Source organism: Variovorax sp. EL159 (assembly GCF_900100965.1).
Taxonomy (GTDB): Bacteria; Pseudomonadota; Gammaproteobacteria; order Burkholderiales; family Burkholderiaceae_C; genus Variovorax.
This window is the reverse complement of sequence record NZ_FMUJ01000001.1, coordinates 1,173,569-1,230,600: the sequence shown is the minus strand read 5'-3', so window position 1 is coordinate 1,230,600 and position 57,032 is coordinate 1,173,569. Positions and strand designations below refer to the sequence as shown.

50 protein-coding genes and 1 tRNA gene (2 of these 51 running past the window's edge) are annotated in these 57,032 nt (G+C 65.0%); 16 read left to right on the top strand and 35 right to left on the bottom strand.

Annotation, left to right across the window (positions count from 1 at the left end):
• The 6 genes from pilW to BLQ28_RS05765 form a co-directional block, all read right to left on the bottom strand.
• Positions 1-452, bottom strand: partial view of a type IV pilus biogenesis/stability protein PilW gene (gene pilW / locus BLQ28_RS05790; RefSeq protein ID WP_093237557.1) — the 5' portion only. The gene continues 403 nt to the left of window position 1, outside the view; only the first 452 of its 855 coding nucleotides appear in the window; the start codon lies at positions 450-452; its stop codon lies beyond the left edge, outside the window.
• A 4-nt stretch (positions 453-456) separates the two neighbouring features.
• On the bottom strand, positions 457-1,605 hold the full coding sequence (gene rlmN, locus BLQ28_RS05785) for a dual-specificity RNA methyltransferase RlmN (protein WP_093237556.1): 1,149 nt from the start codon (positions 1,603-1,605) through the stop codon (positions 457-459).
• Positions 1,606-1,626: 21 nt separating this feature from the next.
• Entirely contained in the window at positions 1,627-2,052 is a 426-nt protein-coding gene (ndk, locus tag BLQ28_RS05780; protein WP_013542117.1) for a nucleoside-diphosphate kinase, read from the bottom strand.
• A gap of 151 nt (positions 2,053-2,203) precedes the next feature.
• Entirely contained in the window at positions 2,204-4,003 is a 1,800-nt protein-coding gene (locus BLQ28_RS05775) for a pseudouridine synthase (RefSeq protein WP_093237555.1), read from the bottom strand.
• The gene (scpB, locus tag BLQ28_RS05770; protein WP_093237554.1) at positions 4,000-4,926 is read right to left on the bottom strand and encodes an SMC-Scp complex subunit ScpB; all 927 of its coding nucleotides are present in this window, start codon (positions 4,924-4,926) and stop codon (positions 4,000-4,002) included. Before scpB ends, BLQ28_RS05775 begins: the two co-directional genes overlap by 4 nt.
• Positions 4,927-5,055: 129 nt before the next feature.
• Positions 5,056-6,081, bottom strand: coding sequence for an RluA family pseudouridine synthase (locus BLQ28_RS05765; RefSeq protein WP_371126574.1), 1,026 nt, complete (start codon positions 6,079-6,081; stop codon positions 5,056-5,058).
• Positions 6,082-6,104: 23 nt separating this feature from the next.
• Between BLQ28_RS05765 and BLQ28_RS05760 the strand changes: the two genes are divergently transcribed.
• Positions 6,105-6,911, top strand: coding sequence for an outer membrane protein assembly factor BamD (locus tag BLQ28_RS05760; RefSeq protein ID WP_093237553.1), 807 nt, complete (start codon positions 6,105-6,107; stop codon positions 6,909-6,911).
• An 89-nt stretch (positions 6,912-7,000) separates the two neighbouring features.
• Here the strand turns inward: BLQ28_RS05760 and BLQ28_RS05755 are convergent, their stop codons facing one another.
• Together BLQ28_RS05755 and BLQ28_RS05750 are read right to left on the bottom strand one after the other, a co-directional pair.
• On the bottom strand, positions 7,001-9,055 hold the full coding sequence (locus BLQ28_RS05755) for a DNA repair helicase YoaA (RefSeq protein WP_093237552.1): 2,055 nt from the start codon (positions 9,053-9,055) through the stop codon (positions 7,001-7,003).
• Positions 9,052-9,255, bottom strand: a complete 204-nt coding sequence (locus BLQ28_RS05750) for a DUF465 domain-containing protein (protein WP_093237551.1) — start codon at positions 9,253-9,255, stop codon at positions 9,052-9,054. The genes BLQ28_RS05755 and BLQ28_RS05750 overlap by 4 nt, the downstream gene beginning before the upstream one ends.
• A 106-nt stretch (positions 9,256-9,361) precedes the next feature.
• Here BLQ28_RS05750 and BLQ28_RS05745 point away from each other — a divergent pair, with 106 nt between their 5' ends.
• Positions 9,362-10,132: a PP2C family protein-serine/threonine phosphatase gene (locus BLQ28_RS05745; RefSeq protein WP_093237550.1), complete on the top strand. Its 771-nt coding sequence runs from the start codon at positions 9,362-9,364 to the stop codon at positions 10,130-10,132.
• Positions 10,133-10,157: 25 nt separating this feature from the next.
• Here BLQ28_RS05745 and BLQ28_RS05740 read toward each other — a convergent pair whose 3' ends face one another.
• The 8 genes from BLQ28_RS05740 to BLQ28_RS05705 form a co-directional block, all read right to left on the bottom strand.
• A complete protein-coding gene (locus BLQ28_RS05740) occupies positions 10,158-10,823 on the bottom strand; it encodes a hypothetical protein (protein ID WP_093237549.1) in 666 nt (221 codons plus the stop codon).
• Positions 10,820-11,917 carry a cell division protein ZapE gene (gene zapE, locus BLQ28_RS05735; RefSeq protein ID WP_093237548.1) on the bottom strand — a complete coding sequence of 366 codons (1,098 nt, stop codon included), beginning with the start codon at positions 11,915-11,917 and terminating at the stop codon, positions 10,820-10,822. Before zapE ends, BLQ28_RS05740 begins: the two co-directional genes overlap by 4 nt.
• A gap of 76 nt (positions 11,918-11,993) precedes the next feature.
• Entirely contained in the window at positions 11,994-13,424 is a 1,431-nt protein-coding gene (lpdA, locus tag BLQ28_RS05730) for a dihydrolipoyl dehydrogenase (RefSeq protein ID WP_093237547.1), read from the bottom strand.
• A 14-nt stretch (positions 13,425-13,438) separates the two neighbouring features.
• A complete protein-coding gene (gene odhB, locus BLQ28_RS05725; RefSeq protein WP_093237546.1) occupies positions 13,439-14,710 on the bottom strand; it encodes a 2-oxoglutarate dehydrogenase complex dihydrolipoyllysine-residue succinyltransferase in 1,272 nt (423 codons plus the stop codon).
• 54 nt (positions 14,711-14,764) lie between these two features.
• Complete coding sequence (locus BLQ28_RS05720) at positions 14,765-17,641, bottom strand: 2-oxoglutarate dehydrogenase E1 component (RefSeq protein ID WP_093237545.1); 2,877 nt, start codon at positions 17,639-17,641, stop codon at positions 14,765-14,767.
• A gap of 179 nt (positions 17,642-17,820) precedes the next feature.
• Entirely contained in the window at positions 17,821-19,758 is a 1,938-nt protein-coding gene (locus BLQ28_RS05715) for a propionate--CoA ligase (RefSeq protein WP_256327188.1), read from the bottom strand.
• Positions 19,759-19,872: 114 nt separating this feature from the next.
• Complete coding sequence (locus tag BLQ28_RS05710; RefSeq protein ID WP_093237543.1) at positions 19,873-20,478, bottom strand: isochorismatase family protein; 606 nt, start codon at positions 20,476-20,478, stop codon at positions 19,873-19,875.
• Between the two features lie 12 nt (positions 20,479-20,490).
• Positions 20,491-21,144 carry a TetR/AcrR family transcriptional regulator gene (locus BLQ28_RS05705; RefSeq protein ID WP_371126570.1) on the bottom strand — a complete coding sequence of 218 codons (654 nt, stop codon included), beginning with the start codon at positions 21,142-21,144 and terminating at the stop codon, positions 20,491-20,493.
• A gap of 177 nt (positions 21,145-21,321) precedes the next feature.
• Between BLQ28_RS05705 and BLQ28_RS05700 the strand changes: the two genes are divergently transcribed.
• The 3 genes from BLQ28_RS05700 to BLQ28_RS05690 all read left to right on the top strand — a co-directional run bounded on the left by BLQ28_RS05700 (position 21,322) and on the right by BLQ28_RS05690 (position 24,755).
• Positions 21,322-22,947, top strand: coding sequence for a 4-hydroxyphenylacetate 3-hydroxylase family protein (locus tag BLQ28_RS05700; RefSeq protein WP_093237541.1), 1,626 nt, complete (start codon positions 21,322-21,324; stop codon positions 22,945-22,947).
• Between the two features lie 18 nt (positions 22,948-22,965).
• A complete protein-coding gene (locus tag BLQ28_RS05695) occupies positions 22,966-23,760 on the top strand; it encodes an alpha/beta fold hydrolase (protein WP_093237540.1) in 795 nt (264 codons plus the stop codon).
• A gap of 419 nt (positions 23,761-24,179) precedes the next feature.
• Entirely contained in the window at positions 24,180-24,755 is a 576-nt protein-coding gene (locus tag BLQ28_RS05690) for a C40 family peptidase (protein ID WP_093237539.1), read from the top strand.
• Between the two features lie 423 nt (positions 24,756-25,178).
• Here BLQ28_RS05690 and lpdA (BLQ28_RS05685) read toward each other — a convergent pair whose 3' ends face one another.
• From lpdA (BLQ28_RS05685) to aceE, 4 genes are all read right to left on the bottom strand, one after another.
• Complete coding sequence (gene lpdA / locus BLQ28_RS05685; RefSeq protein ID WP_093237538.1) at positions 25,179-26,996, bottom strand: dihydrolipoyl dehydrogenase; 1,818 nt, start codon at positions 26,994-26,996, stop codon at positions 25,179-25,181.
• Entirely contained in the window at positions 26,993-27,586 is a 594-nt protein-coding gene (locus BLQ28_RS05680) for an Ntn hydrolase family protein (protein WP_093237537.1), read from the bottom strand. Before BLQ28_RS05680 ends, lpdA (BLQ28_RS05685) begins: the two co-directional genes overlap by 4 nt.
• Positions 27,583-29,253, bottom strand: a complete 1,671-nt coding sequence (aceF, locus tag BLQ28_RS05675) for a dihydrolipoyllysine-residue acetyltransferase (RefSeq protein WP_093237536.1) — start codon at positions 29,251-29,253, stop codon at positions 27,583-27,585. The genes BLQ28_RS05680 and aceF overlap by 4 nt, the downstream gene beginning before the upstream one ends.
• A gap of 126 nt (positions 29,254-29,379) precedes the next feature.
• Positions 29,380-32,094, bottom strand: a complete 2,715-nt coding sequence (gene aceE, locus BLQ28_RS05670; protein WP_093237535.1) for a pyruvate dehydrogenase (acetyl-transferring), homodimeric type — start codon at positions 32,092-32,094, stop codon at positions 29,380-29,382.
• A 219-nt stretch (positions 32,095-32,313) separates the two neighbouring features.
• On the opposite strand from aceE, the gene BLQ28_RS05665 reads away from it, so the two are divergent.
• The 5 genes from BLQ28_RS05665 to BLQ28_RS05645 all read left to right on the top strand — a co-directional run bounded on the left by BLQ28_RS05665 (position 32,314) and on the right by BLQ28_RS05645 (position 39,149).
• Positions 32,314-34,854: a PAS domain-containing sensor histidine kinase gene (locus BLQ28_RS05665; RefSeq protein ID WP_093237534.1), complete on the top strand. Its 2,541-nt coding sequence runs from the start codon at positions 32,314-32,316 to the stop codon at positions 34,852-34,854.
• Entirely contained in the window at positions 34,851-35,483 is a 633-nt protein-coding gene (locus BLQ28_RS05660; RefSeq protein WP_012747279.1) for a response regulator transcription factor, read from the top strand. The genes BLQ28_RS05665 and BLQ28_RS05660 overlap by 4 nt, the downstream gene beginning before the upstream one ends.
• 76 nt (positions 35,484-35,559) lie before the next feature.
• Positions 35,560-36,411 carry a bifunctional methylenetetrahydrofolate dehydrogenase/methenyltetrahydrofolate cyclohydrolase FolD gene (folD, locus tag BLQ28_RS05655; protein WP_093237533.1) on the top strand — a complete coding sequence of 284 codons (852 nt, stop codon included), beginning with the start codon at positions 35,560-35,562 and terminating at the stop codon, positions 36,409-36,411.
• A gap of 5 nt (positions 36,412-36,416) precedes the next feature.
• Complete coding sequence (locus tag BLQ28_RS05650) at positions 36,417-38,474, top strand: M3 family metallopeptidase (protein ID WP_093237532.1); 2,058 nt, start codon at positions 36,417-36,419, stop codon at positions 38,472-38,474.
• Positions 38,475-38,504: 30 nt separating this feature from the next.
• On the top strand, positions 38,505-39,149 hold the full coding sequence (locus BLQ28_RS05645) for a glutaredoxin family protein (protein ID WP_093237531.1): 645 nt from the start codon (positions 38,505-38,507) through the stop codon (positions 39,147-39,149).
• Positions 39,150-39,168: 19 nt separating this feature from the next.
• Here BLQ28_RS05645 and rpiA read toward each other — a convergent pair whose 3' ends face one another.
• A complete protein-coding gene (rpiA, locus tag BLQ28_RS05640; RefSeq protein WP_093237530.1) occupies positions 39,169-39,891 on the bottom strand; it encodes a ribose-5-phosphate isomerase RpiA in 723 nt (240 codons plus the stop codon).
• A gap of 40 nt (positions 39,892-39,931) precedes the next feature.
• Here rpiA and BLQ28_RS05635 point away from each other — a divergent pair, with 40 nt between their 5' ends.
• The gene (locus BLQ28_RS05635) at positions 39,932-41,011 is read left to right on the top strand and encodes a quinone-dependent dihydroorotate dehydrogenase (protein WP_093237529.1); all 1,080 of its coding nucleotides are present in this window, start codon (positions 39,932-39,934) and stop codon (positions 41,009-41,011) included.
• A 7-nt stretch (positions 41,012-41,018) separates the two neighbouring features.
• Here BLQ28_RS05635 and BLQ28_RS05630 read toward each other — a convergent pair whose 3' ends face one another.
• From BLQ28_RS05630 to BLQ28_RS05615, 4 genes are all read right to left on the bottom strand, one after another.
• Positions 41,019-41,729 (bottom strand): phage holin family protein, encoded by a 711-nt coding sequence (locus BLQ28_RS05630; RefSeq protein WP_093237528.1) that lies wholly within the window; start codon positions 41,727-41,729, stop codon positions 41,019-41,021.
• 63 nt (positions 41,730-41,792) lie between these two features.
• The gene (locus tag BLQ28_RS05625) at positions 41,793-42,089 is read right to left on the bottom strand and encodes a glycine zipper domain-containing protein (protein WP_093237527.1); all 297 of its coding nucleotides are present in this window, start codon (positions 42,087-42,089) and stop codon (positions 41,793-41,795) included.
• 161 nt (positions 42,090-42,250) lie between these two features.
• Positions 42,251-43,354 (bottom strand): NAD(P)/FAD-dependent oxidoreductase, encoded by a 1,104-nt coding sequence (locus BLQ28_RS05620; RefSeq protein WP_093237526.1) that lies wholly within the window; start codon positions 43,352-43,354, stop codon positions 42,251-42,253.
• Positions 43,355-43,386: 32 nt separating this feature from the next.
• Positions 43,387-43,509, bottom strand: a complete 123-nt coding sequence (locus BLQ28_RS05615; protein ID WP_093237525.1) for a stereocilin — start codon at positions 43,507-43,509, stop codon at positions 43,387-43,389.
• Between the two features lie 294 nt (positions 43,510-43,803).
• On the opposite strand from BLQ28_RS05615, the gene BLQ28_RS05610 reads away from it, so the two are divergent.
• Together BLQ28_RS05610 and BLQ28_RS05605 are read left to right on the top strand one after the other, a co-directional pair.
• Positions 43,804-44,406 carry a peptidoglycan recognition protein family protein gene (locus BLQ28_RS05610; RefSeq protein ID WP_093237524.1) on the top strand — a complete coding sequence of 201 codons (603 nt, stop codon included), beginning with the start codon at positions 43,804-43,806 and terminating at the stop codon, positions 44,404-44,406.
• Positions 44,397-44,774 (top strand): hypothetical protein, encoded by a 378-nt coding sequence (locus BLQ28_RS05605; RefSeq protein ID WP_256327176.1) that lies wholly within the window; start codon positions 44,397-44,399, stop codon positions 44,772-44,774. Before BLQ28_RS05610 ends, BLQ28_RS05605 begins: the two co-directional genes overlap by 10 nt.
• A 67-nt stretch (positions 44,775-44,841) precedes the next feature.
• On the opposite strand, the gene BLQ28_RS05600 is transcribed toward BLQ28_RS05605, so the two are convergent.
• The 10 genes from BLQ28_RS05600 to uvrB form a co-directional block, all read right to left on the bottom strand.
• A tRNA-Val gene (locus BLQ28_RS05600) sits at positions 44,842-44,916 on the bottom strand.
• Between the two features lie 75 nt (positions 44,917-44,991).
• On the bottom strand, positions 44,992-45,699 hold the full coding sequence (gene dnaQ / locus BLQ28_RS05595) for a DNA polymerase III subunit epsilon (RefSeq protein WP_093237523.1): 708 nt from the start codon (positions 45,697-45,699) through the stop codon (positions 44,992-44,994).
• Entirely contained in the window at positions 45,699-46,037 is a 339-nt protein-coding gene (gene fdx / locus BLQ28_RS05590; protein WP_093237522.1) for an ISC system 2Fe-2S type ferredoxin, read from the bottom strand. The genes dnaQ and fdx overlap by 1 nt, the downstream gene beginning before the upstream one ends.
• 9 nt (positions 46,038-46,046) lie before the next feature.
• Complete coding sequence (gene hscA / locus BLQ28_RS05585; RefSeq protein WP_093237521.1) at positions 46,047-47,906, bottom strand: Fe-S protein assembly chaperone HscA; 1,860 nt, start codon at positions 47,904-47,906, stop codon at positions 46,047-46,049.
• Between the two features lie 4 nt (positions 47,907-47,910).
• Positions 47,911-48,429, bottom strand: a complete 519-nt coding sequence (gene hscB / locus BLQ28_RS05580; protein ID WP_093237748.1) for a Fe-S protein assembly co-chaperone HscB — start codon at positions 48,427-48,429, stop codon at positions 47,911-47,913.
• A gap of 63 nt (positions 48,430-48,492) precedes the next feature.
• The gene (gene iscA, locus BLQ28_RS05575; protein ID WP_093237520.1) at positions 48,493-48,816 is read right to left on the bottom strand and encodes an iron-sulfur cluster assembly protein IscA; all 324 of its coding nucleotides are present in this window, start codon (positions 48,814-48,816) and stop codon (positions 48,493-48,495) included.
• A gap of 1 nt (position 48,817) precedes the next feature.
• Positions 48,818-49,231, bottom strand: coding sequence for a Fe-S cluster assembly scaffold IscU (iscU, locus tag BLQ28_RS05570; protein ID WP_093237519.1), 414 nt, complete (start codon positions 49,229-49,231; stop codon positions 48,818-48,820).
• Between the two features lie 50 nt (positions 49,232-49,281).
• Positions 49,282-50,502 (bottom strand): IscS subfamily cysteine desulfurase, encoded by a 1,221-nt coding sequence (locus BLQ28_RS05565; protein ID WP_093237518.1) that lies wholly within the window; start codon positions 50,500-50,502, stop codon positions 49,282-49,284.
• 85 nt (positions 50,503-50,587) lie between these two features.
• A complete protein-coding gene (iscR, locus tag BLQ28_RS05560) occupies positions 50,588-51,124 on the bottom strand; it encodes a Fe-S cluster assembly transcriptional regulator IscR (protein WP_093237517.1) in 537 nt (178 codons plus the stop codon).
• 232 nt (positions 51,125-51,356) lie between these two features.
• Positions 51,357-53,474 (bottom strand): excinuclease ABC subunit UvrB, encoded by a 2,118-nt coding sequence (gene uvrB, locus BLQ28_RS05555; RefSeq protein WP_093237516.1) that lies wholly within the window; start codon positions 53,472-53,474, stop codon positions 51,357-51,359.
• A 105-nt stretch (positions 53,475-53,579) separates the two neighbouring features.
• Between uvrB and BLQ28_RS05550 the strand changes: the two genes are divergently transcribed.
• The 3 genes from BLQ28_RS05550 to BLQ28_RS05540 form a co-directional block, all read left to right on the top strand.
• Complete coding sequence (locus BLQ28_RS05550; protein WP_093237515.1) at positions 53,580-54,776, top strand: amino acid aminotransferase; 1,197 nt, start codon at positions 53,580-53,582, stop codon at positions 54,774-54,776.
• Between the two features lie 157 nt (positions 54,777-54,933).
• On the top strand, positions 54,934-56,385 hold the full coding sequence (locus BLQ28_RS05545; protein WP_093237514.1) for a polyhydroxyalkanoate depolymerase: 1,452 nt from the start codon (positions 54,934-54,936) through the stop codon (positions 56,383-56,385).
• 22 nt (positions 56,386-56,407) lie between these two features.
• Positions 56,408-57,032: the 5' portion of an RnfABCDGE type electron transport complex subunit B gene (locus BLQ28_RS05540; RefSeq protein ID WP_093237513.1), read on the top strand. It continues 5 nt past the right edge of the window; only the first 625 of its 630 coding nucleotides appear in the window; the start codon lies at positions 56,408-56,410; the stop codon falls past the right edge of the window.

Below are 57,032 nucleotides of genomic sequence, written 5' to 3'. Positions count from 1 at the left end.
CCATACCGGTTCTGCTGGCACAGCAGCCAACCGTAGTTGTGGCGGATGTTGGGGTCGCGCGGATTGATGGCAATGGCGCGGCGGAAGCTGTCTTCTGCCATGCCGGCATCTTCGAGCCGCATGTAGACCAGGCCGCGCAGGTTGTAGGCGTCGGCGTAGTTCGGGTCGGCGACCAGCGCCTGCTTGATCTCGTCAAGGGCCACGGTGGTCTGGCCGTTCTGGAAATAGCCGGAGGCAAGTTCCATGCGCAGGCGCGCGCGGCGCTGCCGGCTGGTCTCGTCGGACTCGGTCACGATCTCCGAGCCCTGGCTCGAACTGCTGTCGGCCAGGCTGGTGGTGGTGGTCCGCGTGTTGACGCAGCCTCCGAGCAGAAACGCCACGGCAACGCCGGCAAAACTCGCGGCCAGCATTCGCTGCGCGCTTGCGGTCGTCATCGGAAAGGCCATGCTCATTGCGTCAATGCTCCTGGGGGGCGGTCTTTCGGACCGGATGCAAAACAATGGGTCGCTCGGTCGCGCGGCGCTGGGCCATGCGCTCGGCCGCGCGGGTGCGGTCCTTGACGTCGCCGGCGAGCTGTCCGCAGGCGGCATCGATGTCGTCGCCGCGCGTCTTGCGCACGGTCGTCACGAGCCCGGCCTCGCTCAGCGTCTTGGCGAACGCCAGCACACGCGGCTGCGGCGAACGCAGCAGGCCCGAGGCCGGAAACGGATTGAATGGAATCAGGTTGAACTTGCACGAAACGCCATGCGTTCGCACGAGTTCGATCAATTGCTTTGCGTGCTCGGGCTGGTCGTTCACGCCATCGAGCATGCAGTACTCGAAGGTGATGAAGTCGCGCGGCGCATGCACCAGATAGCGCTTGCAGGCTTCGAGCAGTTCGGCAATCGGATACTTGCGATTGAGCGGCACGAGGTCGTCGCGCAGCGCATCGTTGGGCGCATGCAGCGACACCGCCATGGCCACGGGGCAATCGGCGCCCAGCCGGTCGATCATCGGCACGACGCCGGAGGTCGACACGGTCACGCGGCGGCGCGACAGCCCATAGGCGTTGTCGTCGAGCATGGTGCGCAAGGCGGGCACCAGCGCCGAGTAGTTCTGCAGCGGCTCGCCCATGCCCATCATCACCACGTTGGAGATGACGCGCTCGTCGCGCTTCAGGTGCTTGCGAAGGAAGTGCTCGGCAAACCACAGCTGGGCGACGATTTCGCCCGTGCTGAGGTTGCGGCTGAAGCCCTGATGCCCGGTCGAGCAAAAGCGGCAACCGACCGCACAGCCGGCTTGAGACGACACGCACAGGGTGCCGCGGTCGTCTTCGGGAATGAATACGGCTTCGACGGCATTGCCGTCACCGACGTCGAACAGCCACTTGATCGTGCCGTCCTTGGATTCGTGCTGCGTGAGAACCGGGAGCGCCTCGACGCGCGCGGTGGTGGCGAGTTTCTCGCGCAGCGACTTGGCCAGATCCGTCATCTGGGTGAAGTCGCTGGCGCCACGCTGGTGAACCCAGCGGAACAGCTGCGTGGCGCGGAAACGCTTCTCGCCGAGTTTTTCGCAGAACGCAGCCAACCCCTCGAGATCGAAGTCGAGCAGGTTGGCCGTGGTCATGGAATCAGTCGACAGACAGCTTCAGCGTGCGTAGACGTTGAGGCCGGCGAAGAAGAACGAGACTTCGTTCGCTGCGGTTTCAGGGGCGTCCGAACCATGGACTGCGTTGGCGTCGATGCTGTCGGCGAAGTCGGCGCGGATGGTACCGGCGGCGGCCTTCTTCGGATCGGTGGCGCCCATCAGGTCACGGTTCTTGGCGATGGCGTTTTCGCCTTCGAGCACTTGCACGAACACGGGGCCCGAGATCATGAACTCGACCAGGTCCTTGAAGAAGGGACGCTCCTTGTGCACCGAATAGAACTGCTCTGCTTCGTTGCGCGACAGGTGCACCAGCTTGGCGGCGACGATCTTGAGGCCGGCAGCCTCGAAGCGGGAAACGATCTTGCCGATGACGTTCTTGGCGACGGCGTCGGGCTTGATGATGGAAAGGGTACGTTCGATAGCCATTGAAATGCTTCCTGAGCTTGATTTTGAAGTGTTTTGTCACAACTGCAACGAATTTGTTGCGTCACAAGTCGACAAAGCCTCTGATTTTAACCGGCGCAAGCCCCGGGATTGGCGAAAACCCCGTGAAAGGCCGCGCTGAAACGGCAGGCTTTCAGCGCCCGCGACGGCGTCCGCCGCCTTGGCCACCCTGGCCACCGAAGCCGCCACCACCGCCGCCTCCGCCACGGCGACCACCCGGGCCGCCGCGTTGCTCCTTGCGCTGGCGCGAGAAGCTGTCGGCGCCGATGTAGCCCAGCGAGGTCTTCATCGGATCAGGCTGGTTGGCACCGCTCGGCTGACGGTCGTCGCCCTGCTGACGATTGCCTCCGCCCTGGCGGTTGTTGCCACCGCCATTGCCACGGCGCCCCTGCCCTTGCGGGGGGCCACCGTTGCCACCGCCACGGTTGGCACGACCGCCCCGATCGCCACGCGGGGGACGGCCATCGCCCAGCGGACTGGGGATCGGCGCATCGCGCCCCTCGCCGCGCGGTTGCTGGCCGCCACCGCCATTGCGATTGCCACGGCGCTTCTTGTTGCGACCATTGCGACCGCCACCTTCGGAGCCGCCTGGGCCGCGTTGCGGCGGGCCCGCCGGGCGCGCGGCCGCACCACCGGACGCCTGGAACAGCGCGCGGATGTCGCGCTCGTCCAGTTCCATCCAGGCGCCGCGCTTCAGGCCACGCGGCAGCACCATCGCGCCATAGCGGATACGAATCAGCCGGCTGACCGCATGGCCCACCGACTCGAACAGCCGGCGAACCTCGCGATTGCGACCTTCGGAAATGGTCACGCGGTACCAGCAATTGGAACCTTCGCCACCGCCCTCTTCGATCGTGCCGAACTGGGCCATGCCGTCCTCGAGGCGAACGCCATCAAGGAGCTTCTGCTTTTCTTCGCTGCTGAGCGCACCCAGCACGCGCACCGCGTACTCACGCTCCAGGCCGAAACGCGGATGCATGAGCTGGTTGGCCAGGTCACCGGAGCTGCTGAACAGCAGCAGGCCTTCGGTGTTCAGGTCGAGCCGACCGACGGACTGCCACTTGCCCTGCTGCAGGCGCGGAAGCTTGCGAAACACGGTCGGGCGGTTCTGCGGATCGTCGTGCGTGACGACCTCGCCGGTGGGCTTGTGGTACGCGATCACGCGCGGCGGCGGCGGCGCGATGCGATAGCGGATCGGCTTGCCGTTGATCTTGACCTGGTCGCCGTATTGGATGCGCTGGCCGATGTGGGCAGGTTCGTTGTTGACCGAGATGCGGCCCTGCAGGATCAGCGCCTCCATTTCGAGCCGCGAACCAAGGCCGGCCTGCGCCAGCACCTTGTGCAGCTTGGGCGAATCGGCTTCGGGCAGCAGCACGCGCTTGAGCGGCGGCACCTCGGGGCTTTCCTCGTCGGCGTCGAACTGGCCCGAAATGACGTCGGCAAAGCGGATCGGCTCGGGCGGAAGCGCGTTGCGCTGCTCGCGCTCGGCGGCGCGGCGCGCACGGTCGAGGTCGTCTTCCTCTTCGTCGGGCTCTTCTTCGTCCTCGCCCTGGTCGTCGCGATGGCCGTGCGCCGCTTCTTCCGAAGGACGCGATATCTCGACCGGTGCGGGAACGCGATCTTCTTCGAGCGCCTCGGCAACGACCTGGGCCGCTTCAACTGCGGCAGCCGCGCCAGCTTCAGGGGCCGGGGCAACTGGCGCCGCTTCGAGCACGGTCGTCACAGCCTCATCAGCCACAGGCTGTTCGACAGGCTTTTTCTTGCGGGCACGCGGCTTCTTGGGCTCTTCGGCCTCCACCGGCGCAACAGCCTCAGGCGCTACCGATTCAATAGCATCACCCGCAGCCTTCTTGGGCGCAGCCGCTCTTTTCTTCTTCTTGATTTCGGGCTCGACCGGCGGCATTGCCGCGTCGTCGGTGTCGGATGGGCTCATGAGGTTTTTCCGGGAGAAACTGCGTGGGGATCGGCCTCGTCCAGAGACGTGGTGTCGGGTTCTGGTTCTGGCTGTGATAGGAGCTCGGGCGCTGGGGCGGCCTCGGCCTGCGGCACCGCGTCAGCGTCTGCGGCCGACTCGGCCGCCGGTTCGGCGATGGGCTCGTGCTCGACCGCCGCCTCGGACGTGATCTCGACCGCATCGGCTGCTGCGGCGTTTTCGACCACCTGCGCCGTGGCGGCCTCCAAGACCTCGGGCGCGGCCTCCACGGTCGTGGGCTCGCCCACTGGAGCGGCAGCCTCTTGCGAAGCGCCCTCCTCCGCAGAGGCTTGGGCCGCACCCTCTTCGATCAGCAGGTCCGGCTGGTCGCCCGACGCCTGTTCGAGCGCGTCGACGAGCGCAGCCTGTTGCGCCGGGGTTTCGATCAGCGGCAATTCGCTGAGGGACGCCAGGCCCAGATCATCGAGAAACTGGCGCGTGGTGGCATAGAGCGCCGGCCGGCCGACCGTTTCGCGATGGCCGATGACCTCGACCCAACCGCGATCCTCGAGCTGCTTGAGGATCAGCGAGTTGATCGTGACGCCGCGAATGTCTTCCATGTCGCCGCGCGTGGCCGGCTGACGGTAGGCAATGATGGCCAGCGTCTCGAGGGCGGCGCGCGTGTAGCGCGGCGGCTTCTCGGGGTGCAGGCGATCGAGGTGGTCGCGCATCTCGGGCCGGCTCTGGAAGCGCCAGCCACTGCCGACGCTCACCAGCTCCAGGCCGCGTTGCGCCCAGTCTTCCTGCAATTCAAGCAACAGCACCTTGATGGTGTCCACACCCAGCTCGTCGTCGAAAAGCACGCGCATGTCGCGCACCGGCAGCGGCTGGCTCGAACAGATCAAGGCGGTTTCGAGAATGCGCTTGGCATCCGCCGTATTCATGATTCGCGTTATCCGGGAAAAGGCGCCTGGTCGACGCTTGTTCAGAAGGATGAAAGAAGGAGGCGTTGCCGGCACTCGGCGAATGCAACGCGGGGCCGGCATCGAGGGGCCGGCGAGGCCCTCGGGCCGTCAGGCGCGATTGTAGTCCAGCCCCCATGACTGCAAAGCCTGGGCGAGATCGGGCGGCGGCGGCGAGCGGAACTCCATCGCGGCCTGCGTGACAGGATGCACGAAGGCGAGCCTGAATGCATGAAGCGCCTGCCGCTCCAGCCCGACGGCAGGCGCGCCGCCATAGAGCGCATCGCCGACCAGCGGATGCCCGATGGACGCCATGTGCACGCGAATCTGGTGGGTGCGGCCGGTTTCGAGCGTGCACTGCACGGCACAGCCGTCGGCATGGGAGTCGAGCCGCTCGATCAGCGTGCGCGCCGTCTTGCCCGGATGACGCTCCAAGTCGACCACCGCCATGCGCAGCCGGTTGCGCGGATCGCGGCCGATGGGGGCATCGACCTGTCGGGCGGCGGCGCCGAGCCAGGGCTTGTGCGCCATCGCCAGATACTGCCGCTTGACCTCGCGCGCGGCGATCAGCGCCACCATCGCGTCCATGGCGGCCCGCGTGCGCGCCACGACCATCAGCCCGCTGGTGTCGCGGTCGAGCCGGTGCACGATGCCGGCGCGCGGCAGCAGCACGGCCTTCGGGTCCAGCGCCAGCAGGCCATTCAGCAGCGTGCCGCTCCAGTGGCCCGGCGCCGGGTGCACGACCAGCCCGGCCGGCTTGTCGATGATGCGCAGGTGCTCGTCTTCGTGCACGGTGACGAGGTCCATCGACTCGGGGCGGAAGGCCTGGCTCTGCGGCGTGGGCCGCAGTTCGATGCGACCTGCCTGCCCCGCCTTTACCGTCGCCGAGACCTTTGTGAGCGTGCGCCCCTGAAGCTCCACCGCCCCGGCCTCGATCAATTGCTGCAGGTAGCTGCGGGAAAACTCGGGCACCAGCGCAGCAAGCGCGCGGTCGAGCCGCTGCCCGTGCTGGGCCTGGTCCACGACAAAGGGCCGCAGCTCGCTGGCCTCGATCGGATCGGCGCCCTCTTCGTGTTCGGACGCCTCCACGGTTTCAGGGGTATTGCCCGAAGGGTCGGTCGATATAATTGAGGGCAACTGTTTCACGAAAGCCGTATGTGATGTTTCGCGCCAAATTATCGGTCCCCACCTGGATCGCGCTCGGCTTAGCGGCTGCACTTGCAGCTGGCTGCTCTTCCACCAAGGAAGACAAGACCGCCGGCTGGAGCCCCAACCGCATTTATTCCGAAGCCAAGGACGAAGCCGGATCGGGCGGCTACGACAAGGCGATTCCGCTCTACGAGAAGCTCGAAGGCCGTGCCGCCGGCACGCCGCTCGCGCAGCAGGCGCAGCTGGAAAAGGCCTACGCCCAATACAAGTCGGGCGAAAAGGCGAATGCCATCGCCACCATCGACCGCTTCATGAAGCTGCACCCGGCGAGCCCGGCGCTCGACTACGCGCTGTACCTCAAGGGCGTGATCAACTTCAATGACGACCTCGGCATGTTCGCGTTCCTGACGCGCCAGGACCTGTCCGAGCGCGACCAGAAGGCCGCCAAGGAGTCGTTCCAGTCCTTCAAGGACCTCGTCACGCGATTCCCCGATTCGCGCTACGCGCCCGATGCGCGCCAGCGCATGAACTACATCGTGAACTCGCTGGCCCAATACGAAGTGCATGTGGCCCGCTACTACTACACGCGCGGCGCCTACCTGGCCGCCATCAACCGCGCCCAGATCGCGCTGTCTGACTACCGCGAAGTGCCGGCGCTCGAAGAAGCCCTGTACATCATGGTGAAGTCGTACGACGCCCTCGGCATGAAGGACCTGCGCGACGACGCGCAACGGGTGCTGACCACCAACTACCCGCAAAGCACGTTCCTCGCGAACGGCTTCCGCGGCAAGGACGATCCCTGGTGGAAGGTCTGGTAAGCCGGGACTTTTTTCCGCTTTCCAACAAAATCTCGCGCCTCGGCGCGTAACGCCAAAGCCTCCCTCACGGGAGGCTTTGGCGCTTCTGGCTAGCTCTTGAGCGCTTCCAGCGCCGCGTTGAAATCCGATTCGTTGTCCAGCCGGCGCATAGGTGGCAACGCTGCCAGCAGCCGGCGCCCATACCCCATCGCCACCAGGCGGGTATCGCAGATCGCCAGCACGCCGCTGTCGGTCTCGCGCCGGATCAACCGCCCCGCACCCTGCTTCAAGGCCACGGCCGCTTCGGGCAACGAGTAGTCGCTGAACGAACTCCGACCCTGCGCCTCGAGACGCTGCGAGCGCGCCTCGACCAAGGGATCGTTCGGCGGCGGGAACGGCAGCTTGTCGATCACCACCAATTGCAGCGCATCGCCGGGCGCATCGAAGCCCTCCCAGAACGAAGCCGACGCGACCAGCACACAGCCCGCGCGACCGTCGCTCGCGCCCTCCCGGAAACGGTCCATCAGCACGCGCTTGGGCAACTCGCCCTGCACCAGCACCTCGGGCCGTGCATCGGTTTCGAGCAGCTCGAACTGCTGCCGCATCGCGTCGCCGATGGTGCGCAGGGCTCGCAGCGTGGTCGTCAACACCAGGGTGCGGCCGCCGAGTTCGGCCGCACCATGCGCAGCCAGTTGCGCGACCCGTTGGCTGTGCACCGGATCGTTGGGTTTCGGAAAAGTACGCGGCACGTACAGCGCAGCCTGCGAGGCGTAGTCGAAGGGGCTCTGCACACGCAGCACTTCCGCATCGTGCAGACCGCAGGGCTCGGTGAACCATCGCAACGTGGGCTCGTCGCCCAGCGTGGCCGACGTGAAGACCCAGGCGCGGCCGCCGTCCTCGTGCACCGGCTCCTCGCGCGCGACCTCTTCGCCATAGCCATCGACTTCAGCCTCGACCTCTGCAATCTTGAGCACGCGCTTGCGCATGGCCTCGGCGATGTCGAGCGGCGACTCGATCAACCGCAGTTGCGAGCCCACATCGACCCAGCGCACCGAATCGACCTCACAGGGCAATGCGAAGCGCGCCGTGCGCTTCGCGAGTTGCCGTGCCCGCTCGTGCAAACGCACGAAGTCGGGAGAAATTTCGCTGACCGTATCGAGCCCCTCGGCGGCCAACTCGAAAGAATGTTGCAGGTCATCGAGCGATTGCTGCCAGGCGTCCGGATCGATGCCCTCGGGCGAAGCGCCCAGCCAGCGCAGCTTGGTACCCGGCCATTGCTTGCCGACCACCAGCCGCAGCTCGCGCGCAGCGCGTTCGACCCCCGCGACCAGCTGCTGCCAGTCGACCAGTCCACGCGCATGCTGGAGCCCGGCACCGAGCATGTCGCGCGCGAAATCGAGCGCCTGCCCGCTGCCGAGTTGTGCGCCCAGGAACTGCACGCCGGTTTCGTTGAGTTGATGGGCTTCGTCGAACACCACCACGCTCACGGTCGGCAGCAGCTCCGCCATGCCGGTCTCGCGCACCGCCAAGTCGGCAAAGAACAGATGGTGGTTGATGACCACGATGTCGGCCGCCAGCGCCTCGCGCCGGGCCAGATTGACATGGCAAGGCTTGAACTGCGGGCACTGCGCGCCCAGGCAGTTCTCGCGCGTGGAGGTGATCAGCGGGATCAGGGGCGAGCGCTCGTCCAGCCCTGGCAATTCGGCCAGGTCGCCCGTGCGCGTGGCCTTCGACCATTGCTCGATCTTGGCGAGCGTGCGCAGGCTGCCGCGCTCCGGCAGCGACGCGTCGTGCCGCGCCGTGTCGAGGCGATGCAGGCACAGGTAGCTGCCGCGCCCCTTGAGCAGCGCCGTGCGCACCGGCAGCCCGAATGCCTCGACCAGCCGCGGCAGATCGCGGCCGAACAGCTGGTCTTGCAAGGTCTTGGTGGCGGTCGACAACAGCACGCGCTCGCCGCTCAGCAGCGCCGGCACGAGATACGAAAAAGTCTTGCCCACGCCGGTGCCGGCCTCGACGACCAGCACGCCGCCCTGATCGATGGTGCGGGCAACAGCCATCGCCATTTCGGTCTGGCCCGAGCGCTCGCGGAATTGATCGGCAGCGCGCGACAACGCACCGTCGGGCGCGAAGGCGTCGCGCACCTTGTCTTCGAGGCTTTCCGTCACGCAGGTTCTCTCGGGTCGAGCATGTTTTCGACGCGCGTGATCTGGTCACGCAGCGCAAGGCGGCGCTTTTTCAGGCGCCGCAGCAAAAGCTCGTCTTGTGGCAACGCCTCGGCCAGCCGGTCGATGGTGGCGTCCAGATCGGCATGCTCGATGCGCAGTTCGATCAGTTGGCGGGAAAGGGAATGAAGATTGGAGTCCAACGGTGGGGAGCGAACGCGGGGTTTTCGCGGCGCATGTTCATTCGATAATACGTCCTGACAAGAATCCCCGAGAAGACAGAAAACGCGCCCTGAGCGCATACGCCTCATGACTCAAGGCTTTCGACTTGCCGCGGCCACCGGACTCCACAAGGGTGACCGCCCCTACCAGCAGGACCAGGTGCTGATGATGAGCCATCCGCGCGTGCCCGGCTGCGTGCTGGGCGTCGTGGCCGACGGCATGGGCGGGCGCAGCGGCGGGCGCAAGGCCTCCGACCAGGTGCTGATGACGGCGCGCCAGCTCTTCACGCGCTACCAGCCCGGCCGCGACAACCCCGAGGCCATGCTCAAGCAGATGCTGGAAGACTCGCACACGGTGATCAAGCTCACCGCCATCTCGAGCGAACAGGAACCGCACAGCACCCTCGCCGCCTTCCTGATGAATCCGAAGGGCGACTGCGCCTGGATCCACGCCGGCGATTCGCGCATCTATCACTTTCACGACGGCCAGCTCATCAAGCGCACCCGCGACCATTCGTACGTGCAGGCGCTGATCGACCGCGGCCAGATCAGCGAAGCCGAGGCCAACACGCACCCGCAAGGCAACATCCTGCTGGGCTGCCTGGGCATGGCGACAACGCCACCGCCCATCGATCCGCACTACATCCCCAAGATGGAATCAGGCGATCTGCTGATGGCCTGCAGCGACGGCCTTTGGCACTACTTCAGCCCCGAAGAACTGGCAAGCGTGCTCTACGCGCAGCCGCCGCGCGATGCGGTTGAAATCCTGGTGGGGGAAGCACGCCGCCGGGCCCGTGGCACCGGCGACAACATTTCGATTGCCGTCCTGAAGCTCGACGCGCTCCCGGCAGCGGACTGACCGGCAGGCCACTCCCATATCTGACTCAGCGCGCGGGCGCCGAGGCAGCCGGTGCCGGCGGCAACGGCGCACCGCGCGGCTTGCTGCGGTTGGCGTTCTGCCGCTCGCGGCTGGCCCGGTGCTCCTCGGCACGCTTTTGCTTGTTTTCGTACTGCTGGACGGCGGTCGGCGCCTCGGCCCGGCGCTGCGCAGCCTTGGCCTGCTCGTCGGCGTTCGCCTTTTGCTTGGATTCGAACTGGCGCTGGCGCTCGGCATCCTGTGCCGCGGCCGAAGCCCGGCTGGCCGCGTGGTCGGCGGCGCGCTGCTCGCGGTCCTTCTGGTTCTGGATCGACTGGTCTCGCTTCTCGGGCGAATCCTCCGAACGCGGCGTGCTCGCCTTCTGGTCGAGCTTCTGCAGCTCGGCCGCGCCGCTGCGCTGGCGCTGGATGTCGTTGATCGCCGTTTCCTGGCGCTTGATGTTGGCCGTGTCGACGCGCCGCCGGTCGCGGCTCTCGCGCAGGCAGTCTTCGACCGCGAATTTCTTGTAGCAGGCCACCCGCTCTTGCAGAAAACGCTTTTCGACGGCCTCGCGTTCGGCGGAAAGCCTGCTGCGTTCGGCATCGAGGTCGACACCGCCCGACGCCGCATTGGACTGCGCCCAAAGCGGCAGGCTGGCCAGTGTCATCAACAGGGCAAGAGCGATTTTTTTCATGTAAGTCGGGTGTCGACGACGCGTCGTTCGAGGGCAAGAAACTCGCTCGACTGCATCTCGGTGAGCCGGGAAACCGTGCGCGGAAACTCGTGCGCCAGCGGCCCCTCGGTGTACAACGCCTCCGGCGGAACCTCGGCCGACATGATGAGCTTGACGCGCCGGTCGTACAAGACGTCGATCAGCCAGGTGAAACGACGTGCTTCAGAGGCCATGCGCACCGGCATGTGCGGCACGTCGGACAGCAGCACCGTGTGGAACTGGCTGGCAATTTCGAGGTAGTCGTTCTGCGAGCGCGGTCCGCCGCACAGCGTCTTGAAGTCGAACCAGACCACGCCGCCGGCCTTGCGCCGTGCGCGGATCTCGCGCTGCTCGATGTGCAGCACGGGGTTTTCATCCGCCGTTTCGGCCAGCTTGTCGAAGGCCTTGCGCATTTCCTTCTCGGACGCCGCGTCGTTGGGCGTGAGGTACATGCGCAGTTGCTCGAGCGTGCGGCGCCGGTAGTCGGTGCCGTTGTCCACGCTGAGCACTTCGAGCTTCTCGTTGAGCAGCGCGATCGCGGGCAGGATGCGGTCGCGATGCAGCCCGCCGGGGTACAGGTCGTCGGGCTTGAAGTTGGAGGTGGTGACAAAGCCCACGCCGTTCTCGAACAACGCCACCAGCAGCCGATGAAGAATCATCGCGTCGGTGATGTCCGCCACGTGGAATTCGTCGAAGCAGATCAGCTTGTAGCGCTTGGAAATGCGCAGCCCCAGCTCGTCGAGCGGGTTGACGGTGCCCTGCAGCTCGCGCAGTTCGCGGTGCACCTCGCGCATGAACTCGTGAAAGTGCAGGCGCGTCTTGCGCCGCAGCGGCACGGCGTTGAAGAACAGGTCCATCAGGAAGCTCTTGCCACGCCCGACGCCGCCGTACATGTACACGCCGCGCGGCAGCTCCGGCCGGTTGATGAACTTCTTCAGCGCGTTGGAACGCTGCGCCTTGTACTCGGCCCACTCGTTCGCGCAGCGATCGAGCGCCTGGACGGCACGCAGTTGCGCGGGATCGCTCTTGAACCCGCGCGCCGCGAGTTCCGCTTCGTAAGCCTGTATGACGCTCAAGGGATTCAGATCGCTGGAAATTGAAAAGCTTCAATCACCCGGTTGACGGGCGATTGAAGCCGGTTCGCTCAAACAATCAGAAGTTGAGCGTGCGCTTGTCGACCGCCAGGGCCGCTTCCTTCGTGGCTTCCGACAGCGACGGATGGGCGTGGCAAATGCGCGCGATGTCTTCGGCGCTCGCCTTGAATTCCATCGCCACGACGGCTTCGGAGATCAGTTCGCTGGCTTGCGGACCCACGATGTGCACGCCCAGGATCTCGTCGGTCGCGGCATCGGCCAGGAACTTGACCATGCCGGTCGTGTCGCCCAGCGCGCGTGCGCGGCCGTTCGCCAGGAACGGAAAGGTGCCAGCCTTGTAGGCGCGGCCCGAGGCCTTGAGCTGCTGCTCGGTCTGGCCGACCCATGCGATCTCGGGGTTGGTGTAGATCACCCACGGCACGGTGTTGAAGTTGACGTGACCGTGCTGGCCCGCAATGCGCTCCGCCACGGCAACGCCCTCTTCCTCGGCCTTGTGCGCCAACATCGGGCCGCGCACCACGTCGCCGATGGCCCACACGTTGGGCAGGTTGGTCTTGCAGTCGTCGTCCACGGCAATGGCGCCGCGCTCGTCGAGCTTCAGGCCCACGGCTTCGGCGTTCAGGCCGATGGTGTTGGGCACGCGGCCGATCGAGACGATCAGCTTGTCGACTTCCAGCGTCTGGGCTTCGCCCTTGGCGTCGGTCCAGGCCACGCTCACGCCCTTCTTGGACGACTTGATCTCGCCGACCTTCACGCCGAGTTCGATCTTGAGCTTCTGCTTGTCGAAAGCCTTCTTGGCTTCCTTGGCAATCTGCTCGTCGACCGCGCCGAGGAAAGTCGGCAGCGCTTCGAGCACCGTGACTTCGGCGCCCAGGCGACGCCACACCGAGCCCATTTCGAGGCCGATGACGCCCGAGCCGATCAGGCCCAGCTTCTTCGGCACCGCGCCGATGCGCAGTGCGCCGTCGTTCGAGAGGATGTTCTCCTCGTCGAACGGCACGCCCGGCAGCGCGCGGGCGTTGGAGCCCGTGGCAACCACGATGTGCTTGCCGCTGATCGACTCTTCGGCTGCGCCCGCCACCTTGATCTCGTAGCCGGTTTCATCGGTCTTCACGAACGATGCGCGGCCATGAAAGAAGGTGATCTTGTTCTTCTTGAACAGGTACAGGATGCCGTCGTTGTTCTGCTTCACGACCTGGTCCTTGCGGGCCAGCATCTTGTCGAGGTCGAGGCCCAGGCCTTCGACCTTGATGCCGTGGTCGGCGAAGTGGTGGCCGGCCTGGTCGAAGTGCTCCGACGATTGCAGCAGTGCCTTCGAGGGGATGCAGCCGACGTTGGTGCAAGTGCCGCCCGGTGCGGGGCCGCCCTTGCCGTTCTTCCACTCGTCGACACAGGCGACGTTGAAGCCGAGCTGCGCTGCGCGAATGGCGGCGATGTAGCCGCCAGGGCCGCCGCCGATGACGATGACGTCGAATTGTTTGTTTGCCATCTGGTTCTCTCTCCTCAGATATCGAACAGCAGACGCGACGGATCTTCCAGCGCTTCCTTCATGGCAACCAGGCCCAGCACGGCTTCGCGGCCGTCGATGATCCGGTGGTCATAGCTCATGGCGAGGTAGTTCATCGGGCGGATGACGATCTGGCCGTTTTCGACCACGGCGCGATCCTTCGTGGCGTGCACGCCGAGGATGGCCGACTGGGGCGGGTTGATGATCGGGGTCGACAGCATCGAGCCGAAGGTGCCGCCGTTCGAGATCGAGAACGTGCCGCCGGTCATGTCTTCGATGCCCAGCTTGCCGTCCTGGGCCTTCTTGCCGAACTCGGCGATCTTCTTTTCGATGTCGGCAAAGCTCATCTGGTCGGCATTGCGCAGGATCGGCACCACCAGGCCGCGCGGCGAACCGACGGCGATACCGATGTCGAAGTAGCCGTGGTACAGGATGTCGTTGCCGTCGACCGAGGCGTTGATCACCGGGTACTTCTTCAGTGCGTGCACCGCGGCCTTCACGAAGAAGGACATGAAGCCGAGCTTCACGCCGTGTTCCTTGGTGAAGCTGTCCTGGAAGCGCTTGCGCAGTTCCATGACGGGCGCCATGTTGACTTCGTTGAAGGTCGTCAGGATGGCGTTGGTCGACTGCGACTGCAGCAGGCGCTCGGCGATGCGGGCGCGCAGGCGGCTCATGGGCACGCGCTGTTCCGGACGCTCGCCCAGGTCGGGCGCGCCGGTCGGTGCGCTCACCTGCGGCAGCGCGGGCTTGGCCGCCGGCGCGGGGATGGTGGCAGCCACGGCGGGCTTGGCGCCTGCAGCGACCGCGCCGAGCACGTCACCCTTGGTGACGCGGCCGTCCTTGCCGGTACCGGCCACGTCGCCGGTCTTCAGGTTGTTGTCGGCCAGCAGCTTGGCGGCCGCGGGCATGGCCACGTCCGACTTCGAACCACCGGTGGCGGTGGCGGCGGCAGCGGCTGCGGGGGCAGGCGCTGCTGCAGCCGGCGCAGCCGCGGGAGCGGCTGCCGGTGCGGCGGCCGAAGCCTTGCCTTCGGTGTCGATCTTGGCGATCAGCTGATCGGCCACCACGGTGGCGCCATCGGGCTGCACGATCTCGGCCAGCACGCCAGCCGAAGGCGCGGGCACTTCCAGCACGACCTTGTCGGTCTCGATCTCGATCAGGATTTCATCGACGGCGACGGCTTCGCCGGCCTTCTTCTTCCAGGTGAGCATGGTGGCCTCGGCCACGGATTCAGAAAGCTGGGGAACTTTGACTTCTACGATAGACATTTGGAGTGAGCTCCGTTTTGTTCTTGAGGGTGTTCGTGTGAAAGAGAACGGGTTTTACTTGGTCAGCACGAAGCCCTTGAGCTTGCCAAATGCGCCATCGACGAGCGCCTTCTGCTGTTCCTGGTGCAGGTGCGAGTAGCCCACCGCCGGCGATGCCGAGGCGGCACGGCCGGAGTAGCCGAGCTTCTGGCCTTCCTGCATGTTTTCGTGGATGTAGTGCTGCACGAAGAACCAGGCGCCCTGGTTCTGCGGCTCGTCCTGGCACCAGACCACGTCCACGAGGTTCGGGTACTTCTTGATCTCGGCGGCAAAGGCCTTGTGCGGGAACGGATAGAGCTGCTCGACGCGGATGATCGCCACGTCGTCGTCGCCCTTTTCCTCGCGCTTCTTGGCCAGGTCGTAGTAGACCTTGCCCGAGCAGGCGATCAGGCGCTTGACCTTCTCGGCCTTCAGTGCCTTGCTTTCCGGGATCACGGTCTGGAAGCTGCCCTTGGTGAACTCGGCCAGCGGCGAGGTCGCGTCCTTGTTGCGCAGCAGCGACTTGGGCGTGAGGATGATCAGCGGCTTGCGCAGGTTGCGCACCATCTGGCGACGCAGCACGTGGAAGATCTGGCTGGCCGTGGTCGGCTGCACCACCTGCATGTTGGTGTCGGCGCTCAGCTGCATGAAGCGCTCCAGGCGTGCCGAGCTGTGCTCGGGGCCCTGGCCTTCGTAGCCGTGCGGCAGCATCATCGTCAGGCCGTTGATGCGGCCCCACTTCACTTCGCCCGAGGCGATGAACTGGTCGATCACCACTTGCGCGCCGTTCACGAAGTCGCCGAACTGGGCTTCCCAGATGACGAGCGTGTTCGGGTCGTTCGAGGCGTAGCCGTATTCGAACGCGAGCACGGCTTCTTCCGACAGGATCGAGTCGATGACGACGAACGGTGCCTGGTTTTCAGCGACGTTCTGCAGCGGCGTGTAGGTGCCGGTGTCGAACTTTTCGCGGTTCTGGTCGTGCAGCACGGCGTGGCGGTGCGTGAACGTGCCGCGGCCCGAGTCTTCGCCCGACAGGCGAACCGGGTAGCCGCTGGCCACCAGCGAGGCGAAGGCCATGTGCTCGCCCATGCCCCAGTCGACGTTGACCTCGCCGCGGCCCATGGCGGCGCGGTCGTCCAGCACCTTCTTGACGAGCGGGTGCACGGTGAAGCCTTGCGGCGCGGTGGTGATCTTTTCGGCCAGGCGCTTCCACTCGGACGAGGGAATCGCGGTGTCGCCGGCGTCGGTCCACTTCTTGTTGAGGTACGGGCTCCAGTCGACGGCGTACTTGCTCTTGAAGTTGGTGAGCACGGGGTCGACCGTGTTCTTGCCTTCGTCGAACGCGGCGCGCTGCGCCTTGACCATGTCGTCGCCGAGCGTGTCGCCCAGGCCTTGCGCAGCCAGCTTGTCGGCGTACAGCTTGCGCGTGCCGGGGTGGGCTGCGATCTTCTTGTACATCAGCGGCTGGGTGAGCGAAGGCGTGTCCTGCTCGTTGTGGCCCAGCTTGCGGAAGCAGATGATGTCGACGACCACGTCCTTCTGGAACTCCATGCGGAAGTCCAGCGCGAGCTGGGTGGCGAGCACCACGGCTTCGGGGTCGTCACCGTTCACGTGCAGCACCGGTGCTTCGATCATCTTGACGATGTCCGAGCAATACAGCGTCGAGCGGCTGTCGCGCGGGTCGCTGGTGGTGAAGCCGATCTGGTTGTTGATGACGATGTGCACCGTGCCGCCGGTGGAGTAGCCACGGGTTTCGGCCAGCGCCAGCGTTTCCATCACGACGCCCTGGCCTGCGAAGGCGGCGTCGCCGTGCACGATCACGGGCAGCACCTGCTTGCCCAGCGGATCGCCGCGGCGGTCCATGCGGGCACGCACCGAGCCTTCGACCACGGGGTTCACGATTTCAAGGTGCGAGGGGTTGAACGCAAGGCTCAGGTGCACCGGGCCGCCGGGGGTGGTCACGTCCGAGCTGAAGCCCTGGTGGTACTTGACGTCGCCGCTGGGCAGCTCTTCGGGGGCGGTGTGGTCGAACTCGGCGAACAGGTCGGCCGGCATCTTGCCGAGCGAGTTGACCAGCACGTTCAGGCGGCCTCGGTGGGCCATGCCGATCACGATTTCCTGCACGCCCTTGACGCCGGCCTGGTTGATCAGCTCGTCCATCGCGACGATGAAGCTTTCGCCGCCTTCGAGCGAGAAGCGCTTCTGGCCGACGTACTTGGTGTGCAGGAAGCGCTCGAGGCCTTCGGCGGCCGTCAGGCGATTGAGCACATGCTTCTTCTGCTCGGCACTGAGCTTCGGATTGGTCCGGGCGCCTTCGAGGCGCAGCTGCCACCAGCGCTTGTGGTTCTGGTCGGTGGTGTACATGTACTCGGCACCCATCGTGCCGCAGTACGTTTCGCGCAGTGCGTTGAGCAGGTCGCGCAAGGACATGGTGTCCTTGCCGAAGAATGTGTTGCTGGTGTTGAACACCGTCTCGAGGTCGGCATCGGTGAAGCCGTAGAACGAGGGCTCGAGTTCCGGAATGGCGGGACGCTCGGCGCGCTTGAGCGGGTCGAGGTCGGCCCAGCGGACGCCGACATTGCGGTAGGCGGCGATCAGTTGCTGGACGGCGGTGCGCTTGCGGCCGAGTTCGGAGTCGGCGCCGCTGGCCTGCACCACCTTGGTCGTGCCCTGCTTCGCGCGTTCGGCGAAAGCGTTGATGACCGGCAGGTGGGGGACGTCGCGGGTGTTGCTGCCGTCGGCAGCGGGCACGTTCTGCAGGGCGTCGAAATACGAACGCCAGTTGTCAGGCACGCTGCCGGGGTTGGAGAGGTAGTTCTCGTACATCTCTTCGACATAGGGCGCATTGCCGCCGAAGAGGTAGGTGTTGCCTTGGTAGGCGCTGTACGCCGATGGCGTCGATGAATCGCTCATGATTCGCTGACCTTCGCTTCCCTGTGGGAAGCACTAGCTGGTTAAGAAACCTTCCGCGACACGGCTGAACCGGTTGGCGGATGCGACTGTGGCTGGGGAAGGGCCTGAGTACCTTGGCATTGTGCCACGTCAACCATATGACGATTCGAGGAGGCTTCGCAACCCCCTACCCCGCTAACTCAGGCCGAAGAAAGTAACTGTTTGATTTGCTGCAGCGTGGCGGGGTCGTCGATGGTGGTCAGGTCGCCCGGATCGCGCTGCTCGCAGACGGCCTGGATGGCGCGCCGCAGCAATTTGCCGCTGCGGGTCTTGGGCAGCCCGCTGACGAAACGCACGCGCGCGGGCCGCGCGAGTGCGCCGAGCTGGTCGGCCACCACTTTCATGATCTCGCCTTCGAGCTTGAGCGCCACGTCGGCGTCGGCCACGGCGCGGCCGTCCTTGGGCACGACGAAGGCCATTGCCACCTGCCCCTTGAGCGCGTCGGCCACGCCGACCACCGCCACCTCCGCCACGTTGGCATGGCCCGAGATGCTCTCTTCGATCTCGCGCGTGCCGAGGCGGTGGCCCGCCACGTTGATCACGTCGTCGGTGCGGCCCAGGATGTAGAAGTAGCCGTCCGCGTCGCGAATGCCCCAATCGAAGGTCGAATAGACCATCTTGCCCGGCACGCTCTTCCAGTAGGTATTGACGAAGCGCGCATCGTCTTTCCACACGGTCTGCATGAAGCCGGGCGGCGTCGGCCCCTCGACCACGACGACGCCCTTTTCATTCGGCGCGGTCAGTTCCTCGCCTGTTGACTCGTGCAGGATCTTGATGCGGTAGCCGTACATGGGCACGCCCGGGCTGCCGAACTTGCTGGCCTTGGCCTCGACACCGTTGGCGATGGTGATCATCGGCCAGCCCGATTCGGTCTGCCAGTAGTTGTCGATGATCGGCACGCCCAGGCCCTCGCTGATCCAGCGCGCGGTCGGCTCGTCCAGCGGCTCGCCGGCCAGGAACAGCGCGCGCAGGCTCGACAGGTCGTATTTCTTGAGCAGCGCCGGGTCTTGCTTCTTGAGCACGCGGACCGCGGTGGGCGCGCTGAACATCACCGTCACCTTGTACTTTTCGACCAGGCGCCACCAGATGCCGCCGTCGGGCTGCTGGTCGATGCCCTGGGTGGGCAAGCCCTCGTACATGATGGTCGCCATGCCGGCGATCAGCGGGCCGTAGACGATGTAGCTGTGGCCCACGACCCAGCCGATGTCGCTGGTCGAGAAGTAGGTTTCGCCAGGCCCGCCGTCGAAGATGTGCTTCATGCTCGCAGCCAGCGCCACGGCATAGCCGCCGACGTCGCGCTGCACGCCCTTGGGCTTGCCCGTCGTGCCGCTCGTGTAGATCGTGTAGCTGATGTCGGTGGAAGCCAGCCACGTGCAGGGCACTTCGGCATTCAGGTGTTTCTGCCGCAGCTCGCTGGCCAGATGGTCCCGCCCCGCGACCAGTTCCATGGCAGCGAGGCCTCGGTCGGTCAGCAGCACCGCCGATGGCTTGTGCTTCGACAGCCGGATCGCCTCGTCGAGCAGCGGCTTGTACGCAATGACCTTGCCGCCGCGCGAACCGGCGTCCGCGCTCACGACCACCTTCGGCTCGGCATCCTCGATGCGGGTGGCGAGCGATCCGCTGGCGAAGCCGCCGAACACCACGCAGTGGATCGCGCCGATGCGCGCGCAGGCCAGCATCGCGAAAGCGGCCTCCGGGATCATCGGCATGTAGATGAGCACGCGGTCGCCCTTGCCCACGCCAAGTTCGATCAGGCTGGCGGCCGTGCGCTGCACCTCGGCGTGCAGTTCCTTGAAGCTGTAGCTTTTCTCGACGCCGGTTTCGGTTGAAACGAAGATCAGCGCCGGCTGGCCGCCCCGATCGGCCAGGTGGCGATCGACCGCGTTGTGGCACAGGTTGGTGGTGCCACCGACGAACCAGCGCGCAAAGGGCGGCTGGCTGGCGTCGAGGATCTGTTGCGCGGGTGTTCCCCAGTCGATCAGCTTTGCCTGCTCGGCCCAGAAGGCCTCGGGCGCGTCCACGGACTGGCGATAGAACTCTTCGTAGCGGCTCATCTGGACTTGTCTCCTGTTCTGTATGTACTCCGTTCCGGCGGCATCGCTAAAACTGAATTCATAATTATGGAGACCGATCTTGCAGCAGGCTGACAACCGGAGCAATCCGGTCGAGCCCTGCTGATGGCCGCAGGCCGGCTATCGAATCAGCGCCTGAAGGTCGCGAAATGCAGGGTGTTCGGCCGTACGCAGCCACTCGAAGCCGACCATTTCGGTGGTCACCAGCTCGGCGCCGGCACCGGCAAGCCGGTCGAAGGCGGCATCGCGGTTGCGCTCGGTGCGCGAGCTGCAGGCATCGGTGACGACCCAGACCTCGAACTCGTCTGCCAGCAGATCGAGCGCCGTCTGCAGCAGGCAGACATGGGCTTCGCAGCCGGCGATCACGATGGTGTTGCGTTCTTCGGCCGCCGCGGCGGGCTTCTGCAGATGCTTGGGCAGGCTGCGGGCATTGCCTTGCGGCACGGCCTTCGCCGGCGGGCGCAGCCATTCGCCGAGCCCCTCTTCGACGCCGCTGAAATGCATCTTGGCCAGCGTCTTCTTGCAGAGGGCGCGGATGTCCGGCAGGTTCTCGCCCAGCTTCGACGGGTTCTGCTCGGTGCCCCACACCGGCACGTCGACCCATTGCGCCATCGTTGCGAGACGCACGGCGTTCTTCGCAACAGCCTCGTTCTCGAAGACCGCCGGCATCAGCCGAGCCTGGTAGTCGACCAGCACGAGTTGGGATTGCGAGGCGTCGAGCTGCATGAACCGTTTCTTTCAGGTGATGTTTGGATTGGGCTGAACCGTACCACTGAAAAGATCGGCTTGGCCGGCGTCGCCGTCATCGGGCGCATCTTCTTCCATGCCCGGGGACGCGGCGCACCGCAGCACCAACTGCGCCAGGTAGGCCTTGAAGAGCGTATCGGCCGACTGCTTGAACATGCGGATGCGCCCCGTGTGCTTCATCAGCAGCAGGCCGACACCGTGCGCGAAAAGCGCCGTGTTTTCCTGGAGCGCATGTGCCGCGTCGAGGCCGAGGGCCAGCAAGGCGTCTTCGCAGGGGCGCAGGGCGTCATAGAGGCGGTCGTTGAGTTCGTGGTCCAGCTCGCTGGTCAGTCCGCGGGGTCGCATGCCGTGCACCAGATAAAAGCCGAGGTCGAGATCGCGCGGGTTGGCCGCGTAGAAATCGAACCAGGCTTGTGCCCTGGCGGCGAGGGTCTTGTCGGGCCGGCTCTTCGACACCCGGGCCTCCGCGACGGCGGCCTGCAGGCGCAACAGCGACTCGTCGAGCAAAGCGGCATAGATCGCCTCCTTGCTGTCGAAGTACGAGTAGATGGCGCCCGGCGTGTACCCGGCCCTTTTCGCGATCTCCCGGATGCTCGCGCCCTCGATACCTGCTTCCGCGAACACCGCACGGGCTGCGTCGAGCACCAGCGCACGGCGTGCGTCAGTGAGCGTCTGGCGGCGCTGGAGCTTGGCTTGCATCGGCGGAATATAGCCGCGACCGGATCAGTCGTTCATTATTTTTTACATTGATTGATAAATTGAACGATGTTCAAATAATTGATAGGGTCGCCAAAAACGAGCGACTTCATTGGAGACCACACGATGAACGCCCCACTTTCCACCTCGACCTTGATGTCTGGTGCCGACTACCGCGAGTCGCTGCGCCGCTACCGCCCCACCGTGTTCGTGGACGGCCGCCGCGTCGACAGCGTGGCCGACGAGCCGGCTTTTCAGCCCGGCATCAATGCCATCGCCCTCACGTACGACTACGCGCTCAAGAAGGAATACGAGCCGCTGATGACCGCCATTCAGCACACCAGCGGCAAGCGGGTGAACCGGCTGTCGCACCTCAACACCAGCGCCGGCGACCTGCTCAACAAGCTCGAAGCCGTGCGCCTGGTCTGCCAGGAAACCGGTTGCGCCCAGCGCTACCTGACGCACGACGCGCTCAACGCCATCGCCCAGGTGTCGGCCCGCATCGACGATGCGCATGGCAACACCGAGCACACCGCCCGCTTCCACGACTACCTGCACCGCATCCAGGACGAAGACCTGACGCTCGGCGTCGCCATGACTGACGCCAAGGGCGACCGCAGCCGCCGGCCGCACGAGCAGGCCAACGTCGACAGCTACCTGCACGTGGTGGAGCGCAATGCGCGCGGCATCGTCATTTCGGGCACCAAGGCCATCGTGACCGGGGCGCCTTATGTGCACGAGCTGCTGGTCATGCCCTGCCGCAACATGGGCAAGGAAGACGCCGACTTCGCCGTCTGCTGCGCGGTGCCGCTGGATGCGCCGGGCCTCACCATCGTCGCGCGTCCGGCCGGCCGGCCCGGTGAAAAGCTCGAGCATGGCGACGCCCTGTTCAGCCGCAAATACGGCCAGAGCACCGGTGTGTGCATGTTCGACAAGGTGTTCGTGCCGTGGGAGCGCGTGTTCTACGCAGGCGAATGGGAGCACTCGGGCCATCTGACCTACAGCTACGCCACACACCATCGCCACAGTTGCATCGGCGCCCGCGCCGGCTTCGGCGACCTGTTGATCGGTGCCGGCGCGCTGATGTGCGAGGCCAACGGCTTCGACCCGGGCAAGGAAAGCCACCTGCGCGAGCAGATGGTCGAACTCATCACCATCACCGAAAGCTTCTTCGCCTGCGGCGTGGCGGCCAGCGTCTACGGCAAGGCCGACGAGCACTGCAAGGTCTTCATGCCCGACCCGGTGTTCAGCAACATCGGCAAGCTGCTGCTGGCCACCAAGATCTACGACATGCACCGCATCGCGCACTACGTGAGCGGCGGCCTGATCGTCACCCTCCCCGGCCCCGACGAAGACCACAACCCCGAGACCGCCGCCCGCCTGTCGGACGTGCTGCGCGCGAATCCGGCCGTTCCCTACGAGCAGCGCATCGAGACCGCCCGCCTCATCGAAGACCTGACAGCCGGCTACCAGGGCGGCTGGTACAGCGTGATCAGCCTGCACGGCGGTGGCTCGCCGGCCGCGATGAAGCAGGAGATCTGGCGCAACTACCCGGTCGGCTCCAAGGTCGAGCTGGTCGAACGCATCCTCGAGCGCGGCATCGCGGCCGACGGCTCGCCCGCCGCGGCACCGCACGATCCGTCGCGCGCCATCACGAAGAATCGCCAGCCCGGCAAGTGCTGCGACACAGGCTGCACCACGCCCGGCCAGCCCGTGATGGTCGATCTGCCGGTGTCGTCACGACACACCTGACTCAATAAACTGCGGCAAATGACGTTCTTCTCGAAACGGTTGGCCCTTGTCGCGCTGGGTCTTGGGGCCGCACTGCTTGCCGCAAGCTGCGGTGCCGTGCGCAAGACCACGGTGCCGATGACGACCAACCTGGAGAAGAGCGGCTGCATGCGCGACGCCGACACCCTGCTCGTGATGCTGCCGGGCGCGTATTCGACCCCCGACGAATTCGAGCGCGAAGGCTTCGTCCAGGCCCTGCGCGACAACCGGGTTGCGGCGGACGTGATGCTGGTCGATGCCCATCTCGGCTACTACAACGACAAGACCATCCTCGAGCGCCTGAGCGCGGACGTGATGGCACCGGCGCGCAGCCAGGGCTACCGCAAGATCTGGATCGTGGGCATCTCGGTCGGCGGCTTCGGCGGACTGCTCTATGCGCAGACACACCCCGGCGAACTCGCGGGGCTGGTGACGCTCGCGCCCTACCTCGGCGAACGCACGCTGAGCACCGACATCGCCAACGCCGGCGGCATCGCGTCGTGGAAAGGTCCGCTGGTCGATCCGGCCGAGGCCGCCCCACGCACGCCAAACGACACCCAGCTATGGCAATGGCTGCGCGGGTACGCGGGCTTCACGCAGACCGGCGCCGCCCGGCCGCCGCTCTACCTGGGCTATGGCATCGACGATCGCTTTGCCTTCAGCCACCGGCTGCTCGGCGCGGCGCTCCCCGCCGAGCGCGTCTTCACCACCGAAGGCGGCCATGACTGGCCGGAATGGTTGCGCCTCTGGCGCCGCATGCTCCCGACGCTACCGCTGCAGAGCTGCCCCGTCTGAAGCGTAGAGAAAAAGCGCGGTTCAGTTCGGCTGCAGACGTAGCAGCTTGTGCTCGGCGATCACCTTGTCACCCTTGATCGGACCGCATCTGCGCCACGGCAGTGACACAAAACCCCAAGCCCGTAGCAGGAGCAAGGCTGTAAACAGAGCAAGAAAACGCCGAAATCCGCAAGTTCCTGGATTTACCCGGCAGTTCACCCAATCTTGGCGGCAAATAGCGACCGAATCCAGAAGGACCGACGTTTCACGTACGGCTGACGGGCCTGTTCAAGACCAATCGCTTATGGGCCATAAACGTCCACCGTTACATTTTTTCTTCCGCGGGATTCAGAATCCTCAGGTAAATCAACGACTTACATATGCAATCGCTAATTCAGTTTAAATTGACATAACCGCGCGTCATCAATATCCTACGCGCCATGCGTTTTTTCGTCCTACCCGCGTCCCTCCTGCTTGCCGTCGCTGCCCATGCAGCCCCCCAACAGGACCGATCAGATGACGAGATGGCCCGCGTGCTCGCCGACAAAGGTCTGGTCGGGCAGTTCCAGCAAGTCCGTCAAACCGTCGCAGAACGAACTTCCGATCTGGTGGTGACTGCCATCGGCTTCCTCGGAGTCCCCTATCGCCGTGGCGGCAATTCGGCGGAAGCCGGCTTCGATTGCAGCGGCTTCGTTCGCGCCATGTACAACCAGACGGTGGGCCACATGCTCCCGCGCCGCGCCGAAGAACAAGCCGCCGCCACTGAAAAGATCGATCGCAGCCAGCTCAAGCCCGGCGACCTCGTCTTCTTCAACACGATGCGCCGCGCTTTCAGCCATGTCGGCATCTACGTCGGCGAAGGCAAATTCATCCACTCGCCCCGCTCCGGCGCACAGGTTCGTGTCGAAGACATGAACGGCAGCTACTGGCAACGCCGCTTCGATGGCGCGCGCCGCGTGCTCAGCGGGCCTGCGGACGAGGTCAAGGCGGCCGCCGTCGCCAACACCGGCAACTGAAAAGCCGGCCTCGACTCTTCCCCAAACCCGCCAATGGCGGGTTTTTGCTTTCTGGCTGGTTTGCAGGCGAAGGGACACTCGGCGGGCGATCTGTTTTTGACAGGTGAAGTTTGCCTCACGCATCTAAAGATCAGCTGAAGACCGCCACTCGCAGCCGCAAATCCAACGAATCCAATCCCGGCAACCGGAATCAGCCCGACCGGGCCACCTTGCGCTTCCAGATCACGCCGCCCACGACGCAGTGGCGACAGTCGACCCTCAGGTGCAGCACGAGGACAACCGGGAACAGGGTCCACGCCAGCCGTGCCGCGCTTGATCAGCGCCTACTGCGCAGCGCCGGAGAGGATGCAGCAGCCACTGAATTCTTATGGGAAGGGCGGCAAAGCGAAATGCCGCCCTATTCCCTACTTCCCAGGTGCGGATCTACTTCTTCGCCGGCGGCAGGTCGGTACAAGTACCGTGCGCCACTTCCGCCGCCATGCCGATGCTTTCCCCCAGCGTGGGGTGCGGATGGATGGTCTTGCCGATGTCGATCTCGTCCGCGCCCATCTCGATGGCCAGCGCGATCTCGCCGATCATGTCGCCCGCGTGCGTGCCGACGATGCCGCCACCGAGGATGCGGTGCGTCTCGGCATCGAACAGCAGCTTGGTGAAGCCTTCGTCGCGGCCGTTGGCGATGGCGCGGCCCGAAGCGGTCCACGGGAAGTGGCCCTTCTTGACCTTGATGCCTTCCACCTTGGCCTGGTCTTCCGTAAGACCCACCCACGCCACTTCAGGGTCGGTGTAGGCCACGCTGGGAATCACGCGGGCGTTGAATGCCGCGCTCGACAGCTCCTTGTCGCCCTTCTGCTCGCCTGCGATCACCTCGGCCGCCACGTGCGCCTCGTGCACCGCCTTGTGCGCCAGCATGGGCTGGCCCACGATGTCGCCGATGGCGAAGATGTGCGGCACATTGGTCCGCATCTGGATGTCGACCGGAATGAAGCCGCGGTCGCTGACCGTCACGCCGGCCTTCTCTGCGCCGATCTTCTTGCCGTTAGGGCTGCGGCCCACGGCCTGCAGCACGAGGTCATACACCTGCGGTTCCTTCGGTGCGTTCTCGCCTTCGAAGGTGACCTTAATGCCTTCCTTCGTGGCCTCGGCGCCGACCGTCTTGGTCTTCAACATGATGTTGTCGAAGCGCGGCGCATTCATCTTCTGCCAGACCTTCACGAGGTCGCGGTCGGCGCCCTGCATCAGGCCGTCCAGCATTTCGACCACGTCGAGGCGCGCGCCGAGCGTCGAATACACCGTACCCATTTCGAGGCCGATGATGCCGCCGCCCAGGATCAGCATGCGCTTGGGGTCAGTGCCCATCTCGAGCGCCCCGGTGGAGTCGACCACGCGCGGGTCCTTCGGCATGAAGGGCAGGCTCACGGCCTGCGAGCCGGCCGCGATGATGGCGTTGCGGAACTTGACGATCTGCTTCTTGCCCGTGGTGTCCCAGCTCGTGCCCGAGGTCTCTTCGACTTCCAGGTGGTACGGGTCGATGAAATTGCCGACGCCGCGCAGCACCGTCACCTTGCGCATCTTGGCCATGGCCGTGAGGCCGCCGGTGAGCTTGCCCACCACCTTGTTCTTGTGGCCGAGCAGCTTGGCGCGATCGACCGTGGGCGCGGCGAAGCTCACGCCCAAGTCGGCGAAGTGCTTCACCTCGTCCATGACGGAAGCCACGTGCAACAGCGCCTTCGAGGGGATGCAACCCACGTTCAGGCACACGCCGCCGAGCGTGGCGTAGCGCTCGATGAGCACAACCTTCAGGCCGAGGTCGGCTGCGCGGAAGGCCGCCGAGTAACCGCCGGGGCCCGCGCCGAGCACGATCACATCGCACTCGACGTCGACCTTGCCACCGTAGGTAGACGCGACGGGCGCAGCGGCCGGAGCCGGCGCGGGGGCCGCTGCCTTGGGCGCCGGAGCAGCAGCAGGCGCGGGCGAAGCGGCTGCGGGAGCAGGCGCCGCAGCGCCATCGACCTCCAGCGTCAGCACGACCGAGCCTTCCTTGACCTTGTCGCCCACCTTCACCGCCAGCGACTTCACCACGCCAGCCGACGACGACGGAATCTCCATCGAGGCCTTGTCCGATTCGACCGTGATCAGCGATTGCTCGGCCTTGACCGTATCGCCGACGTTGACCAGCACCTCGATGACCGCGACTTCGTCGAAGTCGCCGATGTCGGGCACCTTGATTTGTTGTTCGCTCATTTGGACACTTTCAGTTTGAGTGTGAGAACGTCGACCGGTGGGGCCGAATTGCGATCGAATTCGCAGGCGGCGGCGATCCCCGCCTCCGCCACGTCGCGCGAGCTGCGCGACTTGATGTCATAGGCCGCGTGCATGGCGCCGAGCGCAAAGCTGCGTCCCGAGCCAATGGCCCAGAACTGCTTGAACTCGAACACCTCGCGGTAGCTGTAGATGCCGTAGATGCCGCTCTGGTTGGCCATCAGCATCGTGAACTGGCTCGACTCGTAGGGCTCGTGCTCGTCTTCCTTGGTCTGCATGAAGAACGAGTCCTTCAGCACCGGATGCAGCATCGTGAAGGTGCGAAAGATCTCGTGCTTGCTGCCGAACAGAAGCTTCTCGCGCTCCTGCGCAGCCAACGCGTGCTGCAGCACCAGGAAGTGCGCGGCGGCGCCGGCCATGGCAAACAGGCTGGTGCCCGCCGCGTCCTCGACGGTGAAGATCTTCTGGTTCGCTTCGGCGTTGTGCGACAGGCGCGTGTCGCCGAAGGTCACCAGAGAATCGGCTGCCATCGTGACCTGGCCGCCTTTGCGGACGGCCACTACGGTGGTCATAGCAGGATTCGGCGGTAGTCTGCGAGCACCTGGCCCAGGTAGGCGTTGAAACGCGCTGCCAGGGCGCCGTCGATCACGCGGTGGTCATACGACAGCGACAGCGGCAGCGTCAGGCGCGGCACGAACTGCTTGCCGTCCCACACCGGCTTCATCTGGCCCTTCGAGAGGCCGAGGATGGCCACTTCGGGTGCGTTGATGATGGGCGTGAAGTGCGTGCCGCCGATGCCGCCGAGCGAGCTGATCGAGAAGCAGCCGCCCTGCATGTCGGCCGAGCCGAGCTTGCCGTCGCGCGCCTTCTTGGCGAGTTCGCCCATCTCGGCGCTGATCTGCAGGATGCCCTTCTTGTCGGCATCCTTCAGCACCGGCACCACGAGCCCGTTGGGAGTGTCCGCCGCGAAGCCGATGTTGAAGTACTGCTTGTAGACCAGCTGATCGCCGTCCAGGCTGGCATTGAAATCGGGGAATTTCTTCAGCGCCGCGACCACGGCCTTGATCACGAAGGCCAGCATCGTGACCTTGATGCCCGACTTCTCGTTCTCCTTGTTGGTGGAGACGCGGAAGGCTTCGAGCTCGGTGATGTCGGCTTCGTCGTTGTTGGTGACGTGCGGAATCATCACCCAGTTGCGGTGCAGGTTCGCACCGCTGAGCTTCTTGATGCGCGACAGGTCCTTGCGCTCGACCGGGCCGAACTTCGTGAAGTCGACCTTGGGCCACGGAATGAGGCCCAGTGCCGCGCCGTCCGCGCCGCCACCGCCCGCCGGCGCCTTGGCCGCCGAGGCCTTGGTGCTGGCCTGGCCGCTCATCACGGCCTTGGTGAAGCTCTGGACGTCTTCCTGCGTGATCCGCCCCTTGGGACCGGAACCCTTGACCTCTTCGAGCGGCACGCCGAGTTCGCGCGCAAATTTGCGCACCGAAGGCGAAGCATGCGGCAGGTTGCCGGTCGGCGCCACGGTGGGTTCGTGCGGCGCGGCGGCCGCCGGGCTTGCAACGGGTGCTGGCGAAGCGGCGGGTGCCGGTGCGCTGGCGGTTGCGACGGCCGGTGCGGCTGCCGCAGCTTGCGCCGGCGCAGGTGCCGCGGCACCTGCTGCGCCTTCGAGCACGGCAATCAGGTCACCGATGTTGACCGTGTCGCCAACCTTGACCTTGAGTTCCTTGAGCACGCCGGCAGCCGACGACGGAATTTCCATCGAGGCCTTGTCCGACTCCACCGTGATCAGCGACTGCTCGGCCGCGATCGTGTCGCCCGGCTTCACCAGCAATTCGATGACGGCCACGTCCTTGAAGTCGCCGATGTCCGGCACCTTGATCTCGACCGGGCCCGAAGCAGCCGGAGCGGCTGCTGGCGCCGCAGCGACAGGTGCGGGCGCTGCCGCCGCGGGTGCGGCAGCCGCCGGGGCCGATGCCGGAGCCGGCGCTGCAGCAGCCGCACCTTCGGCGTCAAGCACCAGCACCACCGAGCCTTCCTTGACCTTGCCGCCGACCGCGACCTTGATTTCCTTGACCACGCCGGCGGTCGACGACGGAATCTCCATCGACGCCTTGTCCGACTCCACCGTGATGAGCGACTGCTCGGCCTTGACCGTGTCACCCACCTTCACAAGCACCTCGATCACCGCGACTTCATCGAAATCGCCGATGTCCGGCACCTTGACTTCCACTGCTGCCATATCGTTTGTCTCCCGCCGTGAGGCGCCGTTTCGTTCGTTGATTGGTAAGCCCCCAGGGCCGGGCTGCGCCCCGCCCGCCCCCGAGGGGGTCAAGCAAAGTGGCAAAGCCACATTTGCTTGAGAGGGTCAGGCGTAGAGCGGATTGACCTTGTCGATGTTGATGCCGTACTTCTTGATCGCCTCGACCACCTTGGCCACCGGCACGGTGCCATCTTCGCTCAGCGCCTTGAGTGCGGCCACCACGATGTAGTGACGATTGATTTCAAAGTGCTCGCGCAGCTTGTTGCGGAAGTCGCTGCGGCCGAAGCCGTCAGTGCCCAGCACCTTGTAGGTACGGCCCTTCGGGATGAAGGGGCGGATCTGCTCGGCATAGGCCTTCATGTAGTCGGTCGATGCCACCACCGGGCCGGTCGAGGGCGCGAGTTGCTCGGCCACGAAGGGCACGCGCGGCGTCTGGTCGGGGTGCAGCAGGTTCCAGCGGTCGGCGTCCTGGCCGTCGCGCGTCAACTCGTTGAAGCTCGGGCAGCTCCACACCGAAGCCGACACGCCCCAGTCCTTCTCGAGCAGCTCTTGCGCGGCGAAGCTTTCGCGCAGGATGGTGCCGCTGCCCAGCAGTTGCACGGTCGGCGACTTGGCCTTCAGTGCGGGGCCCTGCTTGGCCAGGTACATGCCCTTGATGATCTGCTCTTCGGTGCCGGGCTGCAGGCCGGGCATCGCGTAGTTCTCGTTGAGCAGCGTGATGTAGTAGTAGACGTTGTCCTGCTTCTCGACCATGCGCTTCAAGCCGTGGTGCAGGATCACGCCCACTTCGTGCGCGAAGGTCGGGTCGTAGCTCACGCAGTTCGGAATGGTGTTGGCCAGGATGTGGCTGTGACCGTCTTCGTGCTGCAGGCCTTCGCCGTTCAGCGTGGTGCGCCCCGAGGTGCCGCCCAGCAGGAAACCGCGCGCCTGCATGTCGCCGGCCGCCCAGGCCAGGTCGCCGATGCGCTGGAAGCCGAACATCGAGTAGTACACGTAGAACGGCACCATGATGCGGTTGTTCGTGCTGTACGACGTGGCGGCCGCAATCCAGCTCGACATGCCGCCGGCTTCGTTGATGCCTTCCTGCAGGATCTGGCCGGCCTTGTCTTCCTTGTAGTACATGACCTGGTCCTTATCAACCGGGGTGTACTGCTGGCCATGCGGGTTGTAGATGCCGATCTGGCGGAACAGCCCTTCCATGCCGAAGGTGCGTGCTTCGTCCACAAGAATGGGCACGACGCGCGGGCCGAGCGCCTTGTCGCGCAGCAGCTGCGTGAGGAAGCGCACATAAGCCTGCGTGGTCGAGATCTCGCGGCCTTCGGCCGTGGGTTCGAGCACCGCCTTGAAGGTGTCGAGCGCGGGCACCGTGAAGCTCTCGTCGGCCTTGACGCGGCGGTGCGGCAGGTAGCCGCCCAGGGCCTTGCGGCGCTCGTGCAGGTAGCGCATTTCCGGCGTGTCGTCGGCCGGCTTGTAGAACGGCAGCTCGGCGATCTGGCTGTCGGGAATCGGAATATTGAAGCGGTCGCGGAAGGCCTTGATGTCTTCGTCGCCGAGCTTCTTCGTCTGGTGAACCGTGTTCTTGCCTTCGCCGATCTTGCCCATGCCGAAGCCCTTGACGGTCTTGACGAGCAGCACGGTGGGCTGGCCCTTGTGGTTCTGGGCCGAATGGAAGGCGGCATACACCTTCTGCGAATCGTGGCCGCCGCGCTGCAGGTTCCAGACCTCGTCGTCGGTCATGTGCTCGACCATCTTCAGCGTGCGCGGATCGCGGCCGAAGAAGTTCTTGCGAACGTAGGCGCCGTCGTTGGCCTTGAACGATTGGTAGTCGCCGTCGTTGCACTCCATCATGATCTTGCGCAGCGCGCCGTCATGGTCCTTCTCGAGCAGGGCGTCCCAGCCCTTGCCCCAGATCAGCTTGACGACGTTCCAGTTGGCGCCGCGGAACTCGCCTTCGAGCTCCTGGATGATCTTGCCGTTGCCGCGCACCGGGCCGTCCAGGCGCTGCAGGTTGCAGTTGATGACGAAGATCAGGTTATCGAGGTTCTCGCGTGCGGCCAGGCCGATGGCGCCGAGCGATTCGACCTCGTCCATTTCACCGTCGCCGCAGAACACCCACACCTTGCGGTTTTCGGTATTGGCGATGCCACGCGCATGCAGGTACTTGAGGAAGCGCGCCTGGTAGATGGCCATCAGCGGGCCCAGGCCCATCGACACGGTGGGGAACTGCCAGAACTCCGGCATCAGCTTGGGGTGCGGGTAGCTCGACAGACCCTTGCCGTCCACTTCCTGGCGGAAGTTGAGCAGTTGCTCTTCGGAGAGGCGGCCTTCGAGGTAGGCGCGGGCATAGATGCCGGGCGATACGTGGCCCTGGATGTACAGCAGGTCGCCGCCGTGGTTTTCGCTCTCGGCGTGCCAGAAGTGGTTGAAGCCGGCACCGAACATGCTGGCCAGCGAGGCGAAGGAGCCAATGTGGCCGCCCAGGTCACCGCCTTCGGCCGGGTGGTGGCGGTTGGCCTTGACCACCATCGCCATCGCGTTCCAGCGCATGTAGGCGCGCAGGCGCTGTTCGATCTCGAGGTTGCCGGGGCTGCGGGCTTCCATCGAAGGCTCGATGGTGTTGACGTAGCCGGTATTGGCCGAGAACGGCATGTCGACGCTGTTCTGGCGGGCGTGTTCGAGCAGTTGCTCTAGAAGGAAGTGCGCCCGCTCGGGGCCCTCGCTCTGGATGACGGAAGACAGTGCATCCATCCATTCACGGGTCTCCTGGGCGTCCGCGTCATTCGCGGCCGAGCCGAACAGGTTCTCGGGATTTGCCGACATGCTTGTCTCTCCTTTTAGGGCTGTGGCTGTAATTTAGTGCGCTATGCAGCGAACGCGCGGGAGTTTCCCATAGAAATCTCAGAATTTCAAATGGCGCCTGACGATTTCTTAATGTGACATTTTGAAGATTCGGAAGAAGCGCGTGAACCCGACCGCGCCACAAGCAGTGGCACCGTGCCTTTTCGACGCTTCACAGGGGGCATCCCCTAAACTCGGCCCATGTCTTTTCCCTCCCCGCTGGCGGCTGCCCGCAGTGCCGTGAATGCCTCGCCGTTGTCCTGGTGGCGCCGCTGGTGGCGCCGGCAGACGCCGGTGCTGCAGGACGCCGTCGCCATGCTCGCGCCGATGGCGGCCGTGCTGCTCTTTCTTGCGGCCATCGTCTCGGCCTTCTGGTATCTGCGCACCGAGGAAGTCGAGCGCGAGCAGGAATCCGTGCGCCGCGACGTCGAGTACGCACAGCAGCGCATGCGGCTGCGCCTGCTCGAGCGGCAAGAGCAGCTGATGCGCATCGCGCGCGATGCCTCCAACCACGAGATCGACCCGATCGAGTTCACCAGCCGGGCCGAGTCACTGGTCAGCCAGTTCCCCGAACTGCAGACCATCACCTGGGTCGACGACCGCCGCCGCTTCAAGGCTGGCTATGCGGCGCCCAGCGTGCATCCCGCGCAGCAACATCTGATCGGCGACGTGCTGCGCCCCGGCGACATCGAAAGCAACTACGCCCTGGCACGCGAACTGCGCCAGCCGGTGTATTCGCAGCCCGTGGCGGGCGGCGACCCGCCAGCGATGCTGCAGTTGCACATCCCGCTGTTCGACCAGGGCCTGTTCGCGGGCGTGGTGCTCGGCGAGTTCTCGGTCGATGGCTTGCTGCGCTATGGCATGCCTTCCGAGGTGCAAGCGCGCTACGCCGTCTCGCTGCTCGACGCCAAGGGCAACGTGATCGCCGGCAACACGACCAATCTGAAGGACAGCGGCACACGCCTGCTGCCTTGGACCGAACGCACCAACGAATACGAAGTGCCCGTGTCTCCGGTCGGCAATGCGCTGGTGCTGCGGGCGCAGGCCTATCGCACCTCGCAGGGCGTGGTGGGCAACGGGCTGTTCTGGCTGGTCTGCGCACTGAGTGTGCTCACAAGCTGGATGCTGATCGGCACCTGGCGCCACACCCGACGACGACTACAGGCACAGCAACGGCTGGTGGCCGAGACCAACTTCCGCCGCGCGATGGAAAACTCCATGCTCACCGGCATGCGCGTGCTCGACCTGCAGGGCCGCATCACCTACGTGAATGCCGCCTTCTGCGCGATGACGGGATGGAGCGAGGCCGAACTGGTCGGGCAATCGCCGCCCTTCCCCTACTGGCTGGAGTCCGACCGCGAGGTGATGAACGAACGCCTCGAAGAAGAACTGCACGGGCGCGCCCTGCCCGGCGGCTTCCAGGTCCGCGTGAAGCGCAAGAACGGCAGCGTGTTCAACGCCCGGCTCTATGTGTCGCCGCTGATCGATGCGCGCGGCCACCAGACCGGCTGGATGACCTCGATGACCGACATCACCGAGCCCACACGCATCCGCGAACAGCTCTCGGCGTCGTACGAGCGCTTCACCACGGTGCTCGAAGCACTGGACGCCGCCGTGTCGGTCGCCCCCATCGGCAGCGAGGAACTGCTGTTCGCCAACAAGCTGTACCGCCTGTGGTTCGGCTCCGACACCGTGGGCCACCTGGGCATGGTGGCGCAGGCGGGCGTGCCGGCATCGAACGCACACGACGAAGGCCTGGACGACGTCGACCCGTATGCCGGCCTGCCGATCGACACGCTCACCGCCGCGCAGACCGCCAACAACGAAATCTTCGTGCCGCACCTGGGCAAGTGGCTCGAAGTGCGCTCGCGCTACCTGACCTGGGTCGATGGCCGCCTTGCGCAACTGGTGATTGCCACCGACATCACGCCGCGCCGCGACGCCGAGGAACAGGCCGCAGCGCAAGCCGACCGCGCGCAAGCCGCCAGCCGCCTGATCACCATGGGCGAAATGGCGTCGAGCGTGGCGCATGAACTCAACCAACCGCTGACCGCCATCACCAACTACTGCAACGGGATGATGTCGCGCATCAAGGGCCAGACGATCGACAACGACGCGCTGCTCGCCGCGCTGGAGAAAACGTCGAAGCAGGCCCAGCGCGCGGGCCAGATCATCCAGCGCATCCGCTCCTTCGTGAAGCGCAGCGAACCCAACCGCACGCCGGCCGACGTGGCCACCATGGTGAGCGAAGCGGTCGAACTCGCGGGCATCGAACTGCGCCGCCGCAATGTGCGACTGAACCACTACGTGGCCGCGCGGCTGCCGGTGGTGCGCGTCGACCCGATCCTCATCGAGCAGGTGATGGTCAACCTGCTGAAGAATGCGGCCGAATCCATCGACATCGCCGACCGGCCGCTGGCGCGCCGCAGCGTCGAACTCCGTGTGTTGCCGAAGGTTATCGAAGGTCACAACGCCATCGAGTTTTCGGTGCAGGACACCGGCAAGGGCCTGGCGCCCGAAGTGATGGACCGGCTCTACGAGGCCTTCTTTTCCACCAAGCCGGAAGGCATGGGCATCGGGCTCAATTTGTGCCGCACCATCGTCGAGTCGCACCGCGGCCGGATGCAGGCGGAGAACATCTACAATGGCCCGGATGTGATCGGATGCCGTTTTTCCTTCTGGATTCCGGTGTTGGACGCTATCAGTTCCGTAGCTAGCGACGAGGCAAAGGTACCTGCATGAGTTTGATTCCGAAGAAGGGCACGGTCTACGTCGTCGACGATGACGAAGCCGTACGCGATTCGCTGCAATGGCTGCTCGAAGGCAAGGACTACAGAGTCCGCTGTTTCGATTCCGCCGAATCCTTTCTCTCCCGATACGATCCGCGCGAAGTCGCCTGCTTGATCGTCGACATCCGGATGGCCGGCATGACCGGCCTCGAATTGCAGGATCGGCTGATCGAGAGGCGCTCCCCGCTGCCGATCGTGGTCATCACCGGCCATGGCGACGTGCCCATGGCGGTTGACAGCATGAAGAAGGGCGCCATGGATTTCATCCAGAAGCCTTTCAACGACGAAGAGCTCGTCACGCTGGTCGAGCGCATGCTCGAACATGCGCGCGGCGCGTTCACCCAGCACCAGCAATCGGCCAGCCGCGACGCGCTGCTGTCCAAGCTCACCGGTCGCGAGGCGCAGGTGCTCGAACGCATCGTCGCCGGCCGCCTGAACAAGCAAATTGCCGATGATCTCGGCATCAGCATCAAGACGGTGGAGGCGCACCGCGCCAACATCATGGAAAAGCTCAACGCCAACACCGTGGCCGACCTGCTCAAGATCGCCCTCGGACAGGCTGCACCGGCCGCCAAAGCCTAGAAGCTGTCCGACCGATAGCAATGGATGTCCCCCACGCCTGCGCAAGCGGGCGTTTTTACTTGGAAATTCGAAACCGATGACCGCCCAACTGATCGACGGCAATGCCCTCGCCAAAACCATCCGTGCCGAGGTCGCCGGCCGCACCGCCGCGCTGAAGGCCAGTGGCGTGAACCCGGCCCTCTCCATCATCCTCGTGGGCGACGACCCGGCCAGCCAGGTCTACACCAAGCACAAGGTCAACGACAGCACCGAAACCGGCCTGCAGGCCACGCTGGAGCGCTACCCCGCCGACATGAGCGAGGCCGATCTGCTCGCCCGCATCCGCGCCCTCAACGACGACCCGAAGGTGCACGGCATCCTGGTTCAACTGCCGCTGCCCAAGCACATGGACAGCCAGAAGGTCATCGAGACGATCTCCCCCGCCAAGGACGTCGACGGCTTCCACGTCGCGAGCGCCGGCGCCCTCATGACCGGTGCACCCGGCTTCTGGCCCTGCACGCCGCACGGCTGCATGAAGATGCTCGAATCCATCGGCTACGACCTGCGCGGCAAGCATGCGGTGGTCATCGGCCGCAGCAACATCGTCGGCAAGCCGATGGCCATGATGCTGCTGGCCAAGAGCGCCACCGTGACCATCTGCCACAGCGCCACGCAAGACCTGGGCGCGCTCACACGCCAGGCCGACGTGGTCGTCGCCGCGGTCGGCAAGCTCAATCTGCTGACCGCCGACATGGTGAAGCCCGGCGCGGTCGTCATCGACGTGGGCATGAATCGCAAGGCAGACGGCAAGCTCGCGGGCGACGTCGATTCCGACGGCGTCAAGGAAGTGGCCAGCTGGATCACGCCCGTGCCGGGTGGCGTCGGCCCCATGACCCGCGCCATGCTGCTGGTCAATACCCTTGAAGCCGCGGAACGCGCCGCCAAGTAACTTCCATGGCCATGACGAACAACCCCCTCCTCGACTTCTCCGACCTTCCGCTGTTCGACCGCATCAAGCCGGAGCACGTTGCGCCCGCCGTCGATGCGCTGCTTGCCGAAGCCGAGACCGCACTGCAAACCGTCACGGCACCGGAGTTTCCTGCGGACTGGAATGCAATTTCGAAGGTGCTCGAAGTGGCGTCCGAACGCTTTGGGCGCGCCTGGAGCGCTGTGGGCCACCTCAACGCCGTGGCCGACACGCCCGAGCTGCGCGCCGCCTACAACGAAGCCATGCCCCGCGTGACCGCCTTCTGGACCAGCCTGGGCTCCGACGAGCGGCTCTATGCCAAGTACAAGGCCATCGACGTGGCCACGCTCAATGCCGAGCAGCGCCAGGCGCACCGCAACGCCGTGCGCAATTTCGTGCTGGGCGGTGCCGAACTGCAGGGCGAAGCCAAGAAGCGCTTTGCCGAGATCCAGGAACGCCAGGCCGAACTGAGCCAGAAGTTCAGCGAGAACGCGCTCGATGCCACCGATGCCTTCGCCTACTACGCGAAGCTGGGCGAGCTCGAAGGCGTGCCCGAAGACGTGGTGAGCGCCGCCCGCGCCGCGGCCGAAGCCGATAGCAAGGAAGGCTACAAGCTCACGCTCAAGATGCCCTGCTACCTGCCGGTGATGCAGTTTGCCAAGAGCAGCGCGTTGCGCGAAACGCTCTACCGCGCCTACGTCACACGCGCCAGCGAATTCGGCGATGCAGCCCTCGACAACACGCCGCTGATCACCGAGATCCTTGCGCTGCGCGAAGAAGAGGCCAAGCTGCTCGGCTACAACAATTTCGGCGAACTGTCGGTCGTGCCGAAGATGGCCGAATCGCCCGAGCAGGTCGTCAAGTTCCTGCGCGATCTCGCGACCAAGGCCAAGCCCTACGGCGAGCGCGACCTGGCCGACCTGCGTGCCTTCGCCTCGGAGCAACTGGGCATCACCGATCCGCAGCCTTGGGACTGGAGCTACATCGGCGAAAAGCTCAAGGAGGCGCGCTACGCCTTCAGCGAGCAAGAGGTGAAGCAGTATTTCCCTGCGCCGAAGGTGATGGCGGGCCTGTTCAAGATCGTCGAGACGCTGTTCGAAGTGTCGATCCGCCGCGACAGCGCACCCACTTGGCACCCGAGCGTCGAGTTCTATCGCATCGAACGTGGCGGCCAGAAGGTCGGCCAGTTCTACCTCGACCCCTCCGCGCGCGCAGCCAAGCGCGGCGGCGCCTGGATGGACGACGTGCGCGCCCGCTGGCTGCGCCCCGACAACGGCGTGCTGCAAACGCCCGTGGCGCAACTGGTCTGCAACTTTGCGAGCGGCGTCGACGGCAAGCCTCCGCTGCTCACGCACGACGACGTGACCACCCTCTTCCACGAGTTCGGCCACGGCCTGCATCACATGCTCACGCAGGTGAACGAGCGCGACGTCTCGGGCATCAGCGGCGTCGAGTGGGATGCGGTCGAGCTGCCGAGCCAGTTCATGGAAAACTTCTGCTGGGAGTGGGATGTGCTCAGGCACATGACGGCCCACGTCGACACCGGCGAGCCGCTGCCGCGCGCGCTGTTCGACAAGATGACCGCCGCCAAGAACTTCCAGAGCGGCCTGCAGACGCTGCGCCAGATCGAGTTCTCGCTGTTCGACATGCTGCTGCACACCGAGCACCACGCCGCCAGCGCAAAGCCGGGCGATGTGATGGCGCTGCTCGGCAAGGTGCGCGCCGAAGTGGCCGTGATGCCCTCGCCGCCGTTCAGCCGCACGCCGAATACTTTCAGCCACATCTTCTCGGGCGGCTACGCGGCCGGCTACTACAGCTACAAGTGGGCCGAGGTGCTGAGCGCCGATGCCTACGCGGCCTTCGAGGAAACCGTGGGCGCCGATGGCGAGCCAAACATCGAGACCGGCCGCAAGTACCGCCAGGCCATCCTGGAGGCCGGCGGCAGCCGCAGCGCCATGGATTCGTTCAAGGCTTTCCGCGGCCGCGAACCCCAGCTTGATGCGCTGTTGCGACACCAGGGCATGGCGCAGGTACAGCCCGCTTGATGCGGCGCTGAAGCTTGCGATACTCGGGCGATGTATCCGATCTCTTACAAATTCCCGCTGCATCGCCTGGCCGGCCTCGCCCTTGTGCTCATCGCTGCGAGCGCCATGGCACAGCCGGTCTACCGACAGGTCGACAAGAACGGCAAGGTCACCTTCTCGGACCGCGCCCCCTCGGCCAGCGCCGAGCAGGCGGCGGGGCCACAAGGAGGCATCAGCTCACCGGCCAATGCGGGGCTTCCGTATGAACTGCGACAAGTGGCGCAGCGCTACCCGGTCACGCTGTACAGCAGCGAAGACTGCGCCCCTTGCGGCGAAGCGCGCACGCTGCTCACCACCCGAGGCATTCCCTTCGAGGAACGCACGATCAAGAGCAATGAAGAGGTCGAGGCACTGCAACGTATGAGCAGCCAGACGGCGCTGCCGCTGCTCACGATCGGATCGCAGCAGCTCAAGGGCTACTCGGACGGCGACTGGTCGAAGTACCTCGATGCGGCCGGCTATCCCAAGAGCAACATCCTGCCCGCTGGCTACCGCAACGCGCCGGCCCGGCCGCTGATCGCCCAGCAGGCGGCGCCTGCACCGCGCCCTGCGGCGACGGCACCGGCGGCGCAACCCGCGCCGCCGCCGGTATCGAGCGAGCCGAGCCCCAACAACCCGGCCGGCATCAAGTTCTGACCCTGCCCGGTTCGCCTCTTCAGGCGAACTGCATCGTCTTCACGCCCGTGGCCGTGCCGAGCAGGCACACGTCGGCCTTCTGGTGCGCGAAGACACCGACTGTCACCACGCCCGGCCATTGGCTCACTTCGGATTCGAAGGCGAGCGGGTCGCTGATCTGCAGGCCGGTCACGTCGACGATGTGCTGGCCGTTGTCGGTCACCAGGGGCAAGCCGTCCTTCTCGCGCACCTGCGCAATGCCGCCCATGCTGGCGAACTGGCGCATCACGCGCTGTGCGGCCATCGGAATCACTTCGACCGGCAGCGGGAAAGCGCCGAGCGTACCGACAAGCTTGGACTCGTCGGCAATGCAGACGAACTTGCGCGACTGCGCCGCAACGATCTTCTCGCGCGTGAGCGCCGCGCCACCGCCCTTCACCATGAAGCCCCGGTGGTCGATTTCGTCGGCACCATCGATGTAGACGGCCAGTTCTTCCACCTCGTTGCTGTCGAACACCGGAATGCCCAGCGCACGCAGCCGCTCGGTCGAGGCCACCGAGCTGGAGACGGCGCCCTTGATCTGGTCCTTGATCGTGGCCAGCGCGTCGATGAACTTGTTGACCGTCGAGCCGGTACCGACCCCGACGATCTCGCCCTTGACCACATAGGCCAGCGCGGCACGGCCGACCTGGGCCTTGAGTTCGTCCTGGGACAGCGGGGCGGAGGCTGCGGGAGCGGAAGATGGGGAGGCGGGTGCGGTCATCGCGGAGAATCCTTGGCTCATTGAAGTCGAGAATTATCCGATGCCCCTGCTGATGCCCTCCTCGCTCTACGGCCTGGCCCGCCCTTTCCTCTTTGGTTTCGACCCCGAACACGCCCATGAACTGACGCTCGACGGACTGGCGCGCACGCAGAACACGCCTCTGGCCTGCGCGTATTCCGCGCCACGCGTCGACGACCCCATCCAGCTCGCCGGGCTGACTTTTCCGAACCGCGTGGGCCTGGCGGCCGGCCTCGACAAGAACGCGCGCTGCATCGACGCCTTCTCGGCCATGGGTTTCGGCTTTGTCGAAGTCGGCACGGTGACGCCGAAGGCGCAGCCCGGCAACCCCAAGCCGCGCATGTTCCGCCTGCCGCAGCGCGACGCGCTGATCAACCGGCTCGGCTTCAACAACGAGGGGCTGGACGCCTTTCTTGCGAACGTGCAGAAAGCGCGCTTCCGCAAGGCCAGCGGTGGTGCGAAGGCACCCATGCTGCTGGGCTTGAACATCGGCAAGAACGCCGCCACGCCGATCGAGCGCGCGGTGGACGACTACCTGGCCTGCCTCGACGGCGTGTACCCGCATGCCGACTACGTGACGATCAACATTTCGAGCCCCAATACCGCCAACCTGCGATCTCTGCAGAGCGACGAGGCGCTCGATGCGCTGCTGGGCGCGGTGGCCGAGCGACGCGAAACGCTGGCGGCACGCCACAACAAGCGCTCGCCGCTGTTCGTGAAAATCGCGCCCGATCTCGATGAAGCCCAGGTCGCGGTCATTGCCGCCACCCTGAAGCGGCACGCCATGGATGGCGTGATCGCCACCAACACCACGCTCGCGCGCGATGCGGTCGCCGGCCTGCCTCACGCAGAGGAAGCGGGCGGACTGTCGGGAGCGCCGGTGCGCGAAGCCAGCAACCGGGTCATTGCGCAATTGCGCGCGGCGCTGGGGAAGGATTTCCCGATCATCGGGGTCGGAGGCATCCTGAGTGCAGCCGATGCAAAGGCCAAGATCGCGGCCGGCGCGGATGTGGTGCAGATCTATACGGGGTTGATCTATCGCGGCCCCGGGTTGGTCCGCGAAGCGGCTCAGGCGCTGCTGCGGGACCGCAGCAAGGCCTGAGGCTTTTTCAGCGCATGCGCCAGAGAATCGGCGCAATGACTGCGGCCCAGCGCAGCAGGCGCTTGGGGCGGATCACCACGACGGCGGCTGCCGCGACCACGCCAGTGGCCACGGGATGCGCCTTTGCGATCCGCAATGCTGCAGCAGCCGCTGTTTCATTGGGCGGAGGTTCGGCAGCGGCGCTTGCGGGCTGGGTCTCGCGACCGCCCTGCATCGTTGCGATGCGCTCGCGCTGTCGGTCCATGCGCGCCAACAGTTCTTCGCGCGTGGCCGGCCGCGGGGGACGTGGCTCGTCTTCGTGCTGTTCCGGGTCTTTGCCAAGGCCGAAACGGTCCTGCACCCAGGCCCAGTCGCGCTCGAACTCATGGCGCGTCGGAATGAAGTTGCTGGACGCGTTGCGCAAGGTCAGCAGCAGGCCGATGGCCGCAGCAAGCCAGAGCGCAACCCACACACCGGCCACCCACCAAGCGGCCGTGGCGCGATACGGCGTGTCCCAGAAGTGCACCACCACCGCCATCGACAGCAGGGCCACAGCCACCGTGGTCAGGCCCAGCACGGCGACCACGAACACGAGCATCAGCTTCAGACGCTGCTTCTCGTCTTCCCAGGTCATGCGCAGCAGCTGCACCCGGTCTTCGGCCGCCAGAGCGCCTTCGGCGGCGGCAATGCGCAGCCGGCGAATCCGGGCATCGAGTCCGAACAAGGACCGTAGCCTCATGGGCTGGCTCCGTCAGTACGCCGGCAGGCCGGCGGGACGATGCCGCAGTGCGCGCTCAGGTGATCAGCGGCGGCCAAGCAACAGGCCCACCAGCACGCCGACCGCCAGTGCGGCGCCAGCGATCTGCCATGGTTCGTCGTGTGCGTAGGCGTTGGTGGCGGAGGCCGCGTCGCGCGCCTTCTTGGCTGCGAGCTTGCTTTTTTCGGCGGCGAGCTCGCGCGCGATGGCGAGCTTGGTGTCGATGCGTTGGCGAAGCGCCTTGATGTGGGGAACCGAATCCAGGTCCTTGCTGGCCAGCACGCCGCGCACGTCGCTTGCGATGTCTTCGGCTGCTGCTTCAAGATTTTGGGATGCACTCATTGGAATCTTTCCTCCGTGATGACACCGGCACCGCGCCGGCGGCTTCACGCCAGCATATGGCGTGCTGTCATGTTACAGGCTCGAAAGCCCCTCATGCGCGACAGATGTGCGGACTTGTGCCCGTGATCGCACGCTGGGGCCCTTCAATGCGCCCTGCTGGTTCAAGCTTCGGCCAGCATGGCGGCCACTTGGCGGCCGATGGCAAGGCTGCTCGTGAGGCCTGGGGATTCGATGCCGAAGAGGTTCACCAACCCCGGCACACCATGCGTCTCGGGTCCGTCGATCACGAAGTCGGCGGCCGGTTCGCCGGGGCCGGAAATCTTGGGCCGCATGCCCGCATAACCCGGGATCAAAGCGCCGTCGGGCAAGGCGGGCCAGTACTTTCGCACCTCGGCGTAGAAGCCTTCGCCGCGCGCCGGGTCCACCACCAGGTCGTCGGCGGAAGCGACCCATTGCACATCGGGTCCGAACTTGGCTTGCCCGCCCAGGTCGACGGTCAGATGCACCCCCAGGCCGCCCGGCTCGGGCACGGGGTAGATAAGGCGACCAAAAGGTGCCTTGCCCGACAAGGTGAAGTAATTGCCCTTGGCGAAATACTCCGTTGGAACCGCCGTGGGTGACAGGCCTTCGAAACGCCGGGCCAGCGCGGGCGCGCCAAGCCCCGCTGCATTGACGACGCTGCGGCAGCGCAGCGTGGTGCCGTCTTCCGCGATCAATACGATGGCGCCGCTCCCGCATTCCGCACGCGTGATGGGCGATTTCAGCGCCAGCATGCCGCCCGCGTTCTCCAGGTCGCCCAAGAGGCTGAGCATGAGCGCATGGCTGTCGACAATCCCGGTGCTCGGTGAGTGCAGAGCCGCCACGCAATGCAGTTGCGGCTCCATCGCGATGGTCTGTCCGGCACTGATCTGCACCAGGTCATCGACGCCGTTGGCCGCGGCCTTCGCCCGGATGGCGTCGAGCTGACCAGCCTGCTCAACCGAAGTCGCCACGATGAGCTTGCCGCAACGCTGATGCGGCACGCCGCGCTCCGCCGCATAGGCGTACAGCAGTTGCTTGCCCTCCACGCAAAGCCTCGCCTTGAGAGAGCCCTGCGGGTAGTAGATGCCCGCGTGAATCACTTCGCTGTTGCGCGAACTGGTCCCGGTGCCGATGGCACCTTCGGTTTCGAGCACCAGCACTTCCCGGCCAGCAAGCGCCAATGCGCGCGCCACTGCCAGACCCACCACACCACCGCCGATGACGGCGCAATCGATTTCATCCATCGTGCGAGCTTAGCGCGGCTCGCGCGCTGGAATCACGACACGCTGGGTGGTGACTCGGGGTCGGTGGGTTCGTCGGGCGGCGGACTCAACCCTTCGTCGGGCTCGACGGGCAGGTTCGGCGTGACGGGCGTCGGAAGATCAGGATGGGTGGCCACGGTCGCTCTCCTTTCCCTGCCGTTGCAGGCCGCTGCACCAACGTCTGCGCCAGCGCCAAGCTGCACTCGCCGTCAGCGCACACTGACAGCTCCGTTGGTCAAAGCACCTTGTGCCATCACAGAGGCCCGCAGAGACGGGCATTGCCATCGATCACGACATCGCAACCGTACGCAGGACCCACGAAATGCCTCCCCGCAGTACTACTTCCTTCGGCTTTGAAATCCGCAGTGGGTGTGTTGTACTTTCACGCGCTGCCACCGCTCGGCCAAGCCTTGTTTTCTTGAGGGAGAGAAATGTCCACCATCGATGCAAACGGGATGCTGATCGATCCCAAGGTGATCCTCCGGCGCTCGTCCGGAATCGAACACGGCGCGCTTCCCAGTGTGCTGGCCATCGTCGTTCACCAGACCGACTCGTCGACTGCCGAAGCCAGTCTCAACGGCTACCAGGTGGGCGGCAACGGCGCCCACTTCCTGATCGACAAGAACGGCCAGATCTACCAGACCGCCAGCGTCTATGCGCGCTGCTACCACGTCGGAAAGCTCATCAAGTCGAAGTGCCTGACCGTCAACAAGAGCAGTTGCGACACGGCCGCGATGGCCAAGATGCTAGCGATGTCCTGGACCAGCCAGATCAACGCGTTGGATGCACACGAACGCGCCAAGTCGTATCCCGACCGCTATCCAGTGAACAGCGACGCCATCGGCATCGAGCTGGTCGGCATGCACATCGACGACAAGACCTACGAGGCTGTGACGGCAGCGCAGAACACATCGCTCCAGTGGCTGATCGATGCGCTGTATGTGCAGTTCAACCTGAAATCGACCGACGTCTACCGGCATCCGACGGTCTCTTATAAAAATCCGGGCGAAGCGAGTTCAGCGGTATGGAAATGAGAGCCAGCGTCGTTGCGCTGATGGCGGCCGCGATGCTCGCGACATCTTGCGCTGCACCCGATGCCGCATTCACGAACATCTACATGGCCGACTTCCATTCCGACGAACCGGCCAACTGCCGCACCTCCGATGTGCCGCAGAGCCATGGCAAGGCGCAGGAGTTCTTCTCGCGAGCCCGGCAGGTCGACTACAAGACCTTGCACGACAACTACGAGCTCGCGCCCTGCTATGTCGAGGGCACGCTGAACCGGCAGGGCAAGTCGTGCGACTGGCAGATCCGCGCCGGTGCGACGGGTTCGGTTCAATGCGGGGAACAGAAGCTGTACTTTGCGTGCGACAGCTGCAACGACCTGTTCGGAGCCAAGTAGCCCAGTCGTCTCGACCAGACGGCCAAACAAAAAAGCGACCTGGAAATCCAGGTCGCTTTTAAAAGTATGGTGGGCGGTGGAGGCTTCGAACCTCCGACCCCAGCAGTGTGAATGCTGTGCTCTACCCCTGAGCTAACCGCCCTTGACGCTGCTGTTTGACTGCAGTGTCTTGAAAACGTATCGCGTTCTGCGAAGCCTCAGATTATGCCACAGCTTTTTACGCGTTTTGGCGAAACAAGGTTTTGCCGTTGCTTGATTTGTCGAGTTGCGTCAGCACGGTCTCGTGCGCGGTCAGTTCATGCTCGGCCGCGAGGATCACCGGCAGCTCGAACTGGCTCAGGTCAACTGCCACCACGGTGGTGCCCTGCGCGGGCTCGTTCGAGGCCACGTCGATCAGCAGCGCATCCTGTCCGCGCGTCAGGTTGATATAGACGTCGGCCAGCAGTTGCGCGTCGAGCTTGGCACCGTGGAAGGTGCGGTTCGAGCGATCGACACCGAAGCGGTCGCACAGTGCATCGAGCGAATTGCGCTTGCCCGGGTACACCAGCTTCGCCATGGCCAGCGTGTCGGTCACTTCGCTCACGAAACTGCGCAGCGGTGGCAACCCCGCCATCTCCAGTTCCTTGTTGAGGAAGCCGACGTCGAAGGCCGCGTTGTGGATGATCAGCTCGGCGCCGCGCAGGTACTCGACGATGTCGTTGGCCAGCGTCGCAAACTTCGGCTTGTCGCGCAGGAAGTCGGTCGTCAGGCCGTGCACCTTGAGGGCGTCTTCATGGCTCTCGCGCTCGGGGTTGAAGTAGATGTGCAGATCATTGCCCGTGAGCTTGCGGGCAAACAGTTCGACGCAGCCAAGCTCGATGACGCGGTCGCCGTTCTCGGCTGAGAGCCCGGTGGTTTCGGTATCGAGGACGATCTGGCGCGACATCAGTGATTTTCCTTTGCGTGGTTGATCGAGTACTTGGGAATCTCGATCGTCACATTCTCCTGCGCCAGGATCGCTTGGCAACTCAGCCGCGATTGCGGCTCCAGGCCCCATGCGCGGTCGAGCAGGTCTTCTTCGCCTTCTTCCGCTTCGTTGAGCGAATTGAAGCCTTCACGCACGATGACGTGGCAGGTGGTGCAGGCACAGCTCATCTCGCAGGCATGCTCGATGTTGATGTGGTTGTCGAGCAGCGCTTCGCAGATCGAGGTACCGGCGGGCGCGGTGATCTCGGCGCCTTGCGGGCAGTACTCGGGGTGCGGGTAGATCTTGATCGTGGGCATGTTGTTGTTCTAGAGAGATTCGACCTTGCGGCCAGCCAGCGCACGCGCAATGCCTGCGTTCATGCGCTGGGCGGCGAAGGCCTCGGTGTCATTGGCCAGGGCCTTCGTGACGGCTTCGATGACCGCGGCTTCATTGCCTTTGGCGGCTTCGCGCAGCTTCACCATCGAGGCGTCGATCAACGCGCGCTCGCTGTCGTTCAGCAGGTCGCCATCGGCATTCAGCGCGCTTTGCGTGGCGAGCAGCATGCGGTCTGCATCGACCCGTGCTTCCACCAGTGCGCGAGCCTGAATGTCCTGCTGCGCAGTGGAGAAGCTCTCTTGCAGCATGGTCGCGATCTGCTCGTCAGAGAGACCGTACGACGGCTTGACTGCAACGCTGGCCTCGACGCCGCTGCCCTGCTCCTTGGCACTGACGCTCAACAGGCCATCGGCGTCGACAGTGAAGGTCACGCGAATGCGTGCCGCACCTGCCGCCATCGGCGGAATGCCACGCAGCGTGAAGCGCGCGAGGCTGCGGCAATCGGCCACCAGGTCGCGCTCGCCCTGCACCACGTGCAGTGCAAGAGCGGTCTGGCCGTCCTGGTAGGTCGTGAAGTCCTGCGCCATCGCCGTGGGGATGGTCTGGTTGCGCGGCACGATGCGCTCGACCAGGCCGCCCATGGTTTCGATGCCCAGCGACAGCGGAATCACATCGAGCAGCAGCAGTTCGCCCGCGCCGTTGTTGCCGGCCAGTTGATTGGCCTGGATCGCTGCGCCCAGCGCCACGACTTCGTCGGGATTCAGGTTGACCAGCGGTTCACGGCCGAAGAAATCGGCCACGGCACGGCGGACCTGCGGCATGCGCGTGGAACCGCCGACCAGCACGATGCCTTGCAGGTCGTCCGGCTTGAGCTTTGCATCGCGCAGCGCCTTGCGCACGGCGGCGATGGTGCGGTCGGTGAGCGGCTTCGTGGCCGCGTCGAAATGCTCGCGCGTCAGGTCGAACTGGACGGTGGTGTTCGCCACATCCGCGCGGAAGGCGATCGAATTCGAATCGGTCAACGCTTCCTTCGCGGCGCGGGCGGCCACCAGCATGGCGGCCTTGTCGTTGTCGCTGTGGGCCTGCAGCCCGGCTTGGGCCAGCACGAAGTCGGCAAGCGCATGGTCGTAGTCGTCGCCGCCGAGCGCCGAGTCGCCGCCCGTCGCAATCACCTCGAACACGCCCTGCGCAAGCCGCAGGATCGAGATGTCGAAGGTGCCGCCACCGAGGTCGTAGACGGCGTAGACGCCCTCGCTCGCGTTGTCCAGGCCGTAGGCAATGGCCGCGGCCGTGGGTTCGCTGATCAGGCGCAGCACATTGAGTCCGGCGAGTTGCGCGGCATCCTTGGTGGCCTGGCGCTGGCCTTCGTCGAAGTAGGCCGGCACGGTGATGACCGCGCCATAGAGCTCATCGTCGAAGGTGTCTTCGGCCCGATAGCGCAGCGTCGCCAGGATCTCGGCACTGATCTCGACAGGCGACTTTTCGCCAGCCTGGGTCTGCACCTTCACCATGCCGCCATCGCTGCCCTCGATGCGATAGGACATCGCTTCGCGGTTCGCGATGTCGGCGAGTCCGCGCCCCATGAGCCGCTTGACGGAAGTGATGGTGTTGGTCGGGTCCTGCGCGCGTGCGGCAACCGCGTCGAAGCCGATCTGCCGACGGTCGCCGTCCAGGTAGCGTACGGCCGAGGGCAGCAGCACGCGGCCCTGATCGTCGGGCAGGCATTCGGCCACGCCATTGCGCACCGAGGCCACCAGCGAGTGCGTGGTGCCAAGGTCGATGCCCACGGCGATGCGGCGCTGATGCGGATCGGGCGCCTGGCCGGGTTCGGAAATCTGAAGAAGAGCCATGCCGTTATTGTCCCAACTGATCGAATTTGGCTTCGACGTCCTGTCCGAAGCGCTCAATGAACATGAGGGCTCTCACCTGCTGTGCGGCGGCGGGGTAGTCGCCCTTTTCGTCGATCAGCCAATCCAGCGACGAAAGCGCGCGTGCGCGCGCAGCCTCGACCTCGGCTTGCAGCTTGTCGAGCGCATCGGCACCGTCGACATCGTCGAGCGCCTCGCGCCACTCCATCTGCTGCATCAGGAAGTCGGGCGGCATCGCCGTGTTGTTCTCGGCGTTCACGGGGGCGTCGTGCAGCCCGCAGATGTAGCTTGCGCGTCGCACCGGGTCCTTGAGCCGCTGGTACGCCTCGTTGATGCGCACCGACCACTGCATGGCCACGCGTTGCGCCGCAGCCCCTTGCGCGGCAAAACGGTCGGGGTGCGCCTCGCGCTGCAGTTCTTTCCACCGGGCGTCGAGCACGGCGCGGTCCTGCGCGAAAGTGGCAGGAACGGCAAACAGTTGGAAGTCGGTGTCGTTGAGATTCATGGCAAGAAAAAACCGCCAGCACATGACATGGTGGCGGCTGTGGTCGCAATCAGCGACGGCGCATCAGATGCGAAAGCTTTCCCCGCAGCCGCAACGGTCGCGCTCGTTCGGGTTGATGAACTTGAAGCCCTCGTTCAGGCCTTCGCGCACGAAGTCGAGCTGCGTGCCGTCGATGTAGGCCAGGCTCTTCGGGTCGACCAGCACCTTCACGCCGTGGTCTTCGAACACCACGTCTTCAGGCGTGAGCTCGTCGACGTACTCGAGCTTGTAGGCAAGGCCGGAGCAGCCGGTGGTCTTCACGCCCAGCCGCACACCCACGCCCTTGCCTCGCTTGCCGAGGTAGCGGGTGACGTGTCGCGCAGCGGCTTCGGTCAGCGTGACGGCCATGTCAGTGGACGGCTTCCGCTTGGTCGGCTTTGACGCCGTGCTTGGCCTTGTAGTCGCTCACTGCGGCCTTGATGGCGTCTTCGGCCAGGATGGAGCAGTGGATCTTGACCGGCGGCAATGCCAGCTCTTCGGCGATCTGCGCGTTCTTGAGCGCAGCGGCTTCGTCGAGCGTCTTGCCCTTGACCCACTCGGTCACGAGCGAGGACGAGGCGATGGCGGAGCCGCAGCCGTAGGTCTTGAAGCGTGCGTCTTCGATCACGCCGGTTTCGGGGTTGACCTTGATCTGCAGCTTCATGACGTCGCCGCAGGCCGGTGCGCCGACCATGCCGGTGCCCACCGTGTCGTCGCCCTTTTCGAAGGAGCCGACGTTGCGTGGATTTTCGTAGTGGTCGATGACCTTGGATGAATATGCCATGGTGTACCTCTCAAACTTTGTTCAATCGTGGAGCGCTGGGCGGACCTGCGTCAGTGGGCCGACCACTGGATCGTGCTGATGTCGACGCCGTCCTGGAACATCTCCCACAGGGGGCTCAGCTCGCGCAGCTTCGCGACGTTGTGCTTGATGGTCGAAATGGCGTAGTCGATTTCTTCTTCGGTCGTGAAACGGCCGATGGTCATGCGCAGGCTGCTGTGGGCCAACTCGTCGCTGCGGCCCAGGGCGCGCAGCACATAGCTGGGCTCCAGGCTGGCCGAGGTGCAGGCCGAACCCGACGACACCGCCAAGCCCTTGATGCCCATGATCAGCGACTCGCCTTCGACGTAGTTGAAGCTCATGTTCAGGTTGTGCGGCACACGGTGTTCGAGGTCGCCGTTGATGAACACCTGCTCGACATCCTTCAGGCCATCGAGCAGACGCTTCTGCAGGCGGCGCGCGTGTGCGATGTCGTCCTTCATCTCGAGCTTGGCGATGCGATAGGCCTCGCCCATGCCCACGATCTGGTGCGTGGGCAAGGTGCCCGAGCGCATGCCGCGTTCGTGGCCACCGCCGTGCATTTGCGCTTCGAGGCGAATGCGCGGCTTGCGACGCACATACAGCGCACCGATGCCCTTGGGACCGTAGGTCTTGTGCGAAGCAAGGCTCATCAGGTCGATGGGCAGCTTCGTGATGTCGATGTCGACCTTGCCAGTGGCCTGGGCCGAGTCGACGTGGAAGATGACGCCCTTTTCGCGGCAGGCATTGCCCAGCGCGACCACGTCCTGGATCACGCCGATTTCGTTGTTCACGAAGAGCACGCTGGCCAGGATCGTGTCGGGGCGAATGGCCGCCTTGAATTTCTCGAGATCGACGAGGCCGTTTTCCTCGACGTCGAGATAGGTGACTTCAAAGCCCTGGCGCTCCAGTTCGCGCATGGTGTCGAGCACAGCCTTGTGCTCGGTCTTCAGGGTGATCAGGTGCTTGCCCTTGCCCTTGTAGAACTGGGCAGCACCCTTGAGCGCGAGATTGATGGACTCGGTCGCACCCGAGGTCCAGACGATTTCGCGGGGGTCTGCATTGATCAGGTCGGCCACCTGGCCGCGAGCCTTCTCGACCGCCTCTTCCGCTTCCCAGCCCCAGGCGTGGCTGCGCGACGCCGGGTTGCCGAAGTGCTCGCGCAACCAGGGAATCATGGCGTCGACCACACGCGGGTCGACCGGCGTGGTCGCGCCGTAATCGAGGTAGATCGGAAAATGAGGAGTTACGTCCATGGCTGGCTCGTGCTGGCGTGGGGGTTGTTTTTTAATCTGGGCTGCTCGTGACGGCGCCCGAAGGCGCGGTCAAAACTCAGGACACTCAGGACTTGGCGAACACGTTGCCGAGGGCAAACACCGAATTCGGCGCATTCACGCGAATCGGCTTGACCACCGGCTGCGCCGAGATCGCGCGCTTGACGACCGGCTTGTTCTCGATCTGCACGCCCTTGGCGATCTGGTCGTCGACCAGCTTTTGCAACGTGACGGAATCAAGAAACTCGACCATGCGCTGGTTCAGCGAGGCCCAAAGCTCGTGCGTCATGCAACGGCCGGCTTCGCCGAGGCAGTTTTCCTTGCCGCCGCATTGCGTGGCGTCGATGGGTTCGTCAACGGACACGATGATGTCGGCCACGGTGATGTCCGCAGCCTTGCGGCCGAGGCTGTAGCCGCCGCCGGGGCCGCGTGTCGATTCGACCAGCTCGTGGCGACGCAGCTTCCCGAACAGTTGCTCGAGATACGACAACGAAATCTGCTGCCGCTGGCTGATCGCAGCCAGCGTGACCGGACCGGTGTTCTGACGCAACGCCAGATCGATCATTGCTGTGACCGCAAAACGGCCTTTGGTAGTGAGACGCATCGCAAGCTCCTTCAAGTGCTTACCGTTGAAATGACACCGTGGCCCTGGACCGCGGTGACTTCGTCTCCGCCCTGCCCGACCCCTGCTGCTGGTGAACCAGCCGGTAGGAGTCGGTCCTTCATCGCGAAGTTCTTTTTTGTTCTTGAGTATTTCGCTCAAGTATAACAGAAGACCTTCAGGTCTGCTCGGGTAAACCCCAGCGCGGATCGCTTGAAGAACGCGAACCTCTGACTTACTGCGGCAAAACCGCGATGTTGTCGCTTCCAGAGCCGCCAAAAGCCTGCTCCCGCAGCAGCGCCAGCTGGTCGCGCACCCGTGCCGCCTTCTCGAACTCGAGGTTGCGCGCGTGTTCGAGCATGAGCTTCTCGAGCCGCTTGATTTCCCGGGCGATGTCCTTCTCGCTCATGTCTTCGACCTTGGCGCGTTCCAGGTCGAGCTTGGCCATTTCCTTGCCGGTCTTCTCGCTGTAGACCCCGTCGATCATGTCGCGCACCTGCTTGACGATGCTGCGCGGCGTGATGCCGTGGGCCTCGTTGTAGGCAATCTGCTTCGTGCGCCGGCGCTCGGTCTCTCCGATGGCCACCTTCATCGAATCGGTCATCTTGTCCGCATAGAGGATGGCCTTGCCGTTGAGGTTCCGGGCCGCACGGCCGATGGTCTGGATCAGCGATCGCTCCGCGCGCAGGAAGCCTTCCTTGTCCGCGTCGAGGATCGCCACCAGCGACACCTCCGGAATGTCCAGCCCCTCGCGCAGCAGGTTGATGCCCACCAGCACGTCGAACGTGCCCAGCCGCAGGTCGCGCAAGATCTCCACCCGCTCGACCGTGTCGACGTCGCTGTGCAGGTAGCGCACCTTCACGCCGTTGTCGCCCAGGTAATCGGTCAGCTGCTCGGCCATGCGCTTGGTCAGCGTGGTGATCAGCACGCGCTCGCCCTTGTCGACCCGAATGCGGATCTCCCCCAGCACATCGTCCACCTGATGGGTGGCGGGCCGCACTTCGACCTCGGGGTCGATCAGGCCGGTCGGCCGCACCAGTTGCTCGACGACATTGCCTGCGTGGTCCTTCTCGTACTGCGCCGGCGTCGCCGAGACGAAGATGCACTGGCGCATGCGCGTCTCGAACTCCTCGAACTTGAGCGGCCGGTTGTCCAGCGCGCTCGGCAGGCGAAAGCCGTATTCGACCAGCGTCGTCTTGCGCGCCCGGTCGCCGCTGTACATGGCGTTGAGCTGGCCGATCATCTGATGGCTCTCGTCGAGGAACATCAGCGCGTCCTTCGGCAGGTAGTCGGTCAGCGTGGCCGGCGGATCGCCGGGCGCGGCACCGGAAAGATGGCGCGTGTAGTTCTCGATGCCCTTGCAATGACCGATCTCAGCGAGCATTTCGAGGTCGAAGCGGGTGCGCTGCTCCAGGCGCTGCGCCTCGACCAGCTTGCCCGCGCCCACCAGTTCCTTGAGCCGCTCGTCCAGCTCGGTCTTGATGGTTTCCACGGCGGCCATCACCTTGTCGCGCGGCGTGACGTAGTGGCTCGACGGGTACACCGTGAAGCGCGGCACCTTCTGCCGGACACGTCCGGTCAGCGGATCGAAGAGCTGCAGCGACTCGATCTCGTCGTCGAACAGCTCGAAGCGGATCGCCAGCTCGCTGTGCTCGGCCGGAAACACGTCGATGGTGTCGCCGCGCACCCGGAAAGTGCCCCGCGCAAAATCCTGTTCGTTGCGCGTGTACTGCATGCGGATCAGCCGCGAGATCAGGTCGCGCTGGCCGACCTTGTCGCCCACGCGGGCAATCAGCCGCATCTCCATGTAGTCCTCGGGCGTGCCGATGCCGTAGATGGCGCTCACCGTGCCCACGATGACCGTGTCGCGCCGCTCCAGCACGCTCTTGGTGGCCGACAGCCGCATCTGCTCGATGTGCTCGTTGATCGACGAGTCTTTCTCGATGAACAGGTCGCGCTGGGGCACGTAGGCCTCGGGCTGGTAGTAGTCGTAGTAGCTCACGAAGTACTCGACCGCGTTCTTCGGGAAGAACTCGCGAAACTCGCTGTACAGCTGCGCCGCCAGCGTCTTGTTGGGCGCGAACACGATGGCCGGTCGGCCCAGCCGTGCAATCACATTGGCCATGGTGAAGGTCTTGCCCGAGCCGGTCACGCCCAGCAGCGTCTGGAACACCTCGCCGTCGAGCACGCCTTCGACCAGCCCTTCGATGGCTTTGGGCTGGTCCCCAGCCGGCGGATAGGGCTGGAAAAGCTCGAAAGGCGAGTCTGGGTAGCGGATGAATTCGCCCTGTTTCGCCGGCCCGATCGGGTCCAGTTTCTTCAGGTCTGCTATGGCTTCGTTGTTCTCTGGCATGGCTGTTCCCGACAGGTGGCGATGGCGCCGGTAAAATTCAAGGCAACCGGAAAGCGTAGCGCAAGTCCGGTTGCCAGCGAAGCTTTCATCCCAAAGGACCTTTCCATGTCTATGTTCACCGCGGTCGAAATGGCACCGCGCGACCCGATCCTCGGCCTCAACGAGCAATTTGCAGCCGATACCAACCCCAACAAGGTCAATCTCGGCGTCGGCGTCTATTACGACGACAACGGCAAGCTGCCCCTGCTCCAGTGCGTGCAGGCCGCCGAACAGAACATGATGAAAGCGCCGACCGCGCGCGGCTACCTGCCCATCGATGGCATCGTGGCCTACGACAACGCCGTCAAGGTGCTGGTTTTCGGCGCCGACAGCGAACCCGTGCAATCGGGCCGCGTCGCCACCATCCAGGCCATCGGCGGCACCGGCGGCCTGAAGGTCGGCGCCGACTTCCTGAAGAAGCTCAACCCCAACGCCAAGGTCCTGATCAGCGACCCGAGCTGGGAAAACCACCGCGCGCTGTTCACCAACGCGGGCTTCGAGGTCGAAAGCTACCCCTACTACGACGCCGCCAAGCGCGGCATCAACTTCGACGGCATGCTGTCCGCACTCAACGCAGCGCCGGCCGGCACCATCGTCGTGCTGCACGCCTGCTGCCACAACCCGACCGGCTACGACATCACCGCGGCCCAATGGGACCAGGTGGTTACCACCGTCAAGGCCAAGAACCTCGTGCCCTTCCTCGACATGGCCTACCAGGGCTTCGGCTACGGCCTGAAGGAAGACGGCGCCGCCGTCGCCAAGTTCGTCGAAGCCGGCCTGACTTTCTTCGTCTCGACCTCTTTCTCGAAGAGCTTCAGCCTGTACGGCGAACGCGTCGGCGCCCTGTCGGTGCTGTGCGAGAGCAAGGAAGAAGCCGGTCGCGTGCTGTCGCAGCTCAAGATCGCCATTCGCACCAACTACAGCAACCCGCCCACGCACGGCGGCGCCGTGGTGGCCGCGGTGCTCGGCACCCCCGAGCTGCGTGCCCTGTGGGAAAAAGAACTCGGCGAGATGCGCGTGCGCATCAAGGCCATGCGCCAGAAGCTGGTCGACGGCCTCAAGGCCGCCGGCGTGAAGGAAGACATGAGCTTTATCACCACCCAGATCGGCATGTTCAGCTACTCGGGCCTGAGCAAGGACCAGATGGTTCGCCTGCGCAACGAGTTCGGCGTGTACGGCACCGACACCGGCCGCATGTGCGTGGCTGCGCTCAACAGCAAGAACATCGACTACGTCTGCGCGTCGATCGCCAAAGTCATCTAGGTGACAGCAAAGTGTGAGGGAATCGTCCCGGCGACGATTCCTTCACGCTTGCACAAAGAAGGACCCTCGCAGCGGGGTCGATGTAGGGGTTAGGCCCCCTGCACCGCAGCGAATGCGCTGATATATTGCACCGCAACATTCCACTCCAAGACCAGCGATGCTTTATCAACTCTACGAAGCCCAGCGTTCCCTGATGGAGCCGTTCTCGGACTTCGCACAGGCAGCCTCCAAGCTCTACGGCCAGGGCGCCGTGTGGGGCCAACTGCCGATGGCCCAGCGCATGGCCGCAGGCTACGACCTGCTCTACCGCCTGGGCAAGGACTACGAGAAGCCCGAGTTCAACATCAAGTCGGTCAAGGTCGACGGCGAAGACGTCGTGATCCAGGAAGCCATCGAGCTCGACAAGCCCTTCTGCGAGCTGCGTCGCTTCAAGCGCTTCACCGACGAGCCCCACATCCTCAAGACGCTCAAGAGCCAGCCCGTGGTGCTGATCGTGGCGCCGCTGTCGGGCCACTACGCCACGCTGCTGCGCGACACCGTGCGCACCATGCTGCAAGACCACAAGGTCTACATCACCGACTGGAAGAACGCGCGCCTGGTGCCGCTGTCCGAAGGCGAATTCCGCCTCGACGACTACATCAACTACGTGCAGGAGTTCATCCGCCTGCTGCAGGCCGAGTACGGCAACTGCCACGTGGTCAGCGTGTGCCAGCCCACGGTGCCGGTGCTGGCGGCCGTGTCGCTCATGGCCAGCCGCGGCGAGCAATTGCCGCTCACGCTGACGATGATGGGCGGCCCGATCGACGCCCGCAAGTCGCCCACCGCGGTCAACAACCTCGCGATGAACAAGAGCTACGAGTGGTTCGAGAACAACGTGATCTACCGCGTGCCGCAGGGCTTCCCGGGTGAAGGCCGCCGCGTGTACCCCGGCTTCCTGCAGCACACCGGCTTCGTGGCGATGAACCCCGACCGCCACGCCAGCAGCCACTACGACTACTTCAAGGACCTCATCAAAGGCGACGACGCCAGCGCCGAGGCCCACCGCAAGTTCTATGACGAGTACAACGCCGTGCTCGACATGGATGCCGACTACTACCTCGACACGATCCGCACCGTGTTCCAGCAGTTCGAGCTGGTCAACGGCACCTGGGACGTCAAGAACCCCGATGGCCAGATCGAACGCGTGCGTCCGCAAGACATCCGCTCGGCCGCGCTGCTGACCGTCGAAGGCGAGCTTGACGACATCTCCGGCTCGGGCCAGACCGAAGCCGCGCACAGCCTGTGCACCGGCATCGCCGACGCCAAGCGCGAGCACTACGAAGTCAAGGGCGCGGGCCACTACGGCATCTTCAGCGGCCGCCGCTGGCGCGAACTGGTCTACCCGAAGCTGGTGAAGTTCATCGCTGCCAACGACCAGCCGCAGAGCCGCGCCGGCACGCGGGAAAGCCTGGCCGCCGAAGACACGGTCAAGCCCGCACGCAAGACGGCCACTGCTGCTGCAAGAAAGAGCACCGCTGCGCCAAAGGCTGCCAAGGCGGCCAGCGTCGCGGCCGCGCCCGCCAAGAAAGCCGTGGCGCGCAAGAAGCCCGCCACCCGCGCCGCGCGCTGAAACGCGCGCACGCCAACCGCCAGTGAACGGGCTCGCCGCACGCATCAACGACGCACTGCCGCAAACGCAGTGCACACGGTGCGGTTACCCGGATTGCGCTGGCTACGCGCAGGCCGTGGCCGCCGGCGAGGCGGGCATCAACCAATGCCCACCGGGCGGTGCCGAAGGCATCGAGCGGCTCGCGCTGCTCACGGGCCACGCCCCCTTGCCTCTCGATCCCCAGTTCGGCACCGAAGGCCCGCGCGCCATGGCCGTCATCGATGAAGCCTGGTGCATCGGCTGCACGCTCTGCCTCGATGCCTGCCCGACCGACGCCATCATCGGCATCAACAAGCGCATGCACACCGTGATCGAGGCGCACTGCACGGGTTGCGAGCTGTGCATTCCGGTCTGCCCCGTCGACTGCATTTCGCTCGAAGTCGAAACGCCGGGCCACAGCGGCTGGCAGGCCTGGTCGCAAGCGCAGGCCGAAGCAGCGCTGCAACGCTACAAGCTCCACGCCGCACACCGCAAGGCGGCGGCCAGCGAAGAGACAAAGGCGCCCGAAGCCGCAGCCCCGCAAGACGCCGACACGCGCAAGCGCTCCATCGTCGAAGCCGCACTGGCGCGTGCCCGCGCCGCCTCCCAACGCCCACCCGCCACCAAGC

Coding starts and splice junctions, on each gene's coding strand:
- rlmN (WP_093237556.1), bottom strand. CDS start 1,605: ATGACCACGGCCAACCTGCTCGACTTCGATCTCGAGGGGTTGGCTGCG.
- ndk (WP_013542117.1), bottom strand. CDS start 2,052: ATGGCTATCGAACGTACCCTTTCCATCATCAAGCCCGACGCCGTCGCC.
- BLQ28_RS05775 (WP_093237555.1), bottom strand. CDS start 4,003: ATGAGCCCATCCGACACCGACGACGCGGCAATGCCGCCGGTCGAGCCC.
- scpB (WP_093237554.1), bottom strand. CDS start 4,926: ATGAATACGGCGGATGCCAAGCGCATTCTCGAAACCGCCTTGATCTGT.
- BLQ28_RS05760 (WP_093237553.1), top strand. CDS start 6,105: ATGTTTCGCGCCAAATTATCGGTCCCCACCTGGATCGCGCTCGGCTTA.
- BLQ28_RS05745 (WP_093237550.1), top strand. CDS start 9,362: ATGACTCAAGGCTTTCGACTTGCCGCGGCCACCGGACTCCACAAGGGT.
- BLQ28_RS05740 (WP_093237549.1), bottom strand. CDS start 10,823: ATGAAAAAAATCGCTCTTGCCCTGTTGATGACACTGGCCAGCCTGCCG.
- lpdA (WP_093237547.1), bottom strand. CDS start 13,424: ATGGCAAACAAACAATTCGACGTCATCGTCATCGGCGGCGGCCCTGGC.
- odhB (WP_093237546.1), bottom strand. CDS start 14,710: ATGTCTATCGTAGAAGTCAAAGTTCCCCAGCTTTCTGAATCCGTGGCC.
- BLQ28_RS05720 (WP_093237545.1), bottom strand. CDS start 17,641: ATGAGCGATTCATCGACGCCATCGGCGTACAGCGCCTACCAAGGCAAC.
- BLQ28_RS05710 (WP_093237543.1), bottom strand. CDS start 20,478: ATGCAGCTCGACGCCTCGCAATCCCAACTCGTGCTGGTCGACTACCAG.
- BLQ28_RS05700 (WP_093237541.1), top strand. CDS start 21,322: ATGAACGCCCCACTTTCCACCTCGACCTTGATGTCTGGTGCCGACTAC.
- BLQ28_RS05695 (WP_093237540.1), top strand. CDS start 22,966: ATGACGTTCTTCTCGAAACGGTTGGCCCTTGTCGCGCTGGGTCTTGGG.
- BLQ28_RS05690 (WP_093237539.1), top strand. CDS start 24,180: ATGCGTTTTTTCGTCCTACCCGCGTCCCTCCTGCTTGCCGTCGCTGCC.
- lpdA (WP_093237538.1), bottom strand. CDS start 26,996: ATGAGCGAACAACAAATCAAGGTGCCCGACATCGGCGACTTCGACGAA.
- BLQ28_RS05680 (WP_093237537.1), bottom strand. CDS start 27,586: ATGACCACCGTAGTGGCCGTCCGCAAAGGCGGCCAGGTCACGATGGCA.
- aceF (WP_093237536.1), bottom strand. CDS start 29,253: ATGGCAGCAGTGGAAGTCAAGGTGCCGGACATCGGCGATTTCGATGAA.
- aceE (WP_093237535.1), bottom strand. CDS start 32,094: ATGTCGGCAAATCCCGAGAACCTGTTCGGCTCGGCCGCGAATGACGCG.
- BLQ28_RS05665 (WP_093237534.1), top strand. CDS start 32,314: ATGTCTTTTCCCTCCCCGCTGGCGGCTGCCCGCAGTGCCGTGAATGCC.
- BLQ28_RS05660 (WP_012747279.1), top strand. CDS start 34,851: ATGAGTTTGATTCCGAAGAAGGGCACGGTCTACGTCGTCGACGATGAC.
- folD (WP_093237533.1), top strand. CDS start 35,560: ATGACCGCCCAACTGATCGACGGCAATGCCCTCGCCAAAACCATCCGT.
- BLQ28_RS05650 (WP_093237532.1), top strand. CDS start 36,417: ATGGCCATGACGAACAACCCCCTCCTCGACTTCTCCGACCTTCCGCTG.
- BLQ28_RS05645 (WP_093237531.1), top strand. CDS start 38,505: ATGTATCCGATCTCTTACAAATTCCCGCTGCATCGCCTGGCCGGCCTC.
- rpiA (WP_093237530.1), bottom strand. CDS start 39,891: ATGACCGCACCCGCCTCCCCATCTTCCGCTCCCGCAGCCTCCGCCCCG.
- BLQ28_RS05635 (WP_093237529.1), top strand. CDS start 39,932: ATGCCCCTGCTGATGCCCTCCTCGCTCTACGGCCTGGCCCGCCCTTTC.
- BLQ28_RS05630 (WP_093237528.1), bottom strand. CDS start 41,729: ATGAGGCTACGGTCCTTGTTCGGACTCGATGCCCGGATTCGCCGGCTG.
- BLQ28_RS05625 (WP_093237527.1), bottom strand. CDS start 42,089: ATGAGTGCATCCCAAAATCTTGAAGCAGCAGCCGAAGACATCGCAAGC.
- BLQ28_RS05620 (WP_093237526.1), bottom strand. CDS start 43,354: ATGGATGAAATCGATTGCGCCGTCATCGGCGGTGGTGTGGTGGGTCTG.
- BLQ28_RS05610 (WP_093237524.1), top strand. CDS start 43,804: ATGTCCACCATCGATGCAAACGGGATGCTGATCGATCCCAAGGTGATC.
- BLQ28_RS05605 (WP_256327176.1), top strand. CDS start 44,397: ATGGAAATGAGAGCCAGCGTCGTTGCGCTGATGGCGGCCGCGATGCTC.
- dnaQ (WP_093237523.1), bottom strand. CDS start 45,699: ATGTCGCGCCAGATCGTCCTCGATACCGAAACCACCGGGCTCTCAGCC.
- fdx (WP_093237522.1), bottom strand. CDS start 46,037: ATGCCCACGATCAAGATCTACCCGCACCCCGAGTACTGCCCGCAAGGC.
- hscA (WP_093237521.1), bottom strand. CDS start 47,906: ATGGCTCTTCTTCAGATTTCCGAACCCGGCCAGGCGCCCGATCCGCAT.
- hscB (WP_093237748.1), bottom strand. CDS start 48,429: ATGAATCTCAACGACACCGACTTCCAACTGTTTGCCGTTCCTGCCACT.
- iscA (WP_093237520.1), bottom strand. CDS start 48,816: ATGGCCGTCACGCTGACCGAAGCCGCTGCGCGACACGTCACCCGCTAC.
- iscU (WP_093237519.1), bottom strand. CDS start 49,231: ATGGCATATTCATCCAAGGTCATCGACCACTACGAAAATCCACGCAAC.
- BLQ28_RS05565 (WP_093237518.1), bottom strand. CDS start 50,502: ATGGACGTAACTCCTCATTTTCCGATCTACCTCGATTACGGCGCGACC.
- iscR (WP_093237517.1), bottom strand. CDS start 51,124: ATGCGTCTCACTACCAAAGGCCGTTTTGCGGTCACAGCAATGATCGAT.
- uvrB (WP_093237516.1), bottom strand. CDS start 53,474: ATGCCAGAGAACAACGAAGCCATAGCAGACCTGAAGAAACTGGACCCG.
- BLQ28_RS05550 (WP_093237515.1), top strand. CDS start 53,580: ATGTCTATGTTCACCGCGGTCGAAATGGCACCGCGCGACCCGATCCTC.
- BLQ28_RS05545 (WP_093237514.1), top strand. CDS start 54,934: ATGCTTTATCAACTCTACGAAGCCCAGCGTTCCCTGATGGAGCCGTTC.